The sequence below is a fragment of the Cupriavidus oxalaticus genome (genome assembly GCF_038900635.1).
Classification (GTDB): Bacteria; Pseudomonadota; Gammaproteobacteria; order Burkholderiales; family Burkholderiaceae; genus Cupriavidus; species Cupriavidus oxalaticus_B.
The window spans coordinates 224,045-267,390 of sequence record NZ_JAYMRX010000008.1; the positions used below are offsets into that span (position 1 = coordinate 224,045).

The window sequence follows — 43,346 nt, forward strand, 5'->3', positions numbered from 1 at the left end:
TGGCGAGGTGGTGGCCAGCGACGCCGAATTCGGCCCCGCACTGGACCGCGCGCTCGACTTTGCCAGCACGCACAGCATGCCTGCGCTGCTGGAGCTGCGCTACGACCCCGATGGCATCGCGCCCGGCATGACCCTGTCCGGCATCCGCGCGGCGGCACTGGCGCGCCAGGCGGCAGGCTGAGCCGGCGCTTCCTATCACAACCCATCTACACCATGCGTGCCTTCTTCTCGGATGATCAGTTGCTGCACGAGCCCCGCCAGTTCATGCGCGCGGGGCGGTTGTGCGCGCCGACCGACGTGCCGGCCCGCGCGGCGGCACTGCAGCGCGCGCTGGCCGCGCGCGGCATCGAACTGGCGGCGCCGCCCGATTGCGGGCGCGCGCCGCTGGAGGCGGTGCACAGTCCGGCCTATCTCGACTTCCTCGCCAGCGCCTACGCGCGCTGGCAGGAACTGGCGCGCCCCGGCTTCGAGCCCGGCATCGAGGTCCTGCCCAATCTCTCGCCGTATCACAACGGCAAGGTCGGCGAGCCGCGCCGTCCTGCGTGTCCCACCGATTCGGTGATTGCCCAGGCCGGCTACTACCTGGGCGACCTCAGCTGCCCGCTCGGGCCGGACAGCTGGCGCGCGATCCTGCGTGGCGCGCACAGCGCGGTGGCGGCGGCTCGCCATGTGTGCGAGCGGCAGGACGGCGCCGGCATGGCCTACGCGCTGTGCCGTCCCTCCGGCCACCACGCCCACAGCGACCGCGCGGCCGGTTTTTGCTATGTCAACAACTCCGCCATCGCGGCGCAGACGCTGCTGGCGCGCTTCGGCAAGGTCGCGGTGCTTGATGTCGACGCGCACCACGGCGACGGTACCCAGCAGATCTTCTATCACCGTTCCGATGTGATGACGATTTCGCTGCATGCCGATCCGGCCGACTACTACCCGTTCTACACCGGTTATGCGAACGAGCGCGGGTATGGCGCGGGCTATGGCTACAACCTCAACTTCCCGCTGCCGCACGGCAGCGGCGACGCCGAATTCCTGTCGGCGCTGGACGGCGCGCTGGACGCGCTGCGCGACTATCGTCCGCAGGCGGTGGTGCTGGCGCTGGGCTTCGATACCTACGAGAACGATCCAATCAGCGTCCTCAAGGTCAGCATGGACGGCTACCGCGGCATCGGCGAGCGCATCCATGCGCTGGGCCTGCCGACGGTGGTGGTGCAGGAGGGCGGCTACGAGGTCGATGCCATCGGCCGCGGGCTGGACGCATTTCTGGCGGGTTTCGCACCTGCGACCGCATCAGCCTGAGTGGCGCAATCACCAATACTGGGAGAACTGCAATGACTAGCAAGATCGCCATCAACGGCCAGCGCCTGTGGCAATCGCTGATGGAACTGGCGCAGATCGGTGCCACGCCCAAGGGCGGCAATGCGCGGCTGGCGCTGACCACGCTCGACGGCCAGGGCCGCGACCTGGTGTGCGGCTGGATGCGCGACGCGGGCCTGACCGTGACGGTGGACCGCGTCGGCAATATCTTCGGGTGCCGTGCCGGGCGCAACGATGCCCTGCCGCCGGTGATGACCGGCAGCCATATCGATACCCAGCCGACCGGCGGCAAGTTCGACGGCTGCTTCGGCGTGCTGGCCGGGCTGGAAGTCATGCGCACGCTCAATGACCACGGCGTGACCACCGAAGCGCCGCTCGAACTGGCCATCTGGACCAACGAGGAAGGCACGCGCTTCGTGCCGGTGATGATGGGCTCGGGGGTGTTCGCCGGCATCTTTCCGCTGCAGACCGCGCTGGACGCCACCGATACCGAAGGCAAGCGCGTCGCGGACGAACTGCAGGCGATCGGCTATGCCGGCACCGACGAGGTGGGCGGGCGGCCGGTGGGGGCGTATTTCGAGGCCCATATCGAGCAGGGCCCGGTGCTGGAGGCGGCGGACAACGTGATCGGCGTGGTCACCGGCTCGCTGGGCCTGCGCTGGTATGACGTCACCGTGACCGGCATGGAAGCCCACGCCGGCCCCACGCCGATGCCGCTGCGCCGCGATGCGCTCTATGGCGCGACCCACGTGATGCAGGAGGTGGTGCGCATCGCCCATGACTTCGCGCCGCACGGCCGCGGTACGGTGGGCGTGGTCAATCTCCACCCCGGGTCGCGCAACGTGATTCCCGGCGCGGTGAAATTCACGGTCGACCTGCGCCACGAAGATGCCGGCAAGCTGGCCGAGATGGATGCCCGCTTCCGCGCCGCGTGCGAGGCGCTGGCGCAGGGCAAGACCACCGGCGCCACCTTCGACGTGAAGGTCGAAGACGTGCAGTACTTCCCGCCGACCCCGTTCGCGCCGGAACTGGTCGACCACGTGCGCCGCGAAGCCGTCGCGCGCGGCTACAGCCAGCAGGACATCGTCACCGGCGCCGGCCACGATGCCGTCTACATGGCCAGCGTGACGCCGACCGCGATGATCTTCGTGCCCTGCAAGGACGGCATCAGCCACAACGAAGTGGAAGACGCCCGGCCCGAGCACCTGGAAGCGGGGGCCAACGTGCTGCTCGGTGCGATGGTCGCGCAGGCGGGCGCATGACCGCCGCGGCGCGGGGTATGCCCGACTGGTGGCGTGGCGGGCTGCTGTTCCTGTGCGTGGTGACGCTGTTCGCTACCGTGGATGCCACCGCCAAACACCTGGTCGGCCGTTATCCCGCGCCGTTTCTTAACGCGGTGCGCTACGGCGCGACGCTGGCGGTAGCCGTGGCTATGCTCGCCGGATCTGGCCAACTGCGCTTCTGGCGCACTCCGCACCGCGGCCTGCTGGTGCTGCGCGGGTTGATGCTGGCGGTGGTCGGCACCTGCTTCATGACCGCGCTGCTGTGGATGCCACTGGCGGAGGCCACCGCCATCTATTTCATGGCGCCGCTGATGGTGGTGGGCCTGTCGCCGTGGATGCTCCGTGAGAAGGTCGGCTTGCGCCAATGGCTGGCGGTAGGCGCGGGCTTCTGCGGCATGCTGCTGATCGTACGCCCCGGCGGCGCGGTGTCGTGGCTTGGCACCGTGCTGATGCTGGCCGCCACGCTGGCCTATGCCATGCTGCAACTGCTGACGCGGCGCATGGCGGGGCATGTCGATGCCCGCGTGCAATACGGATTTGCCGCGCTGATCTGCATGGTCGCCACCGGCGTGCCGGCGCCGTTCTTTCCGCCGCCGGTGTGGCCGGATCTGGCCGACTGGCTGGCGATCCTGGCCATGGGGCTGATGAGCGCGGCGGCGCAGGTCCTGCTGATCCTGGCCCTTCAGCGCGCCCCGGCTTCGCGGCTGGCACCCCTGAACTATTTTCATCTGCTGCTGGCACTGGTCTACAGCGCGCTGTGGTTCGGCCGCTGGCCCGACGCGCTGGCGCTGGCCGGCATCGCCCTGATCGTGCTGGCCGGGCTGACGCAGACGCTGCCGTCGCCCGCGGCGCTGTCAACCAATCGAGGAAGCTCATGAGCGAAACACGCGACCAGTCTTACTGGCAGGCCCGGGCGGCCGCACTGCGCCCGCAAAGCCGCGCCTATATCGGCGGCGAATGGACCGATGCCGCCAACGGCGCCACCTTCGACACCATCAACCCTGCCACCGGCGCCGTATTGGCCAAAGTGGCCGCATGCGGCGCGGCCGACATCGACCGCGCCGTCGCGGCGGCGCGCCAGGCCTTCGAGCAAGGCGTCTGGTCCGGCCTGGCGCCGCGCGAGCGCAAGGCGGTGCTGCTGCGCCTCGCCGCGCTGATCGAAACGCACCGCGAGGAACTGGCCCTGCTGGAAACGCTCGACATGGGCAAGCCCATCGGCGACACACTGGCCTACGACATTCCGGAAGCGGCGCGCACCTTCGCGTGGTATGCCGAGGCCATCGACAAGCTTTACGACGAGATCGCCCCCACCGGCGGCAACGTGCTCGCCACCATTACGCGCGAGCCGCTCGGCGTGGTGGCGGCCGTGGTGCCGTGGAACTATCCGCTGCTGATGGGCAGCTGGAAAGTGGCTCCGGCGCTGGCCGCGGGCAACAGCGTCATCCTCAAGCCGGCCGAACAGTCGCCATTGACCGCGCTGCGGCTGGCCAAACTGGCGGCCGAGGCCGGCATTCCACCTGGGGTGTTCAACGTCGTGCCCGGACTGGGTGCGCAGGCAGGGCAGGCACTCGGCCTGCATCCCGACGTGGATTGCATCGCCTTCACCGGCTCCACGGCCACGGGCAAGCGCTTCATGGAATATTCGGGCCAATCGAACCTGAAGCGTGTGTGGCTCGAATGCGGCGGCAAGTCACCGCATATCGTCTTCGATGACTGCCCCGACCTCGACCGCGCCGCGCAGGCAGCCGCCATCGGCATCTTCAACAACCAGGGCGAGATCTGCATCGCCGGCTCGCGCCTCTATGTCCAGCGTGCCATCTACGACGCCTTCATGGAGAAGCTGGAGGCCAATGCCCGTGCAATGCAGCCCGGCGACCCGCTCGACCCGGCCTCCGCCATGGGCGCCATCGTCGACGCGCGCCAGCTCGATCGCGTGATGTCTTACGTGGAAGGCGGGCAGCGCGAAGGCGCGCGGCTGCGCCTGGGCGGCGAGCGCGTCCGTACCGATACCGGTGGCTACTTCCTGCAGCCCACCATCTTTGAATGCCCCAGCCAGTCGCTCAGCATCGTGCGCGAAGAGATTTTTGGGCCAGTGCTGGCGGTGACCATGTTCGATACCGAGGATGAAGTCGTGCGCATGGCCAACGATTCGCCTTATGGCCTCGGTTCAGGGCTGTGGACTGCCAACCTGTCGCGCGCGCACCGCGTCTCGCGGCGGCTGCGAGCGGGGCTGGTGTGGGTCAACTGCTATATGGATGGCGATATCACCGTGCCGTTCGGCGGGGTCAAGCAGTCGGGATCGGGACGGGACAAGTCGTTGCATGCGCTGGACAAGTACACCGATTTGAAGACTACGTGGATCAGCCTCGGGTAAGCGCCCAGAGCGACTTGGTTGGAAAGGATGACGAATCCTGACGTTGCGCCGGTTGCCAGCCGTTTTGCCTTTCTCCCTGCTTATGGGAGGCGGGCAGGGCTGGCTGCGGCGTGGCAAGCATCGTGGCGTGTTGCTTCACGTGCTTCTCGTGGCTCTCGATCCCTAACGTAGACTTTCTTTTATGGCCTTCCGAGAGCCGGGGTTTGATAAGCGGATGGAATCGACGATCTTTTGAAGTGCCTCATTCTTCCTTTTTGCCACAGGCTTGCCAAATTCATTGACGACCATATCAACCGTTACGCCGTAGGTTTGCCCGAGAACAATCACAGAGCGGCAAATACCCCCGGCGGCGTGGAAGCCGGCTGAGTCGAAAATTCCGCAGCTAGCCTCTCCGGATATGGTCATCTGTGTCTCTGTTTCATGGATTGAGGCCATGCCTGTATCCATGGAACCACTTTTGATCCATTGGCCGTCGATTTTGAAGAATCCGTGACTCTCAGCAACTGATAATGTGTTTCCTTTTTTCAGGCATAGGAAAATTTCTGCTTCCTTTGGTCGTATTTTTATGTTTTCATAAATTTCGAAACATTCATTGTCATTCGTTTTCTTCGTCACCCATCCTTGAGGTAACTTAAATATAAAGATCTCCGCGCCCGTTCCGCCGTGTATGGTTGGGGGTTCCATCGGGGTTCCGGCGATGGTGAGTTGGATATTGGTGATAGATAGAGCTGCGATAATAAAATGTAAAGTGCAGATGCTATTCTTATTCTTCATGGCTTGTTTAGGGTGTTATTAAAAATTTGGAAAATCGCAGTGTATGATTGATTCGATCATGAAGCCCGGTTTTATCCCCGGCATTCACTTATGTCGATCGAATCTACCAAAATCAATGTCTGCCTCCATCATCGTAACCGTCTCAGGCAGACGCGGCAGATGTGTGCAGGAACCTAATGACCTGTGTGAGAAAATGCGTCCTGGCAAGGGATTATCTTTGCAGCACTTTGGGCAAACTGCTGCCGACACTTCACTGGTCGGTATATTGCTGTTCTCTCGTCCCACTGATAGGTAACTGAAGTACTTGCGAATCCGGGCGCTGGAGCATCTTCGGTCACAATGCTTCGCGGGCCAGCTCGTTGCCTGTCACCTATCACCGAGAAGGAATCCGCGAATGGTGCGTATAGGACGACGCACACTCTGCCGCTTTCCTCTTCTCTCACCAATAATCTGGTTACGTTCCGACTGGGCGTGTTGTCATAGACCCAATGATATGTGCCGGGGAATCGCTCGTCTCGACGATGGACGATGTTTTCATCGCCCAGATAGGAGGGGCCAAATTCATGCGCCAGCAAGATGTTGGTTGAGGGGAAGCATTTCCCAAGAATGCTTGCGCTCCAGGGATCGGCCTGAGGTGCCGCCACTGCGAAGCTCGCGAAGAGGAAAGCTGCCGTCAGGAATCCGCGACTAAGGGACTTGACGAACATAATCTACCTCCGCATGTGTGGTGTATGGGACTTGTGCAGGAGGGAATGTAAGGCAGAGTTCCGGATTAGCTGGCGGGGATAGCGGCGGATAGCTGAACTGAGCAGAGCCTGAAAGATTCGGATCGCAGCTTAGTACGTTCCATAAGTATTTCGCGAACTGCTGCCGGTTCGCATAGCCGGTCCCGCCACCGTTGATCAACCAAGAAATGAAACCAACCTCCGAAGGCGTTACCCCGAGATCGCATACTCGATTGATATTGCGCGTCCCGCGGAAAGTCTTCGTGACCCAATAGAAGCCGCTGGAGTCTGCCCTGTGCTGCGCGCTTTGCGCGACGATCTCCGGATCGTAGCGAGGGGCCCATCGCAGCAGCACTCCATTTGCGTCTATAGAGTGGTTCGAATTTACATTGATCCGCGGATCGGAATACGAAGGTTGGGTCTGATCTGCCAGGCCCTTGAATTCGCCATACTTCGGATAGTTGCCCGCCCATGTGAGTTGATGATAGCCCCGCCCGTGAAATGGCCCGTAGAGCTTTCCGGCACCATGCCCATCTTCGCTTGTTGAACGGAGAAGACCCGTCTCGATGTGAATCTGCGCTAGCGTGTGAACAATTCGTTCTGTGGACGGCCCCAAGTACTTCCGCAGAAATCTGGAGACAGGTCCAGCGTGTTGTGTGGCTCGGCTGAGGGCGGTCTGCCATTGCACGGAACCTGACAGACTTTGTCGAGGAATGCACTGCGCGAGTTCGTGTGGGCTCAGCCATGCGCACTTTCTATAGTGGTAAATAAACTGCAATGGATGGAAGTGCACGACGGAACGAGGCAGGCCAGTCTGCCGCCAGAACGCCAGCTTTTTTACGTGCGCTTCAAATTGTTGCCAAGCCTCGCTATCGGCTAGCGGTTGCCCCGCTGCGCGAATGCGCGAGAATCGAGTTGCCAGGTCTTCGGAATCCCATTCGGTGGGATGGGTCGCGGCCAGATGGCGCAGTCTTGTTCTGCCCTCGACGGATTGGTCCTGTGTCAGTGTGAGAATGCTAGGTTCGTCCACGAATGCATCGCTTGGACAACCCAGACTCCCCTCCGCGACATGCTTCCACCCATGCCAATATGGGAAATCCGCATCCGACAGTTTCCCGATGTTTGCCGCCGCGAGGTCAATATAGCCGATGGCGGTCTCGCCATACCGCACCAATTGCCAGTTCTCTCGCCGCTGAGTGACGTCCGCAGATAGAACACGACCAAAGCGCAGCCATTCGAAGCCCGCGCTTGGACAGTCCGGATACAGAGCACTGGACAGGCGGAAGATTTCGTGCTCATAGCCTTCCTGCACGACCGGCAAGCCAAACTGGACATAGCGGTCCTGTTGATCCTTCCTATAGGTTGTTGCTATGCGTTGTCCACGTTGCATCCGGACGGATACATAGAGTTCCTCGGTATTCTGTCCGGTATTCCCTTCAGTGAGAAGGAAAGACTGGTTGTTGCCCGCGAGGACGATGCGATGGGGCGCATCTCTTGCTGCGCGGGGATGCCGGGAAGCGAAGTGTTGCTGGGAAGGAATGACGAAGTGGGTGTCACCGAAAAAATCTGGTGAGGGCTCATAGTTGACCCTTGTACTGTCCCTCCAAAAGCCACCTTGCCCTGAGAATGCATCTGGAGTCGTGAAGATTTCGAAGTGGAATAGTCTGCAATCGTATGCGTGTCCAGTAAATCCCAGGATGTCGCGCCTCCAGATTTTCGCCTGAGGTGAGTCAGCGGGAGGGAAGATAGTCTGTGGACCAGGGACAAAACCACCAGTGCGAAAAATGCCGGGAAGACTGCCAAACTGTTCGTTTGAAAGATCGTTTCGGCATGCGAGGTGCATATACAGGGAATAGAAAATGACTGAAGTTTTATCTCCAGCCTTCGTATCGTGTCGGATGAGTACGAAGCCAGTATCGTACTCGCCCTGTCCTGGATAATTTTCGCGTTGTTGCGCAAGCCGGCAGGCAACTATCGTTCCGTCCGCAATTGCTCTGATCGGCTCCGCACCTCCATCGATGTGGATGCCCCCGTGCCAGAGGTTGAAGGGCGCAACTGTACTGACTGGGAAGCGGCCTAACGATGCATTCTCAATTGCGAGCGCAGCTTGGAGTCGCGCTTCTTCATCTTGAGCTTGGTTTCCTAAGATGGGATAGCTAATCAGCATAGAGGACCAGTCGTCAATCTATCGAGGCATTGCTACGCGGAGAATGGGAAACTGCCATTGAGCTTCCACCGTCCATCTGGCAATGTTGGTACGGCGGCCGGAATGCGTTGTGGGCCCGGCAATTCATGGGTGCTCGCATGAGCCGTCCACGTTCCTGGCGTACCGTACTCAATACCGCCGCCATTGACCTTCAGATAGCTTCCCGCGGCATTGAAGACCATCCCCTTCGGGCTTGTGATCTCAATGCGTTCCTGCGCACTGATGAGGCGCAGCACTTTCTGGGCGATGGCCTCGATGTCGTCGTTCTGGGCCTGCACCTCGATCTTGCCTTTGGCCGCAATGAAGCGCAGGCCGCGCTTGCGCGCGAACAGCACCAGGCGCTCGGCCACGCTGGCCACGAAGCTCTTGCCGCAGGCGAGGGCGATGTGTTCACCGGTCGAGACTGCGGTGTGCTGCGCGCTATGCAGGTGGATGTCCTCGCAGGCGGAGGCAGCGATGCCGGCGGGGCTGGCGAGCACCAACGCCGGCTGCGACAGTTCCGACTGCTGGCCGTTGCCCTTGATACCGTCGTGCTGTGCCCGGAGAGCGTCTGCAACCTTGATCTGCTCACCGGCGAGGGCGCGCTGGTGATCGCCCGCCTTACCAAGCGTACGCTGGATGACCTCCCCGTCCAGCAGGCGCCCAGCGGTCTCGCCAAGAGCCTTGTGATGGCCTTGGGCATCGTTGCGGGCATCGGTGGTGAACAGCAAGCCGGCTCCGCCGCGCACGGCACCCCAGCCATCGGTACGCAGCTCGAACCCCTCGCCACGCTTTTCCCTGCGCCCATCGGCATTCGGGATGCGAACCATATAGCCCATGCTGAGCGTCGAGGCCTGATGATCGCTGCCGATCTGCGTCTGGATCTCGCCTTGCGTGTCATCCTGCACGAATGTGTTGTGGCGCTCGCCGAATAACTCCCTGCTGCGAAAGCCCGACAGCGCATGTTCGCTCGGCAGATTCCACGGCGGCATGTTCACCCGGTTGGCCACCCGTCCGGTGATGATCGGGCAGTCCGCATTGCCGGTGAGGAAGTCCACGATTACTTCCTGCCCGATGCGTGGTAGATGGCTGGCGCCGTAGTTGTAACCTTGCCAGCTTTGCGCGGCGCGCACCCAGCAGGAACTGTGCTCATTGCGCTGGCCAATCCGGTCCCAGTGAAATTGAATCTTCACCCGCCCGAACTGATCCACCCACAAGGTATGGTTGTCGGGACCCACAACGGTTGCGGTCTGCGGGCCAAAGGTGCGCGCTCGCTCCTGGATAAGATCGGGCCGGAAGATTTCGTCGGTGGGCTGCGCGTCGAAGGCAACCTCGCAGCTCCATTGCTGACGCTGCCCGGAAGCCTCGGCCACGTCCTCGAGCTCCAGCGTCGCCGCAAAGACCAGGTATTCCCGGTTGGCTTGCTGAATCGGGTGATGGGCCAACCTGAAGGTGCAGCCCGGCACGACTCCGCGCAGGTAGCCGCGCCCCCTGGCGCGGCAACCGTGCTGGCGGATCGCCTCCATCCGAATGCGGGCGAGCATGTCGCCCTCCCGCCAAGGGTCGTTGTCGGTGGCTGGCTGTGCATGGGTGCCCGGCCATTCGCGTATCTTGCCGTCGGCGTGGGCCGTATCTCGTGGATCTGCGATTGCGACGGTCAGATCCGCCCGAGGTTTGCCGAAATCGTAGTCGTTTGCGGTCCACTTGCCGGACACGAGCTGGTCGACGATCTGGAAATCGAACAGGTGCTCCTCGTCGAACCGATCCGCGCTACGGTACCAGCGCAGGGTGTGGTAGGCAGGGCTCGCGAAGCGCCGAAAGGCACCGTTGCCATCAGACAATACCAGCCGGTGCTTGCCTTCTGAGTGTTCGAAATAGTACGAGATGCCCCATTTTTCAGTGAGGCGCTTGAAGAAGGCATAGTCTGTCTCTCCATACTGGACCTGATATTCCCGCCTGGGATAGCGGGCCACATCGAGCCGCTTTTCCACTGGGAAATTGTAGTCGGCCAGCAATTCGTCCAGGATCTCCACGACTGTCTTCTGCTGGAAGATCTTGTAGTCGGTGGTGCGCGTAGCGAGCCAGAGCCAGGGGCGCAGGGTCAGGCGATAGATGACCTGCCGCCCGACCACGCATGGTCCCTGAACTTCATGCACGATGCCCGTGATCTCTCGTACGTTGGCCCCCACGTTGCCGGGCAGGTCGATCCCGCTTCCCTCAACTTCAATTTCGACGGTGAGTTCCTTTCCCTGCATCGCCTGCAGATTTGAATTGGCTTCCGGGCCAAACCAGGCGTGGCGGCTGTCAGGCGTCTTGAGCTCGATGTCGTACACGAAGAGCGTATTGATTCCGTCCTGGCCCTTCAGGCGGGAGAGGGTCAGTGCCGACTGGCCAAGCAGCGCCGGCAGACCGTGGCCCTTGACCGTGATGGCTCGGGTCGAGCGAAACGGCAAATCTGCAATTCCCATGGTTTCGATCCTTGCGGTGGTGAGAATCAGAGGCGGCCGAGCTGAAGCTGGACGCCTATGCCCCTGGCCACGCCGCCGGGAAATCGGCCGTTTCCTTCGCGATGGTCATCCCGATCAGGCAAAGCAAAGGTGAGTGGCACGCTATGGTCCTATCAACGCTAAGCGGCATCCGGGATGGATCATATAAATGGCTGTGCGGTAGACTGATCGGACAAATCCGGAATATCTAGAGAAATTGCGGAAAATAGATTGGGGAGTTCAGGCAGATTTGTCCCTCAGCGTTTACGGGCGGGGAGCCAAGAGCAGACCTGCCGCCATGCTTTGCGCCGCTAGGCTGAGAGCGGATCCGCGTCCATCAACTCGGCCAGCTTCGCCTGCACCATGCCCAGCAGGCACAGCGCGCTGAAGCACTCCTCGGAACGTACGCTCAACTGCTCCAATAGCGCGAGCACGCCTTCGATGCCGGCGCGGATTTGATGAAGACAGACATTGGTTTCAACTGGTTCGATCGTCATGGATGACACCTCAATAAGTGGATGCGTGCCACCCAAGTAGGTGAGGGTGGCGGGTCAGAGGCGAGGGTGGAAATACCGGTCGGAGATAGGCAAACCGGCCCAGCCTTGCGGCTGCCCCGCTTGACCCGCCATGGAACCAGACGAGTCCATGCGAGTGCACAGACGTTGCCCGTCCAATGAGCAACGCCTGTCCTATCTCCTGCTACTCGGGTTTCCACGCCCGGTCACCGGAACTCCGATGACGCAGCCAGTATTTCCTGACTGCGCAATGAAGGCGATAAGAGTTGTCGCATTCCCGTTGGGAAAGCGAAGCGTGCAGGAACGCGATTCCCTGGGAAATCGCCGAGTCCTGAAATCGGTGCGAGCGATGGAGGCTGAAAGTACAGCCGCTCAGCCGAGCGCCAGCGTCACCGCCGCCTGCGCATGCAGCGCCGTGGTATCGAACACCGGCAGCGCCACATCACCCTGCCCGAGCAGCAGAGTAATTTCCGTGCAGCCGAGGATCACGCCTTCGGCGCCGCGCGCCGCGAGCGCGGCGACGATGCGCTGGTATTCGGCCCTTGCCTCATCGCGCACGATGCCGTGGCATAACTCTTCATAGATGACATCGTGCACCCGTTCGCGGTCGGCCTGCTCCGGCACCACCACTTCGATGCCATGCAGTTCGCGCATCCGCCTGCGGTAGAAGTCCTGCTCCATCGTGAAGCGGGTTCCGAGCAATCCCACGCGCGTGATGCCGGCCTGCAGCAATGCTTTCGCCGTCGGGTCGACGATATGGATGAAAGGCACGTTGAGCGCGGATTCGATCGCCGGCGCCACGCGATGCATGGTGTTGGTACAGAGCAGCACGAAATCCGCGCCGCCGGCCTCGACCTGCCGTGCGGCCTGCTGCATGAGCCGGCCCAGTTGATCCCATTGCTCAGCGTGCTGCAACGCCTTGATCTCTTCGAAGCAGACGGTGGCCATGAGGCTGCGGGCATTGTTGTGCCCGCCTAGCCGCGTTTTCATTTCCTGGTTGATCAGCCGGTAGTATTCGGCGGATGACTCCCAGCTCATGCCGCCGATCAGTCCGATGGTTTTCATGCTCTGATTCCCCTTGCGCAGCTGGCCGCTTTGACGTCGAGAAAAGTAGCAAGGAAATGCGGTAGCGGACAGGAACAGTTCTGCTGATTTCCACCCGGCCAGTGCCGGCGCGAAATGCGATGAAGTCGAGATATGAAAGTCGACGGCTATCTCGATTCCCGCTACAGCTTGCCTTCAAGCGACTTGCGCTCCAGCCAGATCTCCTGCACGAACGGGTCCGTCACGCCATAAACCCCGTGTCCTTTGCGCATGATCAGGTTCGTCGCCATCATCTCATTGACCACAGGCTGTGCTTCCTCGATACGGACTTCACGTCCCAGGGCAGCCGAGTAGGCAGCGGCGGACTCGCCTGAAAACAGGCCGCGAGCGTCGCCTTCAGCGCACGCAATGCGATCGAAAATTGCGGTTGCCAATCCGCCCAGCTGTTCGAGCTTCATCAGTTCAAGATCGGCGGCAGTCGAGCGGAGCGTGTTGGCAATAACTGGCAAATGCTCGTCCGGATTGCTTCCGGCGGGCAAGTGGAAATGCAGCTGCCGCAAGGCTTTGATCATCTCTTCCGGCCGGTTGCCCAGTGCGCGGAACGCCTGGACAGCAACGTCCAGCGATGGCCGCGCGTTGAACCCTTCCGCCGACAAGCGTTCCAGCAGATGGGCGACATAGTCTTCTCCAAGGACGGGGTAGGAGACCGAGGTGGCGCCTGCAAAGGCCTGGTTGCGGCGCGCAGTCAGTTCGCCAACCAGCGCACGATGCGAGCCCGTGCCTACAAAGATGAAGTAGCCAGGCGTATTGGGGCGTGGGTTGACGGCATCGCGGGCGGCCTTGAGCGCCAGTAGCAGGCGATTGCCCTCGTCGGAGGTGATGGCATGCTGGACCTCGTCCACGATCAGGACCACGTTGGTCCTGGCCTTGTCGACGACTTCGGCGAGGGCGTCGGCCAATGTGGCGCCGCCGGGTTCGCCAACGCTTTCAAGCTTGAACCCGAATTTCAGGCCAAAGGCGCCAACGTCGGCACCCGACACGCGCTTGAGCTGCCTGAGGGCGGCGGAGCCTGGCTGCTCCAACTCGGCAAGGGTCTTCTTTACCGCGGCAAGGATGAGGGACGCAGGGCTGCGTTGCGTGTCGCTCCAGAGATCGACGTAGATGACGATGGCACCCTCGGCCTCCAGCGCAGGGACGAGGTCATTGATCAGGAACGTCGTTTTGCCGGTGCGCCGCAGGCCCGAGAGGAACAAACCTGACCGAAGGCCCTCGTCCAGCACCCCGGGATGGAGTAACTGCTGCGACATCTGGCTCGCGAGGGCCGGGCGACGATAGATGTGTGACATGGCGCACTTATTGGAAATTATAGAATTCCAATAATTATAGCGGGAGAATAATTCTTCCTAATCTGGTGGGTTGGGCGGCTCTGTGCTCACATAAAAATGCAGAAAGGGTCGCTTTCACCCCTTGATAGCGCCTTAAGCTGCTCCCTAAGCGGCCCTCAGGCCTCCTCTCCCTTTCCAAGTCCGGCCACAAAATCCCTCCCCTCTGGCAATCCTAACGAGAAGCCGACCGGGAAGTTCACTGCGATCCCATCTTCTCCTGCAGGGCGCCGCACCACCCCGCGCGCCCGCACGTGCGCATCCTCAAACAATTCCCCCGCCCCAAGCACCGGCGAAAACGGTACGTCCAGCGGCTCGAAGAAGGCTTCCCACTCGGCCAGGTCGCGTGTCCGGAACACCGCAGCCAGCAGGTCGTTGACCGCCAGCTTATGCCTATAGCGCCCGGCCCGCGTGGCATATCGCGGATCGCGCAGCGCAGGAAATTCGTCCCCCAGCGCCTCGCCCAGGTTGACCCAGAACTTGTTTTCCAGAATCCCCATCGCCAGGTGCCGCCCGTCGCGTGTCTCGAACAGGTCGTTCTCCGGCATCACCGTCGGCGATTCCACCGGCGCGGCCTCGTGTCCGCGCGCGGCCCAGGCGCCGTGCGCGGTCCATGACAGGATGGCGTCGTGGATCGATACGTCCAGATGCTGCCCGCGTCCGTGCTGCCGTGCGCTCATGATGGCTACGGCCAGCGACAACGCGGCATAGCCGGAGGCCGCATAGTCGGATACCCGCACGCGCGGGCGCGAGACCTTGTCGTGCACCTGCACCGGCGTCGCCCAGTAGCCGGCCAGCGCCAGGTAGTTAAGGTCATGCCCCGCATGGCTGGCGTACGGGCCAGTCTGCCCGAAGCCCGAGACCGAGCACAACACGATGGCCGGATTAGCGGCGGCCAATGCCGCGTAGTCGAGTCCCAGTCGCTTCATGACGCCGGGGCGGAAGCCTTCCACCACGGCGTCGGCATTGCGCGCCAGGTCGAGGAAGGCCTCGCGGCCGGCGTTGGTCTTCAGATCCAGCGCTATGGACTTCTTGCCGCGATTGAACTGCGCATACGCCGACGGGGCGAGCTGGCGGATGGAGTCGCCGCTGCCGGGCTGCTCCACCTTGATCACATCGGCCCCGAGCTGCCGCAGCAGGCTGCAGGCATGCGGGCCGGGCAGTAGCTGGCTGGCGTCGATGATGGTGACGTCCTTCAGGCAGGACCATTCCGGCTTCATATGGGCTCCCAATTTGAAAGCAGGGCGCTCAGCCCAGGTCGCCGACCATGCCGATCGACTTCATCAACTCGCCGTAGCGGGAGTTGTCCGCGGCCACGACGGTGGCGAACTGGGCCGGGGTGGCGCTGCGGCGCAGTTCGCCCGCGTTGGCCTTGAGCTGCGCGTCGAACACGCCGGCGTTCTGCAGCGCGGCGACTGCTGCGTGGAGCTTCCGGGTCAGCGCGGCCGGGAAGTTGGCGGGCGCGAACAGGCCGCTCCAGTTGTCGATGACAAAGCCGGGCGGCAGCGCTTCGGCCAGTGTCGGCACGTCCGGGAAGAACGGCGAACGCGCCGCGGCGGTGACTGCCAGCACGCGCACCTGATGGTTGCGCACGTACTGAGTGGCCGTGCCAAGCACCGGCATGCCGAACTGGGTCTGCCCGGTCAGCATGGCGGTGATGATTTCCGGCGCGCCCTTGTAAGGGATATGTACCGCGTCGCAGCCGGTCTGGTGCAGCATGGCTTCCACCGCCAGATGCGCGATGCTGCCCTTGCCGCCGGAACCGTAATTGAACTTGCCCGGCGCCTTCTTTATCGCGGCGACCAGTTCGGCCGCGGTCTTATACGGCGACGAAGCGGGCACGACCAACGCGGTCGGTCCGCCGGACAGCGCCGTGATTGACGTGAAATCGCGCGCCGGGTCGTACGGCATCTTGCGGTACATGTGCACGTTGATCACGTGCGTATTGGCGAGGATGCCCAGCGTGTAGCCGTCGGGGGCCGCACGCCGCAGCGCGGTCGCGCCGATGATGCCGCCGGCGCCGGGCATGTTCTCCACCACCACTGGCTGGCCGAGCTTCTGGCCCAGCTCCGCCGACAGCGTGCGGGCAGTATTGTCCGGCGTGCTGCCGGCGATGAACGGGACGATCAGCCGGATCGGCCGGTTGGGGTAGTTGGCAGGGGCCGCGGCGCGGGCGGGCAGCAAGACGCTTCCCAGTGCGGCGGCGCCAGCGGTGGCGAGCCATTCTCGGCGGTTCATGCGTGGTCTCCGTGGTCTTGTTGTATTGTCCCGATGCCGGCGGCGACCGTGCCGCCGGCACGGTCATGCGTTCTGCTGCAGCGGCTCCAGTATCGCGCGCGCGATGGTGTTGCGCTGGATCTCGCTGGTGCCGGTGAAGATGCGGAACATGCGCAGCTTGCGGAAGGTCTGCTCGACCGGATGCCCGCGCGTGACGCCCACGTTGCCGTGGATCTGCACCGCCTTGTCGGCCACTTCGAAGCAGCGTTCCGAGACAAAGAGCTTGCATGCCGCGGCCTTCATGCGCAGGTCCGCGCCGGCATCGGCCAGCGCGGCGGTGTGCGCGATCATGCTTTCGCAGGCCCACAGCGCCGCGGCCATGTCGGCCAGCATGTGCTGGATTGCCTGGAAGCGCGCGATCGGGCCGCCGAACTGGCGCCGCTTGCCGGCGTACTCCACCGACGACTCATAGGCGCGCATGGCCAGCCCCAGCATCGACGGGCAGTGCAGCAAGCGGTTCACATTGATGCGCGACATGCCCAGCTTGAAGCCGTTGCCCTCGCCGCCAAAGATATTGGCGCGCGGCACGCGCACGTTGTCGAAGCGGATATCGCCGTCGATATGCTGGCCCGACATCGGCACGTATTCGTTGGTCACGGTCACGCCCGGCAGGTTCAGGTCGACCAGCACCGCGCTGATCGCCGGGGGCGTAGTGGTGGCATCCGTCACGCACATGACGATGGCGAAGTCCGCGAACGGCGCGCCGCTGATGTAATGCTTGCCGCCATTGATCACCACCTCGTCGCCGTCGGCGACCGCGGTGGTCTTGATGCTTTGCGCGTCCGAGCCGGAATGCGTTTCGGTCAGCGCGAAGCAGGTCGATTTCTCGCCGCGGATGACGGGCTCGAAGTACTGCTTCAGTTGCCCCGGCGTGGCGTACTTGAGCATGTTGCCCACGCGCGGCGGTCCGCCCAGGTCGCCCAGCACGTGCGCGGCCAGCGTCGAACCGCTGGCGGCCAGGTCGGCCTTGAGCGTGCACTGCTCCTGGATGTTCAGCCCTTTGCCGCCGAGCGACTCCGGCAGGCAGGCGGCATAGAAGCCCAGCTCGTACGAGCGGCGCCAGACCTTGCGCAGCACTTCGCGCGGCCACGGGTCTTCGGAACCGAGGCCCAGTTCATGCTCCAGCGGGCGCAGCTCTTCGTCGATAAAGCGGCGGATGCCGGCGCGGGTTTCCACCAGCACGGGGTTGGTCAGGTGATCGAACATGGCGGGATCCTCGGCTAGTCAGTTGACACGGCGCGCCACGCCTTGCCAGTAGCGTTCGCGCACGATCTTGCGGGCCAGCTTGCCGCTGGCGTTCTTGGGCAGTTCGGCGACAAAGTCGACCGAACGCGGCGACTTGTAGTCGGCGATGCGCTCGCGGCAGTGCGCGATCAGCTGCTGCGCGCTGGCTTCGCGGCCCGGGCGCAGCGTGACCACGGCCTTGACGCTCTCGCCCCAGGTGTCGTCGGGCACGCTGATGACGCAGGCTTCAAGCACGTCGGGGTGCTGGTACAGCGTCGCTTCGACCTCGGTCGGGTACACGTTGAAGCCGCCGGAAATGATCATGTCCTTCTTGCGGTCGACCAGGTACAGGTAGCCGGCTTCGTCCACGCGCGCCATGTCGCCGGTATGCAGCCAGCCGTCGACAATGGTCTCGGCGGTCAGCGCGGGCTCGCCCCAGTAGCCCTGGAACACGTCTTCGCCGCGGATCACCAGTTCGCCGATCTCGCCCACTGCCACCTCGCGGCCTTGTTCGTCGACCACGCGCACCTCGGTCTCACCCAGCGCGCGGCCGCACGAGGCCAGTCGCTCGGGGTGGTTGGCGATCGCATCGGCGTGGTCGGCGGTCGACAGGCGCGTAACGCCGGAGGTCGATTCGCTGGCGCCATAGCCTTGCGACAGGATCGGGCCGATGTGCTCCCACGCCTCGCGGATACGCGCCGGCGCCATGGGCGCGGCGCCGTAGGCCAGCGTCTTCAGGCTGGACAGGTCGGCCTGCGCCAGCGTGGGCTCGGCCATCAGCATGTTGATCATCGCCGGCACCATGAACACGTGCGTGATGCGCAGGCGCGCCACTTCGGCCAGGAAGTGCGCGGGCTCGAACTTGTCGAACAGCACCAGCGTCGCGCCCTGGTACAGGTAGGGCTGCATCAGCATGCCGGAGGCGTGCGTGACGGGGCCGATCAGCGCGAGGCGGTCGCCGGGGCGAGCCGGCCGGTCCATGCCGGCCACCATCTTGCGCAGCGCCGCCATGCGGTTGCCGTAGGTCTGCATCGCCGCCTTGATCTTGCCGGTGGATCCGGAGGAGAAGTGCAGCACGGCCAGGTCGCTGGCAGCAGGGGTGATGTCGGGCGCAACGGTGCCGGAACTGGCCAGCAGCGATTCGTAGCCAACATAGCCGGCAGGCGCTTCGCCGATGGCGATAAACGTCTCGATGCTGCCGAAGCCAGGGGTGGCGCGCGAGTAGCCGGTGTAGCCGGGGCCGGCGATCAGCACGCGCGGCGTGCAGTTCTCGACCACGTCGCTGGCTTCCGTGGCGGTGAAGCGCGGATTCAGCGCCGCCTTGACCAGGCCTGCCTTGTACAGCGCGCACTCCAGTTCGACCAGTTCTGGGCGATTGCGGGCCTGTACCGCCACGCGGTCGCCGCGCTGCAGCCCCAGCGCCAGCAGCGCGTTGGCCAGGCGGGTGGAGCGCTCTTCCAGCTGGCGGTAGGTCACCACCTGGTCCTGATAGAGGATGGCGGGCTGGTCACCCCAATAGCGCGCGGCGCGGCGCAGGAAGTACGCGAAACTCATGCTGTCTCCGTGATGCGAATGATGTTGTGCTATGGCTCTGCGCCTAAGTCTGTAAGATGACGCCCATCACCACAATGCGGCGATGGCTATATAGCCATAACTATCAGGAATGTGATGCAATGGAGACGCGGGACCTGGAATACATCCTCGCCGTGGCAACGCACGGCGGCATCGGCAGGGCGGCGGAGACCCTGGGGATCAGCCAGCCCGCCCTGACCAAGGCGGTGCAGCGGGTGGAGGCGCAGGCAGGGCTGCCGCTGTTCGAACGTACCGCCAACGGCATGACGGCCACTTACGCCGGCGCGCGCTTCCTGGAGCGGGCGCGGCGCATACGGCTGGAATACGAGGACGGCATCAAGGAAATGCTCGGCATCCGCACCGGCGAGCAGGGTGTGCTGCGCGTCGGCTATTCGCCGTCGATTCCGGGCGGCGTGATCCTGGGCGCGTGCCAACAGCTGATGCGCGAGCGCCCGGTGGCGCGGCTGCGCTTGCGGCGCCGGCTGGCGCGTGACCTGCTGGACTTGCTCGCCGCGGGCGAACTCGATCTCGCAGTGGCGCCGGTGCAGGCTTCGACGGACTTTGCGGTGGAGCCGCTGTTCGACGACCGGCTGGTGGTGGTGGCCGACCAGGGGCACGCGCTATTACGTCGGCGCAAGCTGCGCCTGGCGGACCTCGCCGATCAGGAATGGCTGCTGCCGGAAGCGCATATCACGCTGCGGCAGCAGGTCGATGCCGCCTTCCGCCAGCGCGGCCTGCCGGCGCCGCAGCCGCGTGTCGAGATCGATTTCGGCAGCACCTCGCTGTTCGCGCTGATGCAGGGCACGCAGATGCTGAGCATCGCCAATGCCGGCGGCGACGCCATGCAGCACGGCCTGCGCGCGTTGCCGCTGGGGGTGGAGGAGCTGGACCTGCGCCGGCGCATCGGCGTGCTGACCCGCGCCGGCGCGTATCTGTCGCCGCTGGCGCAGCGCCTGACGACGCTGCTGCGCGAGCACAGCCGCTGAGCAACTGAAAGTTATTGCAGGGGGATCTTGGCCACAGCCGCCAGCCGCTTCCAGCGCACGATCTCGTCTTTCTGGTACTGCAGCATTTCCGCCGGCGAAGACAGGATCAGCTTCGTCGACTGGCGCGTGTAGTACTCGCGCACGTCGGGCGCGTTGCCGGCCTGCGTGAACAGGTCCTGCAGGCGCTTCACCACCGCGGGCGGGGTCTTGGCGGAAATCGCCGCGGCCACCCAGTTGTAGGCCAGGAAATCGGGCAGGCCGGCCTCGACGATCGACGGCACGTCCGGCAACAGCGGCGAGCGCTGCGGCGCGGTATAGGCCAGCGCGCGGATCTTGCCGCCGCGCACCAGTTCGATCGCGCCGGTGGCATCGACCACGGCAAAGTCCACGTTGGCCGCCATCACGCCGTTGATCGCATCGCCCGCGCCCTTGTACGGCACCGGCGTGGTCTTGATCTTCGCCAGTTCGTTGAGCCATTCGCTGTACAGCGTGTACGAGATCGAGCCCGTGCCGTAGTTGAGCGCACCGGGCCGCTTGCGGGCGCCTTCCAGCAATTCCGCCAGCGTGCGGTAGGGCGAGCCGACCGGCACGATGACCACGCACGGCCCACGCGACAGCAGCGTGATCGGCGCGAAATCCGTCAGCGGGTCATACGGCAGCTTGCGGAAGGTGGCGGCGTTGGTCGACAGCGTGGAGTTGCTGCCGATGAACACCGTGTAGCCGTCCGCCGGCGCGTTCAGCGCGGTCTGCACGCCGATAAAGCCGTTGCCGCCCGGCTTGTTCTCGACCACCACGCCGTGACCGGTCAGCTCGCCGATCTTCTTGGCGAACATGCGCGCGGTGGTGTCGGTGCCGCTGCCGGCCGGGAACGGCACGATGAAGCGCATGGGGCGCGAGGGGAAGGCATCTTCGGCGGCAAGCGCCGGCAGCGGTGCGATGCCGGCTGCCAGTGCCGCGGCGGCGAGCCCGAGGAAGCGGCGGCGCGAACGGTAAGGCTGTTGCATGGTGTCTCCTTTCGGTCGGAAAAGCCCGGCGTGTTCTCCGCCGGTGCAAGCGGTCGGTCAGACTCAGCGGCGCAGGCCGAGCAGGTCGCGCGCGATCACCCAGCGGTGCACTTCGCTGGGCCCTTCGTAGATGCGCATCAGGCGGGTCTCGTTGGCCATTTGCTGCAGCGGCAGTTCCTTGGTCATGCCCATCGCGCCAAAGGTCTGCATCGCCTGGTCGATCACTTCCCACGCCATTTCGGTGGCGAAGACCTTGATCATCGAGACCTGCGTGCGCGCCTCTTCGCCGGCATCGATGCGGCTGGCGGCTTCGTAGGTCATCAGGCGGCAGGCGTGGATGCGGGTGGCGGCATCGGCCACCCACCATTGGATCGCCTGCCGCTGTGCCAGCGGGGCGCCGAAGGTCTGCCGTTGGGGCGCGTACTCGCAGATCATGTCGAGCGCGCGCTGCGCCCGGCCGATGCACCACGCGGCCATCTGCACGCGGCGCGTGGACAGGCGCGCCTGCATCGGCGCGAAGCCCTGGCCTTCGGTGCCAAGCAACTGCGTGGCGGGGATGCGGCAGTCTTCCAGCACGACTTCATAGGTGGAATGGCCGCCGATCATCGGGATGCGACGCTCAACGCGCAGGCCGGGCGTGCCGCGCTCGACGATAAAGGCCGAGATGCCGCCGCGCGCCCCCCTGGCCTTGTCGGTCACGGCCATCACGATGGTCCAGTCGGCGCGCGCCGCTCGGCTGATCCAGATCTTGCGGCCGTTCAGCACCCAGTGGTCGCCGTCCCGTTCGGCGCGCGTGGTCATCATGGCGGGGTCGCCGCCGGCGCCGGGCTCGGAAATGGCGATGGCCGATACCGTTTCGCCGCGCGCATACGGGTCCAGGTAGCGCTCGCGCTGGGCGTCGTTCGCGGTCAGCATCAGCATGCGCAGGTTGGGCGAATCCGGCGGCAGGTCGTAGGGCGTGATGGTCTTGCCGAGTTCCTCGTTGACGCCGACCATCGCCACCACGGGCAGGTCGGCGCCGCCCATCTCGGTGGGCGCATCCAGTCCCCACAGGCCAAGCTCGCGCGACAGGCCATCAAGGCGCGCGTGTTCCTCCGGCAGCAGCGCGTGCTGCCCGCCCCCGGCTTCGCGGGCCAGCACCGCCGGCTCGAGCGGGATCAGCTGCTCGCGCACGAAGCGCGCGACCAGGTCCTTGAGCATGCGGTGTTCTTCATCGAGCTGGAAATTCATGCGTGTCTCCTTGTTATTCCTGGGCGCCGGCGGGTGTGCCAGCCCGCGCTGCGGGCGGGGTGATGCCGGCTTCCTGCAAGACTTCGGCGGTGTGTTCGCCCAGCGCCGGCGCATGCCGGCGCAACGACAGCGGCGTGGCCGAGAAGCGCGCGGCCGGGCGCACTTCGCGCAACGGGCCTTCGGTGGGGTGCTGCGTGGCCTGGAACAGGCCCACGGCGCGCAGGTGCGGATGGTCGACCAGCGCATCGAGGCCGTAGATCGGCGTGGCGGGGATGTCGAGGGCTTCGAAGAGCGCCATCCATTCGTCGGTGCTGCGCTCCGGCGTCACCTCGGCGAGATGGCCGTACAGCGCGCGGATATTGGCATTGCGCTGCGCGCGGTCGCCGACTTCGTAGCGGTCGGCAAGATCGTCGCGGCCGACGGCGCGGAAGAAGGCATGCCAGTGGCGCTCGGTATAGGGCAGCGCGCAGATCCAGCCGTCGCGCGTCGGCGCGGGGCGGCGGCCGCCCTGCAGCAGCCGCGCATAGCCCGCGCCGGCGGGAGCGGGCTCGAAGGTCAGGCCGCCCAGGTGCTCGGTCATCACGAAGGCGGCCATCGTCTCCAGCATCGGCACTTCGACCGACTGGCCCACGCCATGGCGCTCGCGGTGCAGCAGCGCGGCCAGCACGGCATTGGCCAGCGCCAGCCCGGTGGTCTTGTCGGCGATCAGGCTGGGCACGTATTCCGGCCGCTCGCCATTGCCGGCACCCAGCGCCACCAGTCCGCAGCCGGCCTGGATGATGTCGTCGAAGGCGGGCTTGTCGCGGTGCGGGCCGTCCTGGCCAAAGCCGGTCGCCACGCAGTACACGATGCGCGGATTGATGCGAGCGACCGCCTCGTAGCCAAAGCCCAGCCGCTCGATCGCCGCCACGCGCATGTTGTGCACCAGCACGTCGGCGCCGGCGATCAGCGCGCGCAGCGCTTCGGCGCCCTCGGGGGTCTTCAGGTCGAGCACGACCGAGCGCTTGTTGCGGTTGAGCGCCAGGTAGATCGAGCTCATGCCGGCGTGCTGCGACACGCCGTTGGCGCGCATCAGGTCGCCTTCCGGTCCCTCGATCTTGATCACGTCGGCGCCAAAATCGGCCAGCACCTGCGTGGCCAGCGGGCCTAGCACGACCGCGGTGAGGTCCAGCACGCGGATGCCGTCGAGCGGGCCGGCGGGCGCATGGGTGTGTTGTTCAGCCACGGCTGGCTCCTTAGCGGCGGTGAAACACCGGCGTGCGGCGCTCGGCCATCGCGGCCACGCCTTCGCGGAAGTCTTCGCTGCGGAACTGCCCGCGCTGGATTGCCAGCTCGCGCTGGTTGACCTCCGCGATCCGGTCCGCCAGTCCTTCGCGCAGTGTGGCCCGCGTGGTCTCCACCGCCAGCGGCGCGGAATGAGCGATCTCCTGCGCCAGCGCCATGGCACGGTCGTTGACTTCGGCCTTGGCCACCAGTTCGTCGGCCAGGCCGATGGCGACGGCGTCGGTGCCGGAAATGCGGCGGCCGGTGTAGAAGAGCAGCGCGGCCTGCTGCTCGCCGACCAGCCGCGGCAGCGTCACGCTGAGGCCGAAGCCAGGGTGGAAGCCGAGCCGGTTGAAGTTGGCGCTGAAGCGCGCCTCGGCGCAGGTCACGCGGAAGTCGGCCACCAGTGCCAGGCCCAGCCCGGCGCCGACGGCGGCGCCTTCCACCGCGGCGACGATGGGCTTGCGGTTGCGGTAGAGCTTCATCGCATGCACGTAGAAGCCAGCCGGGTCGTTGGCGACTTCGCCCTGGCCAGCGCCGCTGAAGTCTGCGCCCGCACAGAAGGCGCTGACTCCGGAGGCCAGCACGATGGCGCGGCAGCCCGGATCGTCGTCCAGGGCCAGAAGGGTATCCGCGAGCCGGCGCATCCCCTCGGCATCGACAAAGTTGTGCGGCGGACGGGACAGCACGATGCGGGCGACGTGGCCGTCGCGGCTGAGCTGGATATCGGCGGCGGATGACATGCGGGGCGCTCCTCTGAAGTGTGGGCCGGCGCAGGGCCGGTGGTGCACACAGTATTCGCGCTGCGGCGCCTCGCCGCTATACTCGGATTTCGCTTACTGAAATTATGTGGAGATGGCCCATCCAGCACCCGAAGCGCCCGAAGCGGTGTCGACGCGCCGCGTCACGCACCAGACCGGCCGCTTCACCCGCGACACCGCCGGCAGCCAGTCGCTGGAACGGGGGCTGGTACTGCTGCGCGCTTTCCGCGTCGGGACCACCAGCCTGACCAATGCCGAACTGGCGGCGCGCACCGGCCTGCCGCGGCCGACCGTCAGCCGGCTGACGCGCTCGCTGGTGGATGCCAGCTTCCTGCGCTACGACGTCAACGAGCGCGCCTACCGGCTCGCGCCGGTGGTGCTGAGCCTGGCCGATGCCTTCCGCCACGCCAACCGCGCCGCGGATATCGCGTTGCCGCTGATGCGCAAGGTGGCGGAGGCCGACAAGGTCAATGTGGGATTGGCGGTGGGCGACAAGCTCGACATGGTGTACCTGGCCTCGATCCGGCACAGCCGCGACAGCGTTTCGCGCACGCGGCGCGTGGTGCCGGGCACGCGCGTGCCGATGGAGCTGACATCGATTGGGCTGGCATGGATGGGGGCGCAGCCGGACAGCGTGCGGGAAGACCTGCTGGCAGGCATTGCGGCGCGTCAGGCAGGGGCCTGGCCGGCGATGCGCGCACGCGTGCTGCGGGCGATCAGGCAATCGCAGCAGCGCGGCTTCTGTACGGCCGCCTACCAGCAAGGGCACCTGCTGGCGGTGGGCGCGGCGTTCTGTGGCCCCGACCAGCAGCTCTATGGCCTGAACATCAGCTTCCCGTATTCAGCCAGCGAGCGCAGGCGCGACAACGCCCGCTATGCGGCCAAGCTGGCGCGGCTGATGGACGATATCCAGTCGGCGTGGCAGCGCGCCGGCGGCGGCTAGCGCCAGCTAGCGCCGGTCAGTACACCGGCGCCATGCCGGCTGGCCGGTTCTTGAAGCGGCGGTGGACCCAGTAGTACTGCTCTGGCATGGTCGTGATCTGCTTTTCCAGGAAGGCATTCATGCGGCGCGAATCCTCCTCCACAGAGCCGGACGGAAAGCCTTCCAGCGGCTCGAACACGCGCAGGCGATAGCCCCGGTAGCCGGGCAGCACTTCGGTGGTAAACGGCACCACGCGCGCGCCTGTCATGCTGGCCAGCCGCGAGGCCGACGTCAGCGTGCACGCCGGCACGCCGAAGAACGGCACGAACACCGAATCGGGCAGGCCGAAGTCCATGTCCGCGGCCAGCATCACCGGGCAGCCGGCGCGCAGCGTTCGCACCACCTGCTTGCCGCTGCCGCTGCGCGGGATCATCTCGGCGCCAAAGCGCCCGCGCTGGGTGCGCGAGATCTCTTCGAGCATCGGGCTCGACATCTTGGTGTACAGCGATGCGACCGGGTGGCGGATCGAATAGAACATGCAGCCGGCTTCGATGGCGACGAAGTGGAAACCCAGGAAGATGGTGGGTTGCTCGGCGCAGGTTGCCAGGTCGATGCGGCTGTCCAATTCGATCAGCTTCTCCAGCCGCTCTGCATCGCCAAACCATTGCACGCCGCGCTCCAGGTAGCTGCGCATGACATGGCCGAAATGGCGCCGTGCCAGCTGATGCCGGGCGGCTTCATCCATGTCCGGGAAGCACAGGGCCAGGTTGGTCAGCACGATCCGGCGCCGGCGGCTGGGAATCTGGTACAGGAGCTTGCCGATGCCGTCTCCCAGGCGCGCGGTCACGCCATAAGGCAGCGCGGCAAATAGCTTGAAGACAGCGACGACGAGTGCGGCCCAGAGCCGTTGGGTCATGAGGATCCTGTGGAGCGGTGGCGGCAGCGCGGCGTCCCGGCGCGCGGCTGCACAGCGATGATTGGGCGCCACGACGGGTGGCGGACGAGGGCGGGCGGGGCGCGCGCGGTCGGCAAGAGCGATGGCTGGCGGCCCGGGACGTCAATGGGCAACGCCTGGCGCGCACGGTGTGCGCGTCGGAAATGTCGCGCCTGGGCGATAGCGCACAGTTGCGCAGGCCCGGGGCGAGCGCGCACTGTAGCACGTTGCGGCACGCTGGCTTGTACCGAGGTGTTACAACGTCGACAAGTGCCCGCCGCGCAACGCGCACACTTGCGTGACACAAGTCTTAACGGCTGCGCCGGCGCATGGCTGAAGTGCTGCGCCCCCTCAGCGCTTCAGTTCGCCCAGGTAATAGTTGATTTCAGCCAGCAGGGTGTCGTGGAAATCGGCCGGCAGGCCCCGGTCGTCAGTCAGCGCCAGCAACTGGTCGACGCGGACGCGGAAGCGCCGTTCCACCCCGGCCTGAGCCGCCGGCGGCAGCCCGGCAGCCAGGGCGCCTAGCAGCTCCCGTATCACCAGCAGGCGCGCGCCATACTGCACCATGGCATCGCCCTGGGTCTTGAGGCTGGTGGCCAGCGGATCCGGGCAGACCGGCGCGGCGGGCGCGGTGACGGCAGGCGCGGGGGGCATGGCATGCGCCGGCGCCAGGCGGTTTGCATCGTTGGCGGCCTGGGCTGGCGCCGCGGCGCCGAGTATGCGGGACAGCAGGTTGATCCTGAACATCGGCGGGGCTCCCCGAAGACAATCGTGAAGACCGCGTGCAAGCGCGCGGCTGGCCGGTCTGGCTGACTCGCCTATCTTGGGAGGCCGCGGCAGCGCTGACAGTGCGGCAGGAGACAATGCCTGCCACCAACGCGCTCAGGCCACCGTGCGCGCGGCCGCCTTGCGGCCCTTGCCGGCCCGCGCGGGGGGCATGCACAGGCCGCAAACGTAGTGCCGGCGCCGGCCATTGGCGAGGACCACGTAGTTGCCTGCGCAGCGCCGGCAGCGCGCCAGCTGCAGCATGCCGTTCTCGTGGAAGCGCACCAGCGTCCAGGCGCGCGTAAAGCTGAGTTCCGCGGTTTCGCCGGTGACGGACAGTTGCTCCCGGTAGACGCGGTAGCCCGACAGTACCGCGTGGATACCCGCCAGCCCGCCGGCGTCGCGCATGAAGCGGTAGGCATTGAGCAGCATCGACGCATGCGCATTGGGCCGCCACCTTACGAACCAGTCGGTCGAAAAGGGCAGCATGCCCTTTGGTGGCGATACCCCGCGCAGTTCCTTGTACAGCCGGACCAGCCGCCCGCGCGGCAATGTCAGCGCCGATTCCAGCACCTGCAGGCGCGCGCCCAGCCCGATCAGTTCGATCGCCAGCTGGGTTTGCTCCACGTCATGCAGCACGCTCTTGCCGGAGGGCGGTGGGGCGGCAGTGCGCAAATTCATCGCTTCCTGAGTTGTCTCGCTAAATTGCGATGGATTTTATGTAGCTTCGCTCAGTTGTAACTCTGATATGCATCAAGAGGCGCTTTTGGATCGGGCGTGTAGGAGAAGTGCCCACACGCTATAGGACGGACGCCGATTTTGCCCGGGTACCCATGCGCTACGCTTCAAGAACACGTAAACGACTCAGGGAGAGCGACCCATGGCTGCGAACTTCCTCATCAGGCAGACGCCCCAAGGCTGGGAACTGACTGTCGAAAGTGCACGCAAGGGCCTGGTTCATTGCGAGGATCGGGATGTCGCCGTCAATATCGGCAAAGCCGCGGCAAAGCGGTGTGGCGTCGGGCTGATCATGCAGGACGACCAGAACGGCGGCGAATCCACGCTGGGCTTTGCGGAGTCACTCGCCGCCTGAGGCGAGGCTTCATCGGGGATCCGTGCCGGACCTCGGACGGACCTTTGAGTCTCCCAGGCATCGCAAGGATGCCTTACAACGGCGGGCGCTTTTTACAGGGCGCCCGCCGTTGTGTTGTCTTGCGCCGGCGTGAACTGCAAGCCGCGTGCGGCGGCGCGAGATGCCCGCCACAGTGGTACGGAACTTGCGCCCTCTGGCAAGCGGTGCGTTGCGGCTGCATGCGGTGCCGCAGTTCCCTTTCAAGTTCCGATCGGCAGGAGACCAACCATGCATCCATTCCGGAATCAAGGCAGCGGCTCGTGGTGGCGCGACGAAGAGGCGCCGCACGGTGAACGCTCTGACGACCCGCGCGGCTATGGCGAAGGACGCTATGGGCAGTCGGGCGGACCGGCCCGCGACTACGGCGAGGGGCGATACGAAGGCCGCCAGCGCCACGAAGACGACTTGCGCGGGCAAGGCTATTACGGCAGCCGCCAGGGCGGTGGCGATTGGCAGCGTTCCGGCAAGCGCGCGCCGTGGGACGACGACGAAGCGTGGCGCGGCAGCGGCTCGGACCAGGGCGGCAACGTGCGTGACGAGTGGGGCGAAAGCCGCCGCGGCGGCCAGGCCATGACCGGCCGCGACGGCGGCATGAGCTCGCGCCGAAGCGGATATGAACAGGGCTATGGCACTTCCGATTACGCCTCACCGGGCGCGCAGACGCGCCGGGCGCGCAGCGCGTCGTCGTCCACCTCTTCCTATGGCTTGGAGAGCGGCTGGGACGAGGACGACGCCGGCCGGACCGGCATGTCCGAGCGGCCGGGTTCGGCCGGGCGCAGCGCCGGCGATTTCGGTACACGTGGCCCGGGCGGAGGCAGGTACGGCCAGCCGTTGCGTGGGCGCGACCGCGTCGGCCCGAAGGGCTACCAGCGCAGCGACGAGCGTATCCGCGAAGAAATCTGCGAGCGCCTGGCCCATGCGCGCCATGTTGACGTGCAGGACGTTGAGGTCGATGTGGAGGGTGGCGTCGTGCGGCTGAGCGGCAACGTGCGCGATCGCCGCGAGAAATACTGCATCGAAGACATCGCCGATGACGTGTTTGGCGTACGCGAGGTCCACAACGGGATCCGGATGGGCGCGGCCGGACCCTTCGGCGTCTCGGGCATTTCCGAGGGTGTAGGGGATACGCGGCGCACCGGCTCCGCCGCGGGCGGGCGCGGCCATGTCAGCGGCGTCAGCAGCGCGGGCAGCGCGACCGGGTCGACCGCCAGCAGCTATGGCGGCGGCATGGAGGCGGGCAGTGGCGGCCCGGGTGCCGGCCGGGACAGCACCGGCGGCACGACGCGCATCTGACTACCCGTGCCATGAGGTGGGAAGGGGGGCAGCGCCGCTGGCGCGGCCCCTCTGCCGCCAGGGTCAGGCGTCGCGGCGCCTTTCTTCAGGTGGCTCCTCCGGCGGCAATCGATCGTCTGCCTCGCTGCTCGGCTGCGCCATGCGGCGATGCTGCTCGGCCAGCACGTCGGCCGGCGTGACCATGGCAATCGCCGCACGCAGCTTGTTCTGCCACCCGGTAATGACCTCGCCTTCGCCACGCATCATCGCATCGAAGCCACTGCGTGCGACATCTGCCGGATCGGCCTTCTTCTGCTGGCCGATCCTGGTGTCGAGCAGGTCGGCCCGCTCGAAGAACTCGGTCTCCGTCGCGCCGGGCATCAGGCAGGTCACGGTGACGCCGCTGCCCTGCAATTCGTGCCGCAGCGCGTACGAAAATGAATCCAGGAACGCCTTGGTGGCGTTGTACACCGCCTGGTAGGTGCCGGGCATGAAGCCGGCGATCGAGCCCGTGATCAGGATGCGTCCGCTGCGCTGCTCGCGCATGCGCTGGCCCACGCGGTGCAACAGGTGGACCGTACCCGTCACGTTGGTTTCCACTACGCGCTGGATCTCGGCAAAGTCCTGGTCCAGGAACGCGTGGCCGAGGCCGCGGCCGGCATTGGCGCAGAGCACGTCGACCCGGCGGCTGTCGACGGCCGCGCATAACTGCTCTACGCCGGCCGGCGTGGAGAGATCAGCCACCATCGCCTCCACCTGGGCACCCTCGTCGCGCAGTTGCGCGGCGGCAACTTCGATCTGCGGCTCATCGGCGGCGATGACGAGGTCGTAGCCGTGCTGCACGCAGCAGCGCGCCAGCTCGTAGCCAATGCCTGACGAGGCGCCGGTGACCACGGCAAGCAGGCCGGTGCGGGCCGGGGATGGAGCAGGAGTATCAGCCACGATGGCCTCCGGGGACGGGCAGCGGAGGACATTCTTACCGCCACGTTGTAAGGTTTAGCGACACATGGCGCCAGCCGGGATCAGCCCACGCGCCGCCAGGCATGCAGGCCAAACCAGACGCCCAGCAGTGCCACGATCGTCGCCAGCAGCGCCAGCGCCGCGCATGCCGCCGGGGCGAGCGAGCCGAACCAGGCAAAGGCATCGGTACGCCGCCACAGCACCCAGGCGAGCGTGGCCGCCATCAGTACCAGGGCGGTCTGCGTCAGCGCCTCGACCACGCGCATGGGGCCGCGGGCGGTGCTGTCCAGCGGATCGCGGCGGGCTTCCGCGGCAGTGACTTCGGGATCTTCCATGGCGTGGCGCTCAGGTACGCTAGGCGGATGCCATGTCGGTGCAAATCCCGTACCCGGACGGAAGCCAGGCTGGCACAGGCTCCAGGCCGGTCAGAACACGCCCAGCGCCAGCCCCGCCGCCAGGCCCTCGCCCAGCGCCGCGCAGCGCGCCAGCTCGTCCGCTTCGATCCGCTTGGGCGCAAGGATGCGTTCCGGCGTCTGCGCATGCGTGCAGACAATCAGGCCGGGCGCAACGGGATTGAGGCGCCAGCCGGTGGCGATGCGCTCGATCTGGCGCAGCGCGTTCTGGCCGTCGCTGCCGGCGCAGATCATGGTGGCGTAGGGGCGGCCGTTGATGCGGTCCAGCGCGGGGTAATAGCAGCGGTCGAAGAAGTCCTTCATCATCCCCGCGATGGCGGCGAGGTTTTCCGGCGTGGCGAACAGGTAGCCGTCGGCGGACAGCACATCGTCCGGGCCGGCTTCGGCCGCACGCTTGAGCACGACCGCGACCCCTTCCTGCGTGCGCGCGGCCGCTGCGGCGGCCTCGGCCATCTGGCGGGTACCTCCGGTCATGGTGTGGTAGACGATCAACAGCGTTTTCATGCTTGCGGGCAGGTCAGGATGCGCGGGTCACTGTAGCACGCCGGGCGCCAGTGGCGACCTGGGAACTTTTACAACGCGCCGGCGGACTGACCGGCAGGGTGCCGGCGTTAAAATGTGGCGCCCGTGCAGTATTTGCCCCCCGGTCCAGGAGTCTCCAAGATGCTTTCGCCGCGCTCGTCGCTTTCCCCGCGTTCCCTGTCCGCCGCGCTCGTGCTGCTGTTGTCGCTTGGCTGCGCGGCGACCGTGCAAGCCGCGCAGGCCGGGAATGAGGCGCCAAAGCCGCGCGGGCGCGACGAGGCCCCCGAAGCCCCGATCGCCTGCATGAAGGCGGTCAAGGCCGCGCTGCCCAACCCCGGCAGCTTCAAGTGGGTCAGTGGCAAGACCCGCAAGGTCGCGGAAGACGCCTACAGCGTGGTGGGCGATGTCGAGTACCTCGCGCAGGATGGCGCGGTGCGCAAGGCCAAGGTCCAGTGCGACGTCATGCGCGCGCCAGGCAACCAGTTCGTGGTGCCCAAGGTGCGGCTGCCGCAGTAAGTCCTGCCAGCCCGGCCGGGAAGCCGGGCACTGCCGCCCTGCGCGGCGTACCGCAAAGAAATGTGGACGCTGTCCATTTGCTTTGCTAATCTATGTGTACGGCATCCACAAACGCCCGTGCCGGGCGTGGTGGCCGCAAACGCTAGGAGACCCTGAATGAAGACCGAAGCACAGAAGGAACATCGCTGGCTGCAACGGCTGGTGGGCGAATGGATGGCCGAAGGCGAGGCCGTGATGGGACCGGATCAGCCTGTGCAGAAGTGGCAGATCCCCGAGCGCGTGACCGGTATTGGCGAGCTTTGGGTACAGGGCACGGCGCAGGGCGACATGCCCGGCTGCGGCCCCGCCACCACCGTGATGACGCTGGGCTACGACCCGGTGCGCAAGCATTTTGTCGGTACCTTTATCGGCTCGATGATGACCCACCTGTGGGTCTACGAGGGCGACCTCGATGCCGGCGGCCAGCAACTGACGCTGCGCGCCGAGGGACCTGACTGTTCGGGCAATGGCCGCACGGTCCAGTACCGCGATGTGATCGCCTTCAAGGATGACAACGAACGGACGCTGACGTCGTTCATGCAGGGCGAGAACGGCGAGTGGACCGAGATCATGAAGGCCACTTACCGCCGCAAGCGCTAGCGCAACGCCCGTTCCTGACGCTCAGGTGCGCTCGCCCGCCGCGTGGGCGACGCGCGCCATCCGGCGCCCCGGACCGCCTGGTCCGCGATGCTGGTCGTCGTGCTGGCTGTCCTGGTTTCCGTCCAGTTGGCTGCCTGCTTCGCTGCCTGCCTGGCTGCCCGGTTGGATGCCTGGTTGGATGCCTGGCTGGCTGTCCTGCTGATTCACTGGCCGGTGCCGTGCCGCCTTGCGGCGTTCGGCATTGCGCCGGCGCCGGCGCCGCAGCAACAGCAGCAGCGATGCCGGCAGCAACAGCACCAGCGCCAGCAGGACAAAAGTCGCCAGCCCCGGGTTGCGCGCCGCGGCGGCAACGCGGTCGACCAGGAAGGCCGAGATTGCGATGCCCGGAAGCATCCCCAGCGCCGTGCCCACCAGGCAGTCGCGCAGGCTGATGCGCGAGGCGCCGACTACCAGGTTGACCAGCGAGAACGGTGCGATCGGCACCAGTCGCAGCACCACCATCGCCAGCACGCCGTGCCTGCCCAACTGGTGGCTGACCCGGTTCAGCCGCCGGCCGCCGAAACGGCGTACGGTATTGCGGCCGAGCAGGCGGCCCGCCAGGTAGCCCGCGCCGGTGCTCAGCAGGGTGCCGCCCAGCGCCAGCGCGGCGCCGTAGAGCGGCCCGAACACCACCACGGTCACGAGGATCAGCAGCGTCACCGGCAGCATGGTCACGGCCCCGGCGAGGTATACCCCCATCATCGCCAGTGGCGCCATGGGCATATCGTCCAGGCGCTCGACCACGCCCAGCAGTGCGCGGAAATCCGCCCATTCGCGCAGCGGCGTATAGCGCCAGGCGAAGGCCAGCCCCGCCAGCGCCAGCGCCAGGGCCACCATCACGCCAACACGGCCCATCACGCGCGGGCGCGCTTCGTGGCTGACGAACTCGGCCAGTACCTGGTCGCTGTCGATGGGCTCGATCGGGTCGAGCAGGTGGTCGGCCGGGGAGGCGGCATCGAGGTCGTCCGGCAACACCGGCGCGTAGTCCTCGAGCGTGCGGCCATCGCTACGCTGCAACGCGCGGATGGCCGCCAGCAGGCTGCGCGTTTCGGCCACCTTGGCCTGGAATGCCTCGGGCGCGACGTCCAGGTGCTCGCCCAGCAGACGGGCCCGCATGGCGGAAATGGCCTCGCGCACGCGCGGGTCGCCGCCCGAGGTCACCACCACGTTGCACTCGGTGTCGAGTCCCAGCGAACGGTTGCTGAGATTGGATGAGCCGATGGTCAGGAAATCGTCGTCGATCACCGTGACCTTGCTGTGGATGTTGACGCATTCCGGCAGCAGCCCGGGGATCGTCGGGCAATAAAGGTGGAAGCGGTCGCCGCTATCCGCCGCGCGCAGGCGCCGGTACAGGCGCGCGCGCAGCACGCCCATGCTGTGCGCCTCCAGCCAGCCGCTTTCGTTGCGCCGCGATACCAGAACGATATCCGGGCCGTCCTCGCGCCCCAGCCGTCCGGCCAGCGCCTTGGCGATCACGCCCGAGCTGAAGTACTGGTTTTCCATGTAGATGCTGTGCCGGGCCGAGGCGATAGCGTCGCGCATCAGCATGCGGATTTCGCTCACGCCTTGCTCGTCCTCGCACACCGGCATGGTGCGGGCGATGCCGACGCGCACGTCGGTCAGTTCCGGCGCCAGGCTGGGCGGCCAGGGATCCGAAGATGTTGCCGCCGGCGGACGCGGCCTGCGGCCCGTCGCGCGCAGCCAGCGCCCCGCGCACAGGATGGCGAGCGCGGCGGCGGCCCGGCCATCGAGCGCGCACTGGACATCATGGAAAGGCGGATAGGACTTGCCTTCGGCAACGCGCAGCGGCGCGCCTGGCGCGTGGCTGTTGTCGTCCCAGCGGCGCAGCGTCAGGTCCAGCCCGCCAACGAAAGCGACCTTGCTGTCGATCACCACCACCTTCTGGTGGTGCGAGGCGCCCGGGGGATGGTTGCCGTCGAGGCGGAACGACAGGTGTCGGTGCGCCTGCCAGTGCGCGCTGGCCGACGGCAGCCATTCGCGCTCCATCGCCATCACCATGGCGTAGTCCCAGCTCAGAATGTAGATACGCAGTTCGGGACGGCGGTCGGCCAGCGTGCAGAGGAAGTCGCGCAGCCCTTCGGGCAGGCCGTCCTGCGCACCTGCGGGCACGAGTTCCATGCGGCTGTCGATGTCCCAGCCCAGGATAAAGATGGTGTTCTCGGCGCGCGGCAACGCTTCGCGCAGCGCACGGAAATAGGCGTCGCCGTCGACGAGCATGGCAAAGCGCTGGCAATGCTCGACCCGCCAGCAGTTGCGCCCCGGTTCCAGCGTAAAGGGGGGCGGTTCCTGCAGTTCACGCGGGGTGTCCGGCGTTGGCTGCGTCGGGGTGCCAGGCGGATTCGATGGACTCATGTCGCGCGCTCAAGGGGATAAGCCTCAAGCGTCGCGCAAGTTCCATACCGGAGCGCAGGGTCGGGAGGCGCCAGACCGTTGCCGCCATGGGAAAGGCGCGCCACGGATTGACGGGGGGGGGGCGCGCTGCTGCCTTTGTAAGAACCGCACGGCCGGCGCATGTGGCGCCGGCAATTCTTACGATACGTGGCGGCGCGCCGGGCGGGCGATGCCCCAGGCGTCCAGCAGCGGCTGGAAATGGGGCGTGTTGTCGCGTGTGGCCGGCGTGACCTTGCGCGGCGGCGGCAACGGCCTGCCGGTCAGTACCAGCAAGCTGTCGGCCTGGGCGGCTACGTCTGGCTCGCCCGCGTAAGAGACGACGCCCATCTGGCGGGCCGATTTCAGGGCGCGGGTCAGTTCCGCGGCGCTAAGACGGCTGGCGGCGGCAAGCCGGTGCCGGGGCATTGGCCCCTTGACACGCAGGCAGCTCATCAGCGCCAGCACGCATTCCCGGGTGGTTCGATCCATGTCGCTGCGTCAGAGGATGGGAGCACCTGCCTGACCCTTTCGGGCCATCAGGATGCGGGAATCCATTCTTTCGCAGGGGTCATATCTTTGCCAACCCGATATGACACTTGTTCACATTCTGAGGCGCTTCGTGGGAAGGCCTTTAAAGCATGGGAAGGCCTCAGTGCCGGGTTTGCGGGTTGCCGTACGGAAACCGCTGGTCCGGGCCGCCGGCCACCCCGGCGCCGGCGTTCTGGCGGCGCCATCTGCGGGCCTGCCTGGCATGCACGTCGGTAGCCAGTTCGTGCAGTTCGGCGATCCTGGCCTCGAGCGGGTCGGTATAGATGTCGAGAGGACGGTACCTGAGGATTCGGGACATGACGGGTCTCTGTAAGTGCCTGGTCTTAGTATTGGCACTGAAGCCGTCAATTGCATGCAGCGATTTCCGCGCCGTTGATCTGACTCAATGTTGATTGCGCAATGAACTATTGCAGGCTGGCGCAAAATGCCGGGTGCGGGCCGCGTATCCGGCCCGCCGTACCGGATTCAATGCCCCAGTCGGGACATGGCCCTGGGATCGCGGCAGTAAATCCTGCGCTCGCGCACCAGGCCGTCGCGCCCATGGATGCACAGCGACACGCCGTCCTGGCGCGCCCGCATCCAGCCTGCGGCGATGGCGGCTTCCTGGGTGGGAAAGTGCAGCGCCGTGGCTTCCTCGTCATCGCCCATGCCATCCATGCCTTGAATGGTCAGGGCCCATTCGCCTTCGCGGGCGGCATTGTCGTTGTCGGTGGCGGCAGGAAGCACGTGGATGCTGCGTGACGTCATGGCGGTCTCCCGGGAAGTGGACAGGTGTGGACCTACATTTCTAAGCGAAGCCTCGCCGCGCGGGTATCGGTCGCTGTCCTACAACCGCGCCGGCATGTCGCGCCGTCGGCTGACAACGGGGTAGGACGAAGGCCGACTTTTCGCGCGGTTGGCGGTTGCTACGATCCAATTGCCGGTTGGGCATGAAGCTGCCCGGTCAAGCCATCCCGAGCTATTCCATCCTGGCGGCGCATGCCGCTTCCACACGAAGCAAGGAGATCGTCATGAGAAAGCTATTCGCACTGTTTGCCCTCGCTGGCGTGATGCTGGTCACGGGCTGCAACACCATGGCCGGTGCAGGCAAGGATATCGAACGCGGCGGCGAGAAGGTGCAAGGCGCGGCGGAAAACACCAAGCAGAAAATGTAATTCGCCTGCCGATCGCAGGTTCAGAGGCCAACGGCCCGTGCTCCAGGCACGGGCCGTTTTCGTTCGCAGGGAATTCCTGGGGGCGTTTAGTGCGCGGCCGTGACCGCCACGCGTTCTTCGTCGGTGCGGCTGCGGCGCCAGCTTGCCGGAGGCAGGCCGAACTCGCGCTTGAAGGCGCGGCTGAACGCCGCCTCGGAGTCATAGCCGACCGCCCCGGCGATCTCGCCGATCGAGCGGTTGCCGCTGCGCAGTTCGGCCGCCGCGGTGCGCAGGCGCCAGTGCGCCAGGTACTGCATCGGCGGCTGCCCGAGCAGGTCGGTAAAGCGCTGCGCCAGCGCCGAGCGCGACAGCCCGACGTTGCCGGCCAGTTCATCCACTGTCCACGGATAGGCCGGGCGCGCATGCATGCGCGACAGCGCACGCCCCACGTAACGATCGCGCAGCGCGGCGAGCCAGCCGCTTTCGTTGTCCGGCAACGTGTCGATGCAGCGCCGCACTGCTTGCACGAACAGCAGTTCAGACAGCTTGGCCAGCACCGTGGCGGTGCCCGCTCGCGGCTCGGCGGCTTCCGAGGTGGCGAAGGCCAGCGCGGTGGCAAGCCACGCCGATTCGATGCCGTTGTCGAGTCCCACCTTGAACAGGCGCGGCAGCGAGGTCAGCAGCGGGTTGCCCATGGTGTCGTCGAACCCGAGGAAGCCGCACACCATGCGCGTGGTCTCGCCACCGCCGCCATACGACACGCGCATGACTTCGCCCGGGCTGTTGCGCAGCATGTCCGCGACCAGCGGCGCGGACTGCACCGGCTGCAGGTGCAGGTCGCTGCCCAGCACGTGCGGCTCGCCTTGCGGCACCACCAGCAGCTCGCCGGACTCGACGCGCACGCCTGGCCCCGTGCTTCCGACAAGACGGGCCCAGCACACGCCTTCGGTAATCAGGTGGTAGGAAACGACGCGATCGGTGCCGGGGAGGAAGGCCGCGCGCAATTCAGCATCCGCTTCAGACACCAGGCACCACGGCGACTTGAATTCGCCGTTGAGGAAGACCGCGCCGCTCAGTTGCACGGCGCGCAGCAGGTCGGACAAGGCATCCATGGTCACTTTCCTCCAGATCCGGTGTTTCGCGCAAGAAAGCCGGACGCCCGATCATACGGGCAAGGGGACCGGGCTCCGATACTAGCACCGTGCTACGGGCCGGACAACGGCAGCCGGGCACGGATCAGACAAGCCGGAGACAACACCATGGAAACAGTTACCGCCCCCGATGCCAGCGCAGGTGCGCAGGCCGACTGGCTCGCACTTGCCGCGGCGCTGGGCCGCACCTTCGACACCCGCGCCCCTGAGATCGACGCGAGCGGGCAGTTCGTCAGCGCCAACTACGACGACCTGCGCGCGCACCGATTCTTTGCCGCCGCCGTGCCGCAGGAGCTGGGCGGTGCCGGCCTGTCGCACCAGGAGCTTGGCACCGTGCTGCGGGAGCTGGGCAAGTACTGCGGATCGACCGCGCTGGCCTTTGCCATGCACACGCACCCGGTGGCCACGGCGGCATGGCGCTGGCGCAACCAGAAGGCGCCGGTGGAAGGGCTGCTCAAGCGCGTGGCGGGCGAGCAGATGGTGTTGCTGGGCAGCGGTGGCTCGGACTGGCTGCAGGGCAGCGGCAAGGCCACGCGCGTCGATGGCGGTTTCCGCGTGGACGGGCGCAAGATCTTCGCCAGCGGCGCGCCGGTGGCGGACCTGTTCATGACCTGCGCGGTGTATGACGACCCCGAAGCCGGGCCCACGGTGCTGCATTTCGCATTGCCCATGAAGAGCCCCGGTGTGAGTGTGATGTCGAACTGGCACACGCTGGGCATGCGCGGCACGGGCTCGCACGATGTGCTGCTCGAAGGCGTGCTGGTGCCCGACACCGCCGTTGCCGCGCGCCGTCCGCAAGGCATGTGGCATCCGATGATGCATACCGTCTCGATGATTGCGCTGCCGCTGATCTATGCGGTCTACGTAGGCATTGCCGAAGCGGCGCGCGACATTGCCCTGCAACTGGCGCGGCAGCGGCGCCTGAACGCGCATGCGGTGGAAGCGGCCGGCCGCCTTTGCAACGAAGCGGAAGCCGCGGGCATGGCGCTGGACACGATGTTCGACGCGGCATCGGGGCAGGCGCCGGGGGCGGTGACCACCAACCGCATCATGTGCGGGCGCACGCTGGCGGCGCGCGCGGTGCTGGCGACCGTGGAAGCGGCCATGGATCTGGCCGGCGGTGCCGGCTTCTATCGCGACGCCGGGCTGGAGCGCCGCTTCCGCGATGCGCAGGGCGCGCGTTTTCATCCGTTGCAGGCCGGTGCCCAGCAGGAGTACGCGGGACGCATGGCGCTGGGCCTGGATATTGATGCGCCTCCCGGCGAGGTGCGGCAGGCCGCGCAATGATGCCCGCACTGGCCCCGCTGCCGTATGCCACCGAGGCCTGCAACGACAGCGGCTGCGATGACTTGGGCGGGGCCTCCGGCGGCATGGGCCACGACCCCCGGGCACGGCGCGCGCTGCGCGACGCGCTCGGGCAGTTCGCCACCGGCGTGACGGTGGTGACCGCCGCGGATGCGGAGGGCCGGCCGGTGGGCGTGACGATCAACGCCTTCACTTCCGTATCGCTCGCGCCGCCGCTGCTGCTGTGGTGCCTGGCGCGCGCTTCCGGCAGCCTGCCGGCGCTGCGCGCCGCGCCCTGTCATGCGATCAACGTGCTCGGCAGCGGGCAGCTGGCCCTGTGCCGGCGCTTTGCCGAGCGCGACATCGACCGCTTTGCCGACGTCGACTGCAGCCCCGGTCCGTGCGGCACGGTGTTGCTCGCCGGCGCGCTGGCGACGTTCATCTGCCGGCATCGCTCGGTGCGCTCCCTCGGCGACCACGTGGTGTTCGTGGTCGAGGTAGTGGCCTATGGCACCGCGCCGGGTGCGCCGCTGGTGTTCCATGGCGGCGGTTTCGGCGAAGGAATGGCGCGCATCGACGCCGGCGCGGCATAGTGTCCTGTCCCGCAAGTAGCTCACCCTGAAATCGCCCAGTTGTCCGCCATGCGTCGTTGCTCGTCGTTGCCATAGCTACGGCTATGGCGCCTCCTCGCGCCTAGCCTGACGGCCAACTGGACGATTTCAGTTTGGCAAGCTATTTCCGGAACAGGACACTAGCGCAGCACCCGCGCTCCGCGGGCCTTGCCGGCGATCACCAGCGAGATCCCGCCGAGCACGGCCACCGCGCTGACGGCGAGCCGCAGCGTCAGCGTTTCATCCAGCAGCACGATGCCGCCTGCCGCGGCGATGATCGGCACGCTCAGCTGTACCGTTGCGGCGGTGGCCGCGCGCAGGCGCGGCACCACCGCATACCAGACCACGTAGCCAAGCCCGGACGTCACCGCGCCGGACAGCAGCGCGTACACCAGGCCCGCCTGGTCCAGCGAACGCTGCGCCTGCATCACCGCGGCCAGCGCCAGCGCCAGCGGTACTGCGCGCAGGAAATTGCCGGCCGTGGTCGTTACCGGATCGGCATTGCGCCGGCCGTGCAGCGAATAGATGCCCCAGGCGACGCCAGCCAGGATCATCAGCAGCGACGAAAACAGCGGCGGCGTGGCCAGCCCCGGCAGCAGCAGCCACACCAGCCCGGCAAGCGCGAGCGCCAGGCCGATCCATTGCTGCATGCGCAGCGACTCACCGGCCGCCAGCCCGTAGCCCGTCATGGTGGCCTGCACGGCAGCGAACAGCAGCAGCGCGCCGGTGCCGGCGCCCAGGCGCAGGTACGCGAACGAAAACGCCGCGGCATAGCAGAACAGCGCCAGCGCGGAGACCCAGTTGCCAGCCAGCGGCGGAAACCGTGCCTCCGTGTCCGCTCGCAGCAGGCGGTGCTGCACCACCACGATGATCCACAGCACCGCGGCCGCCGCGGCGACGCGCGCCAGCGTAAAGCTGCCAGCATCGATGGTGGTGCCTTCCAGCGCCATCCGGCATAGCAGGGAATTGCCGGCAAAAGCCAGCATGGCCAGTGTGGTCAGCAGGACGGTGTTCGCACTCGGCACGCGGGCCAGGGGGGTATGCATGCTCGGCATAGCGGCCGGCGCTCAGGCCGCCGGCGGCGTGTCGCCGATGGCGAACGACGACAGGTGCTCGATCGCCCGCACCAGCGCGGAATGGTCCCAGCCGCTTCCACCAAGGCCGTCGCAGACATTGAACAGCTGCTGGCACGACGCAGTATTCGGCAGGCCCACGCCCAGCTGGCGCGCGGTCGACAGCGCCAGTTCCAGGTCCTTCTGGTGCAAGGCGATGCGGAAGCCCGGATCGAAAGTCCGCTTGATCATGCGTTCGCCATGGACCTCGAGGATGCGCGAACTGGCAAAGCCGCCCAACAGTGCCTCGCGCACGCGCGCGGGATCGGCGCCGGCGCGCGCGGCCAGCACCAGTGCCTCGCCGACGGCCTCGATGGTCAGGGCCACGATCACCTGGTTGGCCACCTTGGCCACCTGGCCCGCGCCGACTTCGCCTACGCGCACGATGTTCTTGCCCATCAACTGCAGCAGGGGCAGCACGCGGTCGAATACCTCCTGCCTGCCGCCGGCCATGATCGACAGCGTGCCGGCCTTGGCGCCAACTTCGCCACCGGACACCGGCGCATCGACATAGTCCACGCCCAGCGCCTCGATGCAGCGCGCGAACTCGCGCGTGGCGATCGGCGAGATCGAACTCATGTCGATCACCGTGACGCCGCCCGCGGTCTCGGCAAGTCCGTCGGCGACGCCTTCCTTGCCGAACAGCACCTGCTCTACATCCGGTGTGTCGGGCAGCATCAGGATAATGGTTTCCGATTGCCGCGCCAGTTCCTCGGCGCTGCTGCAGGCATGCACGCCCGCGTCCAGCAGGGCCTGCGGCACGCCGCTGCGGGTATGGGCGAACACGGTATGCCCGCCGTCGACGATGTGCTGCGCCATGGGCTTGCCCATCACGCCAAGCCCGATAAAACCGATCTTGCTCATGACAGTGTCCGGTGGTTGCGTCGGAGCGCCGCGCTTGGGCGGTCGCATAACTCTGATCATAGTCAGTCGCACGCTGACATGGCTGCGGACAGGTGCGCCGGCCGGACCAAAGAAAAAGCCCCGCGCCAGTGCTGGCAACGGGGCTATCGCCCGTTGGTGCGCCGCGCCGGCGAACTCAGCGGAATGCGGCGTCCTTGGCCGAATCGCCCGGACGCTGGCCCAGGATCTCGCGGATGCGGGCCAGGTACTGGTCGCCAACGGTCCGGTGCATGCGCGTGGCCTCGGCGGCGAACTGGCGCCGGCTGGGCGGCCGGATGCCCAGGCTGCGGCAGATCGTCGACAGATAGGGCTTGCGCTCTCGTCCCAGGCGCAGCGCCACTGTTTGCAGCGCGGCATCGCCGATGCGCCCGCGCAGCCAGGCCAGCACCTGGCGGTCGTAGTCGTTTTGCACGCGGATCAGGTGTTCCATGGCCAGACTCCTACTGTTCATCCATACAGTTACTGTAAATATATACAGTATTCTCAGGGATGCAAGAAAAGTCTTGTCGGGTGACACAATTGGTGCGACTGGCGACACAATTCGTGGAAAACCGTGACAGAAAAATTGGAAGTTTGCGCTGGCGCCGGCGAACTGGTGTCGGCTTACCGTTGAACCTTCTTCACGGTTGCATGAACTGTCTAGATCGGCACTTGGGGTATCTCGCTATTTCCAATGGGATGCGCTCCCATGCGGGCGCACTCTGGGTCACGAAACACCTTCTTCAGGTCATCACTCGCCGGCTCAGGCCAACTGGGCCGAAAGCCAAATGTTGAGATTCACGCAACGTTGAACTTTGTTCACTCAACTCTGAACCGGCCAGCCAAACACCAAATCCATATTCCCCTTACTAAACAATTGGTTACAGCCGTCTCAACTATGGGACTGCCGGTCAATGAGGAAGCGCCGCAGCCTACGCAAGGCTATCGAATTCGGCGTTCCAGATTACGTGGGCACAACGACCAAGGCCCAAGGCTACGACGTTCGCGCGCCATCACCGGCCCGACGCCGATTGCCAGAGAAACGGGGTTGCATACTGAAATGATGGTTAGCGCACACTCTTCAAGCGTCACCCCCTAAGTTGTTCGACCTGACCGCAACCGGCTTGTCGCCAGGCCGATTTTGCTCTGACCCAAGCCGGTGTAAGGGCCTCCATGCTTAGAAAAATCGGCGGACATCCATGGGTGGAGCGACCGCGGCACCGTCGCGCGAGAAGTACGGGGTAGACACATGCCTCGCTAGGGGGGATCGTCGCCAGTAGGCAACATGCAACATAATGGTCACATGTTAAACGGGCCGGAGCTGTCAAGCTCCTTTCGACGATTAGTGTCACCAGGCTGGTGGCAGAAGGCAAAGAAGAAGATGGGGCAAATCCAGCCTATTCTGCATCTCGTTGATTACCACTCCTATCGCATCCTCGATGAATACGGCAGCAAGGTCGTCAACCCAAACTTCACCCGTGAATGCGGGCGGATTTGGATCTGAAGAAGGAGACAGAACGGGGGCACGCAGAGGCCGTGCGCGCTTTTGCACAAAAGGCCGAGGCCACTCTGAAGACGTACAACGTGCCTCCCGCATGGAGCGGCCCCCTGAATCGCCGGACACAGTCCCCCACTTACAATAGCGGGTAGGCATACGACTGTGTTTATGACTAAAACGAAGCAGGAATTGGTGGAAGTGTTGACGGGGCCGGAGCGCCGGCGG

42 protein-coding genes (1 of these 42 cut by a window edge) are annotated in these 43,346 nt (G+C 65.9%); 14 read left to right on the forward strand and 28 right to left on the reverse strand.

Annotated elements, in window-relative coordinates; translation table 11 throughout:
• The 5 genes in view from VSR71_RS15905 to VSR71_RS15925 are tightly spaced (at most 32 nt apart) and all read left to right on the forward strand, a layout consistent with a single transcriptional unit that may run on beyond the window.
• Positions 1–181: the 3' portion of a thiamine pyrophosphate-binding protein gene (locus VSR71_RS15905; RefSeq protein WP_342914812.1), read on the forward strand. 1,541 nt of this gene lie to the left of the window's left edge; 181 of the gene's 1,722 nt are visible here — the last part of the coding sequence; its start codon lies off the left edge, out of view; its stop codon occupies positions 179–181.
• Between the two features lie 32 nt (positions 182–213).
• A complete protein-coding gene (locus VSR71_RS15910) occupies positions 214–1,293 on the forward strand; it encodes a histone deacetylase family protein (protein WP_342914813.1) in 1,080 nt (359 codons plus the stop codon).
• Positions 1,294–1,325: 32 nt separating this feature from the next.
• The gene (locus VSR71_RS15915; RefSeq protein WP_342914814.1) at positions 1,326–2,573 is read left to right on the forward strand and encodes a Zn-dependent hydrolase; all 1,248 of its coding nucleotides are present in this window, start codon (positions 1,326–1,328) and stop codon (positions 2,571–2,573) included.
• Positions 2,570–3,472 carry a DMT family transporter gene (locus tag VSR71_RS15920; protein ID WP_342914815.1) on the forward strand — a complete coding sequence of 301 codons (903 nt, stop codon included), beginning with the start codon at positions 2,570–2,572 and terminating at the stop codon, positions 3,470–3,472. The genes VSR71_RS15915 and VSR71_RS15920 overlap by 4 nt, the downstream gene beginning before the upstream one ends.
• Positions 3,469–4,968, forward strand: a complete 1,500-nt coding sequence (locus VSR71_RS15925; protein WP_342914816.1) for an aldehyde dehydrogenase — start codon at positions 3,469–3,471, stop codon at positions 4,966–4,968. The genes VSR71_RS15920 and VSR71_RS15925 overlap by 4 nt, the downstream gene beginning before the upstream one ends.
• Before the next feature lie 162 nt (positions 4,969–5,130).
• Here VSR71_RS15925 and VSR71_RS15930 read toward each other — a convergent pair whose 3' ends face one another.
• From VSR71_RS15930 to VSR71_RS15975, 10 genes are all read right to left on the reverse strand, one after another.
• Positions 5,131–5,742 carry a hypothetical protein gene (locus VSR71_RS15930; RefSeq protein ID WP_342914817.1) on the reverse strand — a complete coding sequence of 204 codons (612 nt, stop codon included), beginning with the start codon at positions 5,740–5,742 and terminating at the stop codon, positions 5,131–5,133.
• Positions 5,743–6,429: 687 nt separating this feature from the next.
• Positions 6,430–8,634, reverse strand: coding sequence for a hypothetical protein (locus VSR71_RS15935; protein WP_342914818.1), 2,205 nt, complete (start codon positions 8,632–8,634; stop codon positions 6,430–6,432).
• A gap of 32 nt (positions 8,635–8,666) precedes the next feature.
• Entirely contained in the window at positions 8,667–11,120 is a 2,454-nt protein-coding gene (locus tag VSR71_RS15940) for a type VI secretion system Vgr family protein (RefSeq protein ID WP_342914819.1), read from the reverse strand.
• A gap of 329 nt (positions 11,121–11,449) precedes the next feature.
• A complete protein-coding gene (locus tag VSR71_RS15945; RefSeq protein WP_342914820.1) occupies positions 11,450–11,635 on the reverse strand; it encodes a hypothetical protein in 186 nt (61 codons plus the stop codon).
• 390 nt (positions 11,636–12,025) lie between these two features.
• The gene (locus tag VSR71_RS15950; RefSeq protein WP_342914821.1) at positions 12,026–12,718 is read right to left on the reverse strand and encodes an aspartate/glutamate racemase family protein; all 693 of its coding nucleotides are present in this window, start codon (positions 12,716–12,718) and stop codon (positions 12,026–12,028) included.
• A 161-nt stretch (positions 12,719–12,879) separates the two neighbouring features.
• Positions 12,880–14,043 carry an AAA family ATPase gene (locus tag VSR71_RS15955; protein WP_342914822.1) on the reverse strand — a complete coding sequence of 388 codons (1,164 nt, stop codon included), beginning with the start codon at positions 14,041–14,043 and terminating at the stop codon, positions 12,880–12,882.
• 155 nt (positions 14,044–14,198) lie between these two features.
• A complete protein-coding gene (locus tag VSR71_RS15960) occupies positions 14,199–15,299 on the reverse strand; it encodes a CoA transferase (RefSeq protein WP_342914823.1) in 1,101 nt (366 codons plus the stop codon).
• A gap of 28 nt (positions 15,300–15,327) precedes the next feature.
• A complete protein-coding gene (locus VSR71_RS15965) occupies positions 15,328–16,317 on the reverse strand; it encodes a tripartite tricarboxylate transporter substrate binding protein (protein WP_342914824.1) in 990 nt (329 codons plus the stop codon).
• 63 nt (positions 16,318–16,380) lie between these two features.
• Positions 16,381–17,562 carry an acyl-CoA dehydrogenase family protein gene (locus tag VSR71_RS15970; RefSeq protein ID WP_342914825.1) on the reverse strand — a complete coding sequence of 394 codons (1,182 nt, stop codon included), beginning with the start codon at positions 17,560–17,562 and terminating at the stop codon, positions 16,381–16,383.
• Between the two features lie 18 nt (positions 17,563–17,580).
• Entirely contained in the window at positions 17,581–19,134 is a 1,554-nt protein-coding gene (locus VSR71_RS15975; protein WP_342914826.1) for an AMP-binding protein, read from the reverse strand.
• 119 nt (positions 19,135–19,253) lie between these two features.
• On the opposite strand from VSR71_RS15975, the gene VSR71_RS15980 reads away from it, so the two are divergent.
• Positions 19,254–20,138 (forward strand): LysR family transcriptional regulator, encoded by an 885-nt coding sequence (locus VSR71_RS15980; protein ID WP_342914827.1) that lies wholly within the window; start codon positions 19,254–19,256, stop codon positions 20,136–20,138.
• A gap of 11 nt (positions 20,139–20,149) precedes the next feature.
• Here the strand turns inward: VSR71_RS15980 and VSR71_RS15985 are convergent, their stop codons facing one another.
• The 4 genes from VSR71_RS15985 to VSR71_RS16000 form a co-directional block, all read right to left on the reverse strand.
• On the reverse strand, positions 20,150–21,142 hold the full coding sequence (locus VSR71_RS15985; protein ID WP_342914828.1) for a tripartite tricarboxylate transporter substrate binding protein: 993 nt from the start codon (positions 21,140–21,142) through the stop codon (positions 20,150–20,152).
• A gap of 63 nt (positions 21,143–21,205) precedes the next feature.
• On the reverse strand, positions 21,206–22,372 hold the full coding sequence (locus VSR71_RS15990; RefSeq protein ID WP_342914829.1) for an acyl-CoA dehydrogenase: 1,167 nt from the start codon (positions 22,370–22,372) through the stop codon (positions 21,206–21,208).
• Positions 22,373–22,385: 13 nt separating this feature from the next.
• Positions 22,386–23,597, reverse strand: coding sequence for a CoA transferase (locus VSR71_RS15995; RefSeq protein ID WP_342914830.1), 1,212 nt, complete (start codon positions 23,595–23,597; stop codon positions 22,386–22,388).
• Positions 23,598–23,607: 10 nt separating this feature from the next.
• Complete coding sequence (locus tag VSR71_RS16000; RefSeq protein ID WP_342914831.1) at positions 23,608–24,378, reverse strand: enoyl-CoA hydratase/isomerase family protein; 771 nt, start codon at positions 24,376–24,378, stop codon at positions 23,608–23,610.
• A 112-nt stretch (positions 24,379–24,490) separates the two neighbouring features.
• Here VSR71_RS16000 and VSR71_RS16005 point away from each other — a divergent pair, with 112 nt between their 5' ends.
• The gene (locus VSR71_RS16005; protein WP_342914832.1) at positions 24,491–25,339 is read left to right on the forward strand and encodes an IclR family transcriptional regulator; all 849 of its coding nucleotides are present in this window, start codon (positions 24,491–24,493) and stop codon (positions 25,337–25,339) included.
• Positions 25,340–25,355: 16 nt separating this feature from the next.
• On the opposite strand, the gene VSR71_RS16010 is transcribed toward VSR71_RS16005, so the two are convergent.
• The 3 genes from VSR71_RS16010 to flhC form a co-directional block, all read right to left on the reverse strand.
• Positions 25,356–26,234, reverse strand: coding sequence for a lipid A biosynthesis lauroyl acyltransferase (locus tag VSR71_RS16010; protein WP_342914833.1), 879 nt, complete (start codon positions 26,232–26,234; stop codon positions 25,356–25,358).
• A gap of 369 nt (positions 26,235–26,603) precedes the next feature.
• Positions 26,604–26,999, reverse strand: coding sequence for a hypothetical protein (locus VSR71_RS16015; RefSeq protein WP_342914834.1), 396 nt, complete (start codon positions 26,997–26,999; stop codon positions 26,604–26,606).
• 135 nt (positions 27,000–27,134) lie between these two features.
• Entirely contained in the window at positions 27,135–27,698 is a 564-nt protein-coding gene (flhC, locus tag VSR71_RS16020) for a flagellar transcriptional regulator FlhC (RefSeq protein WP_342914835.1), read from the reverse strand.
• A gap of 199 nt (positions 27,699–27,897) precedes the next feature.
• On the opposite strand from flhC, the gene VSR71_RS16025 reads away from it, so the two are divergent.
• Positions 27,898–28,110 carry a hypothetical protein gene (locus VSR71_RS16025; protein WP_342914836.1) on the forward strand — a complete coding sequence of 71 codons (213 nt, stop codon included), beginning with the start codon at positions 27,898–27,900 and terminating at the stop codon, positions 28,108–28,110.
• A 267-nt stretch (positions 28,111–28,377) separates the two neighbouring features.
• Positions 28,378–29,442, forward strand: a complete 1,065-nt coding sequence (locus VSR71_RS16030; RefSeq protein WP_342914837.1) for a BON domain-containing protein — start codon at positions 28,378–28,380, stop codon at positions 29,440–29,442.
• A gap of 63 nt (positions 29,443–29,505) precedes the next feature.
• Here VSR71_RS16030 and VSR71_RS16035 read toward each other — a convergent pair whose 3' ends face one another.
• From VSR71_RS16035 to VSR71_RS16045, 3 genes are all read right to left on the reverse strand, one after another.
• On the reverse strand, positions 29,506–30,363 hold the full coding sequence (locus VSR71_RS16035) for an SDR family NAD(P)-dependent oxidoreductase (RefSeq protein WP_342914838.1): 858 nt from the start codon (positions 30,361–30,363) through the stop codon (positions 29,506–29,508).
• A gap of 80 nt (positions 30,364–30,443) precedes the next feature.
• Positions 30,444–30,716, reverse strand: a complete 273-nt coding sequence (locus VSR71_RS16040) for a hypothetical protein (protein ID WP_209757891.1) — start codon at positions 30,714–30,716, stop codon at positions 30,444–30,446.
• A gap of 90 nt (positions 30,717–30,806) precedes the next feature.
• Positions 30,807–31,298 (reverse strand): flavodoxin family protein, encoded by a 492-nt coding sequence (locus tag VSR71_RS16045; protein WP_342914839.1) that lies wholly within the window; start codon positions 31,296–31,298, stop codon positions 30,807–30,809.
• 159 nt (positions 31,299–31,457) lie between these two features.
• On the opposite strand from VSR71_RS16045, the gene VSR71_RS16050 reads away from it, so the two are divergent.
• Entirely contained in the window at positions 31,458–31,832 is a 375-nt protein-coding gene (locus tag VSR71_RS16050; protein WP_342914840.1) for a DUF2880 domain-containing protein, read from the forward strand.
• 156 nt (positions 31,833–31,988) lie between these two features.
• A complete protein-coding gene (locus tag VSR71_RS16055) occupies positions 31,989–32,471 on the forward strand; it encodes a DUF1579 domain-containing protein (protein ID WP_342914841.1) in 483 nt (160 codons plus the stop codon).
• A 21-nt stretch (positions 32,472–32,492) separates the two neighbouring features.
• On the opposite strand, the gene VSR71_RS16060 is transcribed toward VSR71_RS16055, so the two are convergent.
• The 4 genes from VSR71_RS16060 to VSR71_RS16075 all read right to left on the reverse strand — a co-directional run bounded on the left by VSR71_RS16060 (position 32,493) and on the right by VSR71_RS16075 (position 36,197).
• Positions 32,493–34,883: a VTT domain-containing protein gene (locus VSR71_RS16060; RefSeq protein ID WP_342914842.1), complete on the reverse strand. Its 2,391-nt coding sequence runs from the start codon at positions 34,881–34,883 to the stop codon at positions 32,493–32,495.
• 177 nt (positions 34,884–35,060) lie between these two features.
• A complete protein-coding gene (locus VSR71_RS16065; RefSeq protein WP_342914843.1) occupies positions 35,061–35,390 on the reverse strand; it encodes a hypothetical protein in 330 nt (109 codons plus the stop codon).
• A gap of 160 nt (positions 35,391–35,550) precedes the next feature.
• The gene (locus VSR71_RS16070; protein WP_342914844.1) at positions 35,551–35,748 is read right to left on the reverse strand and encodes a hypothetical protein; all 198 of its coding nucleotides are present in this window, start codon (positions 35,746–35,748) and stop codon (positions 35,551–35,553) included.
• Positions 35,749–35,915: 167 nt separating this feature from the next.
• Positions 35,916–36,197, reverse strand: a complete 282-nt coding sequence (locus VSR71_RS16075; protein ID WP_342914845.1) for a DUF2188 domain-containing protein — start codon at positions 36,195–36,197, stop codon at positions 35,916–35,918.
• Positions 36,198–36,460: 263 nt separating this feature from the next.
• On the opposite strand from VSR71_RS16075, the gene VSR71_RS16080 reads away from it, so the two are divergent.
• Positions 36,461–36,604 carry an entericidin A/B family lipoprotein gene (locus tag VSR71_RS16080; protein ID WP_029044501.1) on the forward strand — a complete coding sequence of 48 codons (144 nt, stop codon included), beginning with the start codon at positions 36,461–36,463 and terminating at the stop codon, positions 36,602–36,604.
• An 86-nt stretch (positions 36,605–36,690) separates the two neighbouring features.
• Here the strand turns inward: VSR71_RS16080 and VSR71_RS16085 are convergent, their stop codons facing one another.
• Entirely contained in the window at positions 36,691–37,695 is a 1,005-nt protein-coding gene (locus VSR71_RS16085; protein WP_133095187.1) for an AraC family transcriptional regulator, read from the reverse strand.
• 147 nt (positions 37,696–37,842) lie between these two features.
• Here VSR71_RS16085 and VSR71_RS16090 point away from each other — a divergent pair, with 147 nt between their 5' ends.
• Both VSR71_RS16090 and VSR71_RS16095 read left to right on the forward strand, forming a co-directional pair.
• Positions 37,843–39,021 (forward strand): acyl-CoA dehydrogenase family protein, encoded by a 1,179-nt coding sequence (locus tag VSR71_RS16090; RefSeq protein WP_342914846.1) that lies wholly within the window; start codon positions 37,843–37,845, stop codon positions 39,019–39,021.
• Positions 39,018–39,611, forward strand: coding sequence for a flavin reductase family protein (locus tag VSR71_RS16095; RefSeq protein ID WP_342914847.1), 594 nt, complete (start codon positions 39,018–39,020; stop codon positions 39,609–39,611). The genes VSR71_RS16090 and VSR71_RS16095 overlap by 4 nt, the downstream gene beginning before the upstream one ends.
• 158 nt (positions 39,612–39,769) lie before the next feature.
• Here VSR71_RS16095 and VSR71_RS16100 read toward each other — a convergent pair whose 3' ends face one another.
• The 3 genes from VSR71_RS16100 to VSR71_RS16110 all read right to left on the reverse strand — a co-directional run bounded on the left by VSR71_RS16100 (position 39,770) and on the right by VSR71_RS16110 (position 42,074).
• Positions 39,770–40,654, reverse strand: coding sequence for a DMT family transporter (locus VSR71_RS16100; protein WP_342914860.1), 885 nt, complete (start codon positions 40,652–40,654; stop codon positions 39,770–39,772).
• A gap of 42 nt (positions 40,655–40,696) precedes the next feature.
• Positions 40,697–41,605 carry a 2-hydroxy-3-oxopropionate reductase gene (locus VSR71_RS16105; RefSeq protein WP_342914848.1) on the reverse strand — a complete coding sequence of 303 codons (909 nt, stop codon included), beginning with the start codon at positions 41,603–41,605 and terminating at the stop codon, positions 40,697–40,699.
• 175 nt (positions 41,606–41,780) lie between these two features.
• Positions 41,781–42,074, reverse strand: a complete 294-nt coding sequence (locus tag VSR71_RS16110) for a hypothetical protein (protein ID WP_342914849.1) — start codon at positions 42,072–42,074, stop codon at positions 41,781–41,783.
• Positions 42,075–43,346 lie beyond the last annotated feature (1,272 nt).

Excerpts from the sequence above, each read along its gene's own strand:
- VSR71_RS15910 (WP_342914813.1), top strand. The coding sequence starts at position 214 with ATGCGTGCCTTCTTCTCGGATGATCAGTTGCTGCACGAGCCCCGCCAG.
- VSR71_RS15915 (WP_342914814.1), top strand. The coding sequence starts at position 1,326 with ATGACTAGCAAGATCGCCATCAACGGCCAGCGCCTGTGGCAATCGCTG.
- VSR71_RS15920 (WP_342914815.1), top strand. The coding sequence starts at position 2,570 with ATGACCGCCGCGGCGCGGGGTATGCCCGACTGGTGGCGTGGCGGGCTG.
- VSR71_RS15925 (WP_342914816.1), top strand. The coding sequence starts at position 3,469 with ATGAGCGAAACACGCGACCAGTCTTACTGGCAGGCCCGGGCGGCCGCA.
- VSR71_RS15930 (WP_342914817.1), bottom strand. The coding sequence starts at position 5,742 with ATGAAGAATAAGAATAGCATCTGCACTTTACATTTTATTATCGCAGCT.
- VSR71_RS15935 (WP_342914818.1), bottom strand. The coding sequence starts at position 8,634 with ATGCTGATTAGCTATCCCATCTTAGGAAACCAAGCTCAAGATGAAGAA.
- VSR71_RS15940 (WP_342914819.1), bottom strand. The coding sequence starts at position 11,120 with ATGGGAATTGCAGATTTGCCGTTTCGCTCGACCCGAGCCATCACGGTC.
- VSR71_RS15945 (WP_342914820.1), bottom strand. The coding sequence starts at position 11,635 with ATGACGATCGAACCAGTTGAAACCAATGTCTGTCTTCATCAAATCCGC.
- VSR71_RS15950 (WP_342914821.1), bottom strand. The coding sequence starts at position 12,718 with ATGAAAACCATCGGACTGATCGGCGGCATGAGCTGGGAGTCATCCGCC.
- VSR71_RS15955 (WP_342914822.1), bottom strand. The coding sequence starts at position 14,043 with ATGTCACACATCTATCGTCGCCCGGCCCTCGCGAGCCAGATGTCGCAG.
- VSR71_RS15960 (WP_342914823.1), bottom strand. The coding sequence starts at position 15,299 with ATGAAGCCGGAATGGTCCTGCCTGAAGGACGTCACCATCATCGACGCC.
- VSR71_RS15965 (WP_342914824.1), bottom strand. The coding sequence starts at position 16,317 with ATGAACCGCCGAGAATGGCTCGCCACCGCTGGCGCCGCCGCACTGGGA.
- VSR71_RS15970 (WP_342914825.1), bottom strand. The coding sequence starts at position 17,562 with ATGTTCGATCACCTGACCAACCCCGTGCTGGTGGAAACCCGCGCCGGC.
- VSR71_RS15975 (WP_342914826.1), bottom strand. The coding sequence starts at position 19,134 with ATGAGTTTCGCGTACTTCCTGCGCCGCGCCGCGCGCTATTGGGGTGAC.
- VSR71_RS15980 (WP_342914827.1), top strand. The coding sequence starts at position 19,254 with ATGGAGACGCGGGACCTGGAATACATCCTCGCCGTGGCAACGCACGGC.
- VSR71_RS15985 (WP_342914828.1), bottom strand. The coding sequence starts at position 21,142 with ATGCAACAGCCTTACCGTTCGCGCCGCCGCTTCCTCGGGCTCGCCGCC.
- VSR71_RS15990 (WP_342914829.1), bottom strand. The coding sequence starts at position 22,372 with ATGAATTTCCAGCTCGATGAAGAACACCGCATGCTCAAGGACCTGGTC.
- VSR71_RS16000 (WP_342914831.1), bottom strand. The coding sequence starts at position 24,378 with ATGTCATCCGCCGCCGATATCCAGCTCAGCCGCGACGGCCACGTCGCC.
- VSR71_RS16005 (WP_342914832.1), top strand. The coding sequence starts at position 24,491 with ATGGCCCATCCAGCACCCGAAGCGCCCGAAGCGGTGTCGACGCGCCGC.
- VSR71_RS16010 (WP_342914833.1), bottom strand. The coding sequence starts at position 26,234 with ATGACCCAACGGCTCTGGGCCGCACTCGTCGTCGCTGTCTTCAAGCTA.
- VSR71_RS16015 (WP_342914834.1), bottom strand. The coding sequence starts at position 26,999 with ATGTTCAGGATCAACCTGCTGTCCCGCATACTCGGCGCCGCGGCGCCA.
- flhC (WP_342914835.1), bottom strand. The coding sequence starts at position 27,698 with ATGAATTTGCGCACTGCCGCCCCACCGCCCTCCGGCAAGAGCGTGCTG.
- VSR71_RS16025 (WP_342914836.1), top strand. The coding sequence starts at position 27,898 with ATGGCTGCGAACTTCCTCATCAGGCAGACGCCCCAAGGCTGGGAACTG.
- VSR71_RS16030 (WP_342914837.1), top strand. The coding sequence starts at position 28,378 with ATGCATCCATTCCGGAATCAAGGCAGCGGCTCGTGGTGGCGCGACGAA.
- VSR71_RS16040 (WP_209757891.1), bottom strand. The coding sequence starts at position 30,716 with ATGGAAGATCCCGAAGTCACTGCCGCGGAAGCCCGCCGCGATCCGCTG.
- VSR71_RS16045 (WP_342914839.1), bottom strand. The coding sequence starts at position 31,298 with ATGAAAACGCTGTTGATCGTCTACCACACCATGACCGGAGGTACCCGC.
- VSR71_RS16050 (WP_342914840.1), top strand. The coding sequence starts at position 31,458 with ATGCTTTCGCCGCGCTCGTCGCTTTCCCCGCGTTCCCTGTCCGCCGCG.
- VSR71_RS16055 (WP_342914841.1), top strand. The coding sequence starts at position 31,989 with ATGAAGACCGAAGCACAGAAGGAACATCGCTGGCTGCAACGGCTGGTG.
- VSR71_RS16060 (WP_342914842.1), bottom strand. The coding sequence starts at position 34,883 with ATGAGTCCATCGAATCCGCCTGGCACCCCGACGCAGCCAACGCCGGAC.
- VSR71_RS16065 (WP_342914843.1), bottom strand. The coding sequence starts at position 35,390 with ATGGATCGAACCACCCGGGAATGCGTGCTGGCGCTGATGAGCTGCCTG.
- VSR71_RS16070 (WP_342914844.1), bottom strand. The coding sequence starts at position 35,748 with ATGTCCCGAATCCTCAGGTACCGTCCTCTCGACATCTATACCGACCCG.
- VSR71_RS16075 (WP_342914845.1), bottom strand. The coding sequence starts at position 36,197 with ATGACGTCACGCAGCATCCACGTGCTTCCTGCCGCCACCGACAACGAC.
- VSR71_RS16080 (WP_029044501.1), top strand. The coding sequence starts at position 36,461 with ATGAGAAAGCTATTCGCACTGTTTGCCCTCGCTGGCGTGATGCTGGTC.
- VSR71_RS16085 (WP_133095187.1), bottom strand. The coding sequence starts at position 37,695 with ATGGATGCCTTGTCCGACCTGCTGCGCGCCGTGCAACTGAGCGGCGCG.
- VSR71_RS16090 (WP_342914846.1), top strand. The coding sequence starts at position 37,843 with ATGGAAACAGTTACCGCCCCCGATGCCAGCGCAGGTGCGCAGGCCGAC.
- VSR71_RS16095 (WP_342914847.1), top strand. The coding sequence starts at position 39,018 with ATGATGCCCGCACTGGCCCCGCTGCCGTATGCCACCGAGGCCTGCAAC.
- VSR71_RS16105 (WP_342914848.1), bottom strand. The coding sequence starts at position 41,605 with ATGAGCAAGATCGGTTTTATCGGGCTTGGCGTGATGGGCAAGCCCATG.
- VSR71_RS16110 (WP_342914849.1), bottom strand. The coding sequence starts at position 42,074 with ATGGAACACCTGATCCGCGTGCAAAACGACTACGACCGCCAGGTGCTG.